Raw genomic sequence first — 56484 nt, 5'->3', positions numbered from 1 at the left:
AGCGCGGTCGCGACGGGGCTGGTAGCCGGGAAAGTGCCGACCTCGATCAGCTGGGAAACGCCCCCTACAACGGTATTGTTGGTCGAGGTTGTGGCGAAATATTGCTGCGCCAGGCTCGGCGCGCGGAAGCCGGTCGAGACCGACCCGCGGATTGCGATACCCTTGATCGGCTCGAACCGGGCAGCAAGCTTGCCGTTCACCGTATCGCCGAAGTCGCTGAAATGTTCGTAACGGCCGGCCGCCTGGAGCGTGAACGCCTTGGAGATATCGGCGTCGATTTCGCCATAGCCGGCCACGCTGTCGCGCGAAACGTCGATCGCGTTATTCGGACGGAAACCGGGGAACACTTGCGCGCCCCCGCCGGCGCCGTTGGCCGAATAAGGGCCGTTGATATAGCTGTCGACCTCGCCCGCGCGGATCTTGAAGTTCTCGTTGCGATATTCCGCGCCGAAGGCGATGCCCAAGCTCGACAGCCAACTGACGTCGAACTTCCGGCTGACGTCGAGGTTTGCCGTGGTCTGACCGAACGCGATCCCACCCGCGTCGAACCGGCGTGGCGATGCAATACCTCCCAACGACGTGTTGAAGCTGTTGATCGTCTGGTAATCGAGCTGGTTCGACCCATAGACGACCGATAGGTCGGTGTTCCACGAGCCGAGGTTGCCCTTGACGCCGACCGCGCCAGACACATCCTCGATCTGGCTCTGAATCTTGGGCAGGAAGCCGTCGGGATAATAAGGGACGAACACAGTGGTCGACGCAGCATAGTCGCGGTTTCTGGGGTCGTCGGAGCGGCGATAAAAGCCGGCGCCGATGCCGTCGCGAATGCCGTAGCTTCCGAAGGTATAGAGCTCGAAATTCGGCCCGAGGTCGATTCCCGCGTTGACGAACAGATTATAGTCGGTCGCCTTGCCGTCGCCATAACCGTGCGTGAAGCGATCGATGGTCAGCTCGCGCGGATCCCCCACCGCGAAATATTGCCGCCGCGGGTCGGGACCGGATCGATTGGTCGGATCGCGATCGCGGAACTGTGCGGAGAAGGTGAGATAGCCGCCGTCGCCGACCGGTAGGCCGACCCGGGTAGCAAGTGTCAGCGTATCGCCGTCGTGCCGTGTGCGCTCGTTGCCGTTGTTGAGCTTGAGGATGTCGCCCTGAGCGTTCGACCCGGGCACGGCGACGGTCGGCACGCCGCCCGTCGTCGCAACCCCGGCGACGTCGTAAACCCCGTCCATCGTCGTGTCGTACTGGCCATAGGTCACCGAGCCGCTGACCCCGACCTTCTTCGACAGCTGGATGTTGATCACGCCGGCGATCGCGTCCGATCCGTATTGCGACGAAGCACCGTCGCGCAGCACCTCAATCCGGTCAATCGCGATCGGCGGAATCTCGTTGAGGTCGACTGCGCTCGACCCACGGCCCACCGATCCATTCAGGTTGAGTAAGGCGGCGGTGTGGCGGCGCTTGCCGTTGATAAGGACCAGCGTCTGGTCGGGCGCAAGACCCCGCAGCGTCGCCGGACGAAGCGAATCGGTGCCGTCGGTCAGCGACGGTTGCGGGAAGTTGAACGAGGGGACGAGTTGATTGAGCACCTTGTTCGTTTCGGTCTGGCCTGACGCGGCAAGCTGGTCGCCACCGATCACGTCGATCGGCACCGGCGATTCGGCGATGGTCCGGCCAGGGATGCGCGATCCCGTCACGACAATGTCCCGCGCGGGCGCAGCATCGGCGCCCGCATCGGCTGGAGCCTCCTGCGCAAAGGCAGGCATGGCCAACGCGAGTGCGGAGACAGTGATCATGGATTTGATGACGATTGCGCGATTCATCGCTGATTCCCCATTTTTGTTATGCTTACCCTGGCGGCGACGGCCCCTTCTCCGACGCTTCCTACGGCGACCCTATTCCGTCACGCCGATGTCACAACAAAGTTATGTTGCACGCGCAGAATACGCATTATTGGTGTGGCGCATGAGCAACACGCTATCCGAACGTTTCCGCTATCCGGCGCAGGTTGACAGGGCGCGGCCCTTCGCTTAGTCGGCCGGTCTTTCCCGTGCTGGATGCGTCCGGCGCGGCCTACTTATTTGGAAGTGATGAGGACCATGTTCGCAGTCGTGCGCACGGGCGGCAAGCAATATCGCGTCGCCGCCGGAGACAAGATCGTCGTCGAGAAGATCGACGGAGAAGCCGGTAGCTCGGTCACGCTGGGCGACGTCCTGCTCGCCGGCGAAGGCTCGGAGCTGCAGTCGACCGACGGCCTGACCGTCGCCGCCGAGATCATCGCGCAGGCGAAGGGCGAGAAGGTTATCGTCTTCAAGAAGCGTCGTCGTCACAACTATCGTCGTCGCAACGGCCATCGCCAGAACCACACGATCCTGAAGATCGTGTCGATCGGCGCCGCCGAGAAGAAGGCTGCGCCCAAGAAGGCCGCCGCCAAGAAGACCGAAGAAGCCGGCGCTGAAGCCCCGGCTGCCGAAGCTTAAGATCGGGAAGAGTAGAGATGGCACATAAGAAAGCAGGCGGTTCGTCGCGCAACGGTCGCGATTCGGCTGGCCGTCGCCTCGGTGTAAAGAAGTTCGGCGGACAGGAAGTCGTCGCCGGCAACATCATCGTGCGTCAGCGCGGGACCAAATTCTATGCCGGCCGCAACGTCGGCATGGGCAAGGACCATACCCTTTTTGCGCTTACCGACGGTCGCGTGACCTTCCACGAGGGCAAGCTCGGCCGAAAGTTCTGCTCGGTAGACATTATGGCGCAAGCCGCAGAATAACGGGCAACCGCACGGGTTGCCCACCAGGGCGACCCGGGTCTCGGGCTAACCAGAGACCGAACAAGGGAGACGGGTCGCCCCGGCTCCCTTTTTTCATGCTCCCTCCACTTCCGGGTCGCGGAAACGTCACATCGACGTGCGAGCGGCCCGGCACGATACGGAGAGTGAGATGTTCGCGCGGACCAAGAGACTGACATTACGTCCCGGCTGGCCCGAGGACGCCGCCGCGATCGCTCGGGCGATCGGGCATGAGGAAGTCGTGACCAAGCTGTCGCGGGTGCCCTGGCCCTATACCGAGGCCAATGCCGCCGAATGGCTGGCGACGCCACGGGCGAAGGACAATGTGTCGTTGTCGATCCTCGCGCACGAGGAGGCGACGCCGCGGCTGGTCGGCGGGATCGGCATCCACCCCGCCGAGGATCTCGGTGGCTACGAAATAGGCTATTGGCTGACGCCCGACGCCTGGGGCCGCGGCTATGCGACCGAGGCGGGCAAGGCGGTTCTGGGCATCGCGCAATTCGCGATGGGCCTGAAGAGCCTGCGCTCGCGCTATTTCGTCGACAATCCCGCCTCGGGCAACGTGCTGACCAAGCTGGGTTTCCGGCCGACCGGCCGCACCGCCACCTATTGCCTTGCACGCGGCCGAGAGGTCGAAAGCGTGACGCTCGCGCTCGACTTCGATGCTGACGAACCCGCATGCCGAATGGCCGCATAATACCTCCTCCCCCGTGACGGGGGAGGAGTCTCGGCCTCGCCTCCCGTGCGACGGGCAGGTACCCGACAGATTGATTTCACACCCCAAAGCGCCGACAGGTCGTCCATGTCCGTAAGTCCCCTCCCCGTCCGCCGTCGCCTGAGTCCCGAGGAATCGCGCGATGCCGCGCTCGATGCGGCACGCAGCCTGTTGGTGGAATTCGGCCCGCAGGCGGTGACGCTGAAGGCGGTGGCCGCTCGCATCGGACGGACACACGCCAATCTGCTCCACCATTTCGGCTCGGCCGCGGGGCTGCAAAAGGCACTGATCGAACGGATGGCGGAGTTCATCTCGACCACCATCCGCGAAACCGTGATTCGCCAGCGCGCCGAAGACCAGAACCCGCGCGAGGTCGTCGATCTGGCGTTCGATGCGTTCGACACGGGTGGCGCCGGTGCGCTAGCGAGTTGGATGATCCTGTCGGGCAACGAGGATGCGCTCGACCCGATCCTCAACGCGATCCACGATCTGGTCGACGAACTGACCGAGGGCCATTCAAAGCAGGATCGTCCGATCGAGGACGAAACGCTGCAGCTCGTCATCATGGCGCTGGGCGACGCCTTGTTCGGCGCGCCGCTCGCCCGTGCGCTCGGCCTGCCGCGCGACCGCGCACGCCAGCTCGCTTATCAGGCGCTGCGCGACGGCAATTCGCCCGATCGCTGACGATCCACCCGATTTGGGACAAGGCCAATAGTGCGCGGGACGCTGGTCGGCTTCAAGCCGGCCCGCGCTGCCCTAGATCGCGCTCATGCCTTTCAGCCCCGATACCAATGCCTTGATCTGCCGGATTATCGGCCACCGCCGCTCGCAACGAGTCTGGCACGAGGGCAACGGCTACCGCGCGCAATGCAAACGTTGCGGCACCGGCATGGTCAGGCCGCGCGGGGCGTCTCACTGGACTGCGTCGCGGTCCGAGAGCGACTAAAGGCGCGATAATCGGACGGCGTCATGCCAAACCGTTCGCGAAACAGCCGGCCAAGATACGCGGCATCGCAAAACCCCCATCGCTCGGCGACGTCCGCGATACGGTCGCGCTCGCTGGAGTCGCCGAGCGCCGCTGCGACACTCTCCAGCCGGCGCCGCGTCACATAGGCATGCACGCCGCCCTCGTCCTCGAACAGACGATAAAGCGCGGAACGCGACATGCCCAATGCGCGGCACAAGGTCGCAACCGTCAGCGTCGCCGAGCCCAGCCGCGCCTCTATCTCCGCCCGTGCACGCGTCATGGCGGCGCCTGCCACTGCTTCAGGTGTCGCACGGCCGCCGCGTTCCTGGGCCACCGCGACCGCGAGCAAATCCATGACGGTCCCCGCCAGACGCGCGCCCTGTTCGACCGGCAGGCGATCGGCGTGACGCCAGATCTGCTGTAAATGCTCGCGTAGCAATACCGCGGTGGAGGGCGGGATTGCCAGGCCATGGAGCGAGCGAACGCTCGGCAGATATCGTTCGGCCAGCGCGCGCGGGACGTGAAAATAGGCGGTGGAGCTCGCCTCCGAGACGTGGTGCTGCGGCTGTGCCATATCGGTGAGCAACGTCGATTCGCCGAGTGCATCGAGCGCGGCGCCGTTCATGTCCCCCTGCGCCCTGCCGCGAAACCGCACGTTGACGACCAGATCGTCGACGCCGTCGGCAACGGCCATTGCCCGGGTCCGCTCGAACGACTGCCCCGAGATTGTCGAGAAATGGATCTTGAGCGGCCCCAGCATCACCAGATCGGTGGCGACGTCGAACGGCTCGTGCGGACGTGTTTCGTACAACCGCCCCACGGTCGATGGCGAACGACTGCACCACGCTTCGTGCCGATCGCGCTCGGGCAAATCGCCCGTTGCGAACCGTCCGCCGAAAAGCGACGCGCCGACATGAGACACATCAACGACCATCTTGATACCCCCGCGTCTCCGTTATGTGCGCCACAGCAAGAAAGGCAATTGCCTTGGATCAAGCGGCGTTCGAATATGGGAATGACGGTCGGGGGTTAGCAGCGCGGCGTTCCGCGGCTAAGGCGGTTCAATGCACTTCCTCGATCAAGCCAAGATTTTCGTCCGTTCGGGCGCCGGCGGCCCCGGCGCGGTCGGCTTTCGGCGCGAGAAATTCGTCGAATATGGCGGCCCCGATGGCGGCGATGGCGGCAAGGGCGGCGACATCGTGTTCGAAGCCGTCGCCGGGCTCAATACGTTGATCGACTTCCGCTACACCCAGCATTTCCGTGCGCCGCGCGGGACCGGCGGCGCGGGGTCGAACCGCACCGGTGCCGGCGGCGACGATCTCGTCATCAAGGTGCCGGTCGGCACCCAGATCCTGGCCGATGACGAAGAGCGCTCGCTGCTCTTCGACCTCACCAAGGTAGGCCAGCGCATCGTCTTCCTGCGCGGCGGCGACGGCGGTCGCGGCAATGCCAGCTACAAGACGTCGACCAATCGCGCGCCGCGCCAGCACGGTACCGGCTGGCCGTACGAAGAAGCCTGGGTGTGGCTCAGGCTCAAGCTACTCGCCGATGCCGGGCTGGTCGGATTGCCCAATGCCGGCAAGTCGACCTTCATCAACCAGGTGACCAACGCGCAGGCCAAGGTCGGCGAATATGCCTTCACCACGACGCGGCCCCAATTGGGTGTAGTGCGGCACAAAGGGCGCGAATTCGTCGTGGCCGACATTCCCGGGCTAATCGAAGGCGCAGCCGAAGGCGCCGGAGTCGGCGACCGCTTCCTGGGGCATATCGAGCGCTGCCGCGTGTTGCTCCACCTTGTCGACGCCAATGATCCCAACGTGGCCGAAAGCTATCGCATCGTGCGCGACGAACTCGAAGCCTATGGCGGCGGGCTGGTCGACAAACCGGTAGTGGTCGCACTCAACAAGATCGACACGCTCGACGACGAGCTGATCGCTGCCTTGTCCGCCGAACTCGAGGAAGCGACCGGCGCCGAGGTAATCCCGATTTCCGGCGCGAGCGGCGTCGGGGTCGATTGGGTGCTCGACAAATTGCTCGAAGCGATCCCGACCAACGACTCGCCCGTGGACGACGACGGCGCCGAGGATGAGGTGCAATGGTCGCCGCTGTAATCGTTTCGCCGGTAGCGGGACGGCGCGACGCCCGCTAAGCGCAAGCGCGATGCCCGAAACCTCGCCCTTTGCCGCGGCAGGCTGCCCGCGCTTGATCGTCAAGGTCGGGTCGTCGCTGCTCGTGACGCCGGAAGGCGAAGTGCGGCGCGACTGGCTGGCGGGACTCGCCGCCGATATCGCCGCAGCGGCACGGGGCGGACAGCAGGTCGCGATCGTCTCATCGGGCGCGATCGCGCTCGGCGCCCGACGACTCAAGCTCACCAAGGGCGGACGGGCGAGCCTGGAAGATGCGCAGGCCGCCGCCGCCACTGGCCAGATCGCGCTGAGCCAGGTCTGGGCCGAGTGCCTCGGCGCCGAGGGGTTGACCGCCGCGCAGATGCTGGTGACGCTCGACGATCTAGAGGATCGCCGCCGCTATCTCAACGCCGCGGCGACCCTGGGCCGACTGCTCGGGCTCGGCGTGGTGCCCGTGATCAACGAGAACGATTCGGTCGCGACCGAGGAAATCCGCTTCGGCGACAATGACCGGCTGGCGGCGCGGGTCGCGCAGGCGGCGGGCGCACAAGGTGTGCTGTTACTGTCCGACATTGATGGGCTCTATGACCGCGCGCCAACCCTGCCCGGCGCGACGCTGATCGATCGCGTACCGCGCATCGACGCGACGATCGAGGCGATGGCGGGCGGGTCGACGTCCGGCATGGGGTCGGGCGGCATGACCTCGAAAATCCAGGCCGCCAAGATCGCGACCCGCGCCGGCATCGCGCTGGCGATCGCCTCCGGCCGGGTGGATCATCCCTTCGCACGTTATGTCGAGACCGGTCATGGCACGCTGTTCCCGGCGCAGCGCGCCGCGCCCGCGCGCAAGGCGTGGTTGGGCGGACGGCTCACGGTTCGGGGGACAGTCCATGTCGACGCCGGCGCCGTTACCGCGCTCAACCAGGGCAAGAGCCTGTTGCCCGCCGGCGCCGTTCGGATCGAGGGCGATTTCGCGCGCGGCGACCTGATCGCGATCGCCGGTCCCGGCGGCGTGATCGCAAGCGGGCTTGCCGAATATGACGTAGCCGACGCCGTGCGGATCGCTGGCAAGCGCAGCGATGAGGCCGCCGCGATCCTGGGCTACGCCCCGCGCGCCGCGCTCGTCCATCGCAACCACATGGTGCTGGCATGACCGTCATCGCGGTCACCGGCGGCACCGGGTTCGTCGGCAGTCATTTCATCGAACTTGCTTTGGCCCAGGGCCATCAGTTGCGCGCGCTGACGCGGCGGCCGCAGCCGGAGCGCGCCGGAATCACCTGGATCGAAGGCGCGCTCGACAAGCCGGACAGTCTGACGGTGTTGGTCCAGGGCGCCGACGCGGTGCTGCACATTGCCGGCGTGATCAACGCGCCCGACCGCGCGGGCTTCGCCGCCGGCAATATCGAGGGGACGCGCGCGCTGATCGCCGCGACCGAAGCGGCCGGCATCCGCCGTTTCGTGCAGGTTTCGTCACTGACCGCGCGCGAGCCGGATTTGTCGCTCTATGGCTGGTCGAAAGCGGAAGCCGACAAATTGCTGATCGCCAGCAGTCTCGATTGGACGATCGTGCGCCCGCCGGCGATCTTCGGCCCGCGCGATCAGGAGATGCTCGAACTGTTCAAGCTCGCCAAGCGCCATGTCGTGCCATTGCCCCCGGCCGGCGGACGAATGTCGGTGATCGCGGTCGGCGAACTCATCCGGCTGTTGCTGGCGCTCCCGACCAGCAACGCGCTGATCCGCGAGATCGTAGAACCCGACGACGGCAGGCCCGATGGCTGGGACCATCGCGATTTTGCCCGCGCGATCGGCATTGCGATGGGCAGCAAGGTGTTGCCGTTGCCCCTGCCCCGCCCGATCCTCGACGCGATCGCCGCGCTCGACGGCCTGTTCCGCGGCAAGAACGCGAAGCTGACACCTGACCGCGTCGCTTATTTCTGCCATCGCGATTGGGTCAGCCATGCTCGGCCGCCGACCGACGTCTGGGCGCCGCAAGAGGAAACGCCAACCGCGCTGACTGCCACCGCGCAATGGTATCGCGCCCAAGGGTCGCTATAACCCTGCCGGAAAGCCGCCGCATTTGGCGGGCAACGCCTTCGCGACCACAAGGACATGACAATGAGCGACCGCGCAGCAATATTCGAGACCGTCACCGGCCTGATCCAGCCGTTCAACAAGAAGGGCGTCGCTCTGTCCGACGCGACCACCTTCCAGCACGATCTGGAGTGGGACAGCCTGACCGTCATGGATTTCGTCGCGGCGATCGAGGATGAGTTCGACATCATCATCACCATGAACATGCAGGCCGAGATCGAGACCGTCGGCCAACTGGTCGATGCCGTCCAGAAGCTGAAGAACGCCTGACCACGGTGGACAAGGAAGACACGATGACCGACGCTATCGACACTGCCGAGGCGCTGCCCGAGCATCCCGCCACGGTCGCCCCCGAAAGCGATCTGATGTCGAAGTTCGACGGCCTGATTGCCGAGCGCCAGGCGTTGCTCGACAGCGGTGTGACCGATCCGTTCGCGATCGTGATGGAGCAGGTGAAGTCACCGACCGAGGCGGTGATCAAGGGCAAGGAGACGATCCTGCTCGGCACCTACAATTATATGGGCATGACCTTCGACCCCGACGTCATCCAGGCGGGCAAGGACGCGCTCGACCAGTTCGGATCGGGCACCAATGGCAGCCGCATGCTCAACGGCACCTTCCGCGACCATATGGAAGTCGAGCAGGCGTTGCGCGATTTCTACGGGACGACCGGGGCGATCGTGTTTTCGACCGGCTATATGGCCAATCTCGGCATGATCTCGACGCTCGCCGGCAAGGGCGAGTACGTCATTCTCGACGCCGACAGCCACGCCTCGATCTATGACGGTTGCAAACAGGGCTATGCCGAGATCGTCCGCTTCCGCCACAACGATGTCGAGGACCTCGACAAGCGGCTCGGCCGCCTGCCCAAGGAGCCAGGCAAGTTAGTCGTGCTCGAAGGCGTCTATTCGATGCTGGGCGACGTCGCGCCGCTCAAGGAGATGGTCGCGGTCGCCAAGAAGCACAATGCGATGGTGCTGTCCGACGAAGCACATTCGATGGGCTTTTACGGGCCCAATGGCCGCGGCGTGTACGAGGCCCAAGGTTGCGAAGACGATGTCGACTTCATCGTCGGCACTTTCTCCAAGTCGGTTGGTACGGTCGGCGGCTTCTGCGTCTCCAACCACCCCAAGTTCGAGGCGATCCGCCTGGCCTGCCGTCCCTATATCTTCACCGCCAGCCTGCCGCCGTCGGTCGTCGCCACCGCGGCAATGTCGATCCGCAAGCTTCAACACGCGCACAACAAGCGCGCGCATCTGTGGGAAAACGCCAGGCAATTGCATGGCGGACTGACCCGGATGGGCTTCAAACTGGGCACCGAGAACCCCGACAGCGCGATCATCGCGGTGATCCTGGACGACCAGACCCAGGCAGTGATGATGTGGCAAGGGCTGCTCGACAGCGGCGTCTATGTGAACATGGCGCGGCCCCCGGCGACTCCGGCCGGCACCTACCTGCTGCGCTGTTCGCTGTGCGCGGAACACACGGCCGACCAGATCGCCACGGTGCTGGAGCGCTTCGAAGCGGCAGGCCGAGCAGCGCGCGCGATAAATTGAGGGAACCTACGGGGTTTCCTAGATTCAACCGATTCGGTACAAGACGGCCATGAGCGGGAACGACGCCGAGCCGGGGCTCGTCGATCAGGCACGCACGGTCTGGCGGGGCATTGCCCTGGCGGTCATGGCGTTACTCGGCACCGGCATCGTCGTCGCGCTGATCGTCATCCTGTCGGATACGACCGCGCAGCGTGATCGCGCGCTCAAGGCGCAGAGCCATAGCTATGACGTCATGATCCTGGCGCGCACGCTGTCGGGCACGATCGCGCACGCCGAAGCGGCGCTGGGACGATACGTCATGAGCCGCGACCAATTGGTCGGTCGCGAATATTATGACGAATGGAGTTCGGCGGGAAACCAGATCGACCGGCTCGATGCGCTGACCAATGACAATCCGATGCAGCAGCATTTGATCGACCAGTTGCGCGCCACCTATGCGGAACGCGGCAAGGAATTGGCGGTCACCGCGCTCAGCACCTCGTACAAGAAGGACAGCCAGGCCTATTCGCGCTTCTACGCCGCGGGGAAGTCGGCAACGTTGCGCGATATCGACCGTCAGCTCGACGCGATCATCGATTCCGAACACGGATTGCTTGACCAGCGCGTCGCGGCAGCGGCGGCATCGATCCAGCGCTCCAACACCGTTGCGATGATCCTTGCGCTGTTCGGCATGCTGATCCTGAGCGCGGCGGTCGTGCTCGGCTGGTTGACGATCGGCGTGATGCGCGAGCGCGCCGCGGCGCGAGCCGATGCCGATGTCGAACGCGAACGGTCGGCGGTGCTCGAAGATGCGGTGAACGAAGCCACCCAGGCATTGCGCGCGCAGGAAGCCAAGCTGCGCCAGGTGCAGAAGATGGAAGCGGTCGGCCAGCTGACGGGTGGAATCGCCCACGATTTCAACAATATGCTGGCAGTCGTTCTGGGTGGGTTGGAGCTCGCCCGGCGCACGCTGAAGAGCGATCCGCAAGGCGTCGGCCGTCATCTCGACAACGCCACCGAGGGCGCGCATCGCGCCGCCGCGCTGACCCGGCGCCTGCTCGCTTTTTCGCGCGAGGAGGCGCTCAACCCCGAACCGCTCACGCCGATCGCCGCGATCGAGGGCATGTCCGATCTGCTCGACCGCACGCTGGGGGACGCGATCACGGTGGAGACGAGCGACGACGGATCGGCCTGGCATATCTGGGCCGACCGCCACGAGCTTGAAAACACCATCCTCAATCTCGCGGTCAACGCGCGCGACGCGATGGACGGTCGCGGGCGGCTGACGATCCGAGCCAGCGCCAGGACGCTCGCGGCCAATGAGATCGGCCATTGCCTGGCGGGCGACCACGTCGCGATCGCGGTCAGCGATAGCGGCTGCGGCATGGCGCCGGAAGTTCTGGAGCGGGTGTTCGAGCCGTTCTTCACGACGAAACCGGTCGGCAAGGGCACCGGCCTAGGGCTCAGCCAGATCTTCGCCTTTGTTCGTCAATCGGGCGGCGAGATCGCGATCACCTCGGTTGAGGGCAAAGGGACCACGGTGACGCTGTATCTCCCCCGTCACGTTGGCGTCGGAGACGTGGCGGCGAAAACAGATACGGCGATGCCCTCCGCGGTGCCGTCGATACGCGGCCTCGGCGTGCTGGTGGTCGAGGACGATCCGCGCGTCCTCAACGCCACGATCGGCGCGCTGGAGGAACTGAAACATCGTGCCGTTCCGTGCCCCGACCCGCTCGACGCGCCGCGCATCCTCGACGATCTTGGGCCATTCGATCTGGTCATCACCGACGTGCTGATGCCCGGCCAGACCGGGCCGGAGATGATCACCGGATTGTTGGGACGCCGCCCCGATCTCGCTGTGCTATTCGTCACCGGTTATGCCGGCGAGGGGTCGGCGGCCGATTTCGGCGGACGACCGGTCCTGCGCAAACCGTTCACTATCGCCGGGCTGGAACGGGCGATTGCCGATGCGATCGCGGATCGACCCACGCCGACGGACCAATTGGCCGCCGAATAAAGGCAGTTTTTCCGGCTGACGCGGACCGAATGCCGCCCTATAGCCGTTCGATCATCTCCCTAGCCGCTCCCGGCCGAGAAGGATCCGTTTTCCGTCAGCCATGAAGTCCATCGACCGCTACATGGCCCGGCTGATCGCGTTGCCGCTATTCTCCACTCTGGTGATCGCGGCGATGCTGCTCGTGCTCGACCGCATGCTGCGGCTGTTCGACTTCGTCGCGACCGAAGGCGGGCCGATCAGCGTCGTGTGGCAGATGCTGGCCAATTTGCTGCCCGAATATTTCGGCCTGGGCATCCCGATCGGGCTGATGCTGGGCTGCTTGCTCGCCTTTCGGCGGCTGGCGACCTCGTCGGAGCTCGACATCCTGCGCGCGGTGGGGATGAGCTATTGGCGGCTGCTGCGCGTGCCGTACATGTACACGATTGTCCTCGCGATCCTGAACCTGTTCATCGTCGGCTATGTCCAGCCCAAGGCGCGATACGCCTATGAGAATCTGCGCTACGAACTGCGCACCGGCGCGCTCGGCGCCTCGATCAAGGTTGGCGAGTTCACCACTTTCCCGAATAACGGCCCGACCGTGCGGATCGAGGAAAGCAAGGATGAAGGGCGCGAGCTGAAGGGCATCTTCGTCCAGCGCAACGACGACAAAGGCGGCTCGTTTGCAGTCACCGCGGAAAAGGGCAAATTCTACGCCGCGCCCAATCCCGACGAGATCATCTTCCAGCTGACCAACGGTACGCTTGTCAGCAAGGAGGCGAAGGTCGCGGTGCCGCGCGTGCTGCGCTTCAACATATGGAACTTCCCGATCCGCTTGCCCCCGACCAGCGCGTTCCGCGCGCGCGGCGGGCGCAATCTGGAATTCACGCTGCCCGAACTTGCCCAGATCGGCCGCGATCGAACGCAACCCGAACCGCTGCGCGATACCAGCCGCGCCGCGTTCCATTTCCGCATCACCGAGGTGGTGTCGATGTTCCTGTTGCCGATGCTGGCGCTGGCGCTCGGGGTCCCGCCCAAGAGATCGTCGTCCGCGCTGGGCGTGTTCCTGTCGATCGTGATCATCGTGACCTATTTCAAGGTCAACGAATATGGCGAGGGGATCGGCGGACTGGGTCGGGTCGACCCATTCATCGCCTTGTGGGTGCCGTTCGCGATCTTCGCCGGACTGGTGCTGTGGATGTTTCACACCATCGCGTTCGTTCCCGGCGGCCAGCCGATCGGCGCGCTGGAACGCGTCTTCGCCAAGGTCAGCAAGGTGGTCGTGCGCTGGCTGCCATTCCGGCGGCCACGCCGCAACGGCGATGACGACGAGCCGGAGGCCCAACCGGCATGATCTCGATGCAGTTCTTCCCGTCGCGAACGGTGACGATGTACATGGCGAAGAGCTTCCTCGTGCGCACCTTCGCGGTGCTCGCGGCGCTGGTCATCGTTCTCCAGTTCCTCGACGCGCTGAGCGAATCGGGACGGATTCTCGCCCATGCCGGCAACGGGCAGGCCGAAGTCTGGCATTATATCAGCCTGCGCACGCCAGAGATCATCGCCCGCTTCCTGCCCTATTCGGTGCTGCTCGGCGCGATCATCACCTATTCGACGCTCAATCAAAATTCGGAAGTGATCGCGATGAAGGCGTCGGGCCTGTCGGCGCATCAGGTGCTGGCGCCGATGATCATCGCGGCGATCGGCGTCGCGGCTCTCAGCTTCGCGTTCAACGACCGGATCGTGAGCCGGGCGACTGCCACGCTCAACCGCTGGCAAAAGGTCGATTATGCACCGATCCCTATCGACCGCGGCGATCGCGTCAACATATGGACGCGGTCAGGGGACGATCTGATCAACGTCAAGCTGGTCAAGGGTCGCGGCGACGCGGCAACCCTGACCGACGTCACATTCTACGACCGCGACAAGGCCGGCGAGCTGCAGGCGACGATTTCCGCTCCGCATGGTCGGCGCGAAGGCAAAGGCTGGCGGATCTGGCCGGCCCAGAAGTTCGACGTCACCAGCGGTGTGGCGACCAACCTGGGCGCTGTAGTGGTTGGTGAAGGCGTGCGCCCGGACCAGTTCACGCTGGCGACGGTCGATGCCGACGGCCTGTCGTTCACCGAATTATGGTCGGCGATCGGCGACCTCAAGGCAGCGGGCCGCCCGACCAAGGCACTCGAAGGCGATCTGTGGCATAAACTGTCCGGGCCGCTATCCTCGATCCTGATGCCGTTGCTGGGCGCGATCGCGGCGTTCGGCATCGCGCGATCGGGCAAGCTCTTCATCCGCGCCGTGGTCGGCATGGCACTGGGCTTCACCTATTTCGTGGTCGACAATTTCGCGCTCGCGATGGGCAATCTCGGCGCCTATCCGCCAATGCTCGCGGCCTGGGCGCCGTTCGTGCTGTTCCTGATGATCGGCGAGGCAGTCCTGATCAGGACTGAGGAATAGCCGCTCCCCTCTCGCTGGCGGGAGGGGCTGGGGGAGGGCCTGTTGTCCGCTCTACCCAAAAGGGATTCTCGGGAAGGCGACACGCCCTCCCCTAACCCCTCCCGCCAGCGGGAGGGCAATAATTCAACGCGGTTGAAACGTGCTCTTCACCAGCCGCGTCGCGAGGTGCGGCAGGCCCTTGTAATTGCCCTTGTGATAAGGCGAGTCCGGCTCGAGCGCCGCGGTGATCCGGCGATGCGCGGTGCCTAGCGCATGATAAGGCAGCCCCGGCAGCAGATGATGCAGCGCGTGATAGCGCAGCCCAACCGGTGCCCATAGCATCGGCAGCACCGCCGGCGGCGGCACGTTGACCGAGTCGAGATATTGCGCGGTCACCGTCATCGCTTCGCCGTCATTCTCCCAGAGATGCGCGACAAGCGTGCGCACCTGATTGATGACCGCGACCGCCGAGGCGACGATCAGGAAGGTCACGAAGGCTTTGAGCGGGATGATCCCAGTCGCGGTCAGCGCGATCAGCGCGATCGACCACAGACTGCCGGCAGCCTCCAGCCGGTGCCACAGCCGACGCGCCTCTCCCTCGGGCGGCCTGCGCTGGAATGACGGGTTGATCTGCAGGCCCGAATAGCGCGCGACGATGACACGGCGCAGCGCCGGCACGGTCAAAGAGAGCGGCGTGAGAATGGCGTAGCGGACCAGCAAGGCGACCGGCGCCAGCGCCGACACCAGCAGGAACACCGGCAGCGTCCAGGGCTTCATCAGCGCCAGCGGCAGATATTCGGGGTCTTCCACCGTGCCGTAGCGCGTCCGGGCGTGGTGAAGATTGTGCACGCCTTCGTACATGAAGCTCGGCGTCAGCAGCGGAATGCCGACCAGCAGATTCCAAACCAGCCGGAAACCAGGCACCGCCGAATGCTTGATGTGGGTGAGTTCGTGGATGAAGCTTTCGGCGCGATACAGGGCGAGAACCGCGACGGCGCCCGCCGCGATCGCCCAGCCGGTCGACGGCGCCAGGATCGCGCCGGCCAATGCCGCGTAGCCGATCGCCGCCGACAGCAGCATGTCGGACCAGTAGATGCGCGGATTGGGCACATTGAGGTCGCGGGTCAGATCCGCCGCCGCCTTCAGCATTGCCCTGTCGTCGTCGATCCGCGCGCGCACGGGCGCGGCGCTGGCCGCGCCGGCGGTGCGGCGGTCGAGAGTCACAATTGTATCCATGGGGAGCGCCATTGGCCGAACATAGTGGCGACACGGTGGCATTCCAACGACGAAGCCGCGCCGATCAGGGTGATCGCAATTCCTCATCATGCGTAAAACGGCACGCCGCCGGGATTGTCGAAGCCACGGACAAAGCCTAACGCGCGGACTGTTCCAGCGCATGAGGTGCCGATGCCCGGTCAAGTGACCATCCGCCCGATCGACAGCAAGGGCGACCTGAAGAAGTTCGTCGCCCTGCCCTATCGTCTGTACAAGGACGATCCCAATTGGGTGCCGCCGCTGAAGGGCGACGCGCTGAAAAAGCTGATCCCGGGCAAGAACGGCTGGCTGAGCCACGCCAAGCAGCAATTGTTCCTGGCCGAGCGCGACGGCAAGGTCGTCGGGCGCATCTCAGCGCATATCGACACCTTGGCGCTCGAAATGCCGGCCGACCAGGGTTTCGGACCCGGCTGCGGCCAATTCGGCTATTTCGACGCAGAGGACGAGGCGATCGCACAGGCGCTGATCGCCGCCGCCGAAGCGTGGCTGAAGGATCAGGGCATGGACCGCGTGCTCGGGCCGTTGAGCGCGTCGATCTGGGAAGAGCCCGGCTTGCTGATCCAGGGCTTCGACCATCCGCCGACGATCATGATGGGGCACAACAAACCCGAATATCAGGGCTGGATCGAGCGCGCCGGTTATCAGCCGGTCAAGCAGGTCATGACTTATGATCTCGACATCTCCAAGGACTTCCCGCCGATCGTCCAGCGCATCGTCCAGATGGGCGAGCGCAACGAGCGCATCCGCATTCGCGAGGTCGATAAGTCGAAGTTCGACGAGGAAGCGGCGATCATCCTCTACATCCTCAACGATGCCTGGTCGGACAATTGGGGGTTCGTGCCGTTCACCCCGCCCGAGATCGACGATATCGGCGTCATGCTGAAGCCGATCGTCTATAACGACCTGATCCGTATCGCCGAGCTCGACGGCAAGCCGGTTGCGTTCATGATCACGCTCCCCGACCTCAACGAAGCGATCAAGCCGTTGAACGGCAATTTGCTGCCGTTCGGCTGGGCGAAGCTGTTATTGTGGCTGCGCAAGCCCCAGGCGAGGACGATGCGCGTCCCGCTGATGGGGGTAATCAAGGAATTGCAGGCGTCGCGGATGGCGAGCCAGCTGGCCTTCATGATGATCGAATATATCCGCCGCGCCGCCATTTCGAAATACGGTGCGACGCGAGGAGAGATCGGCTGGGTGCTCGACGACAATCAGGGCATGAACGCCATTGCCGACGCGATCGATAGCAAGGTCAACAAGGTCTATCAGATCTACGAGAAACGAATTTGAGCTGGCCGCGATCTATTAGCGGCAGGTCCCAACAATATTCCGACCCTGGCCGCACGGGGCCATTGGTGTACGACCAGGGCCGAAAACCGCTCAACGGTTGAGCGGATCGAAATTGTCTTCGCGCATCCAGGCTTCGCGAGTCTTGCAGATCTTTCGCTCAATGCGGGATCCTGTAATGGCGCCGACCACGCAATATTTCGGTTGCGCCGTGGACTCGGCGGTCGGCGTAGCGCGCGCTGCGGGTGTCGCATCGCTAGCGGTCCGCGGCTCGGCGGCTTGCGCGGAACCGGCAATCATCGTCAGTGCCGCAGCGGTGGCGAACCCTGTCATCATGGTCTTGATCATAGCTTCATCCTTTGGAACGACGCGGCGGATGCCGCGCTTCTACGTTGCTCAGTTGTTTTGCGGCTTGGTCGGGTCGACGCCTTCGGCGCGCCATTGATCGAGCGTCTTGCACACCTTGCGGTCGATGATCGTGCCGGTCGTCGCGGGGACGAGGTAGCAATAGCGCGTCGACCCATTGGCGGCGGTTTGCTGACCCTTCGCGGTCCCAGCGTCGCTCTTGACCTTGCCCGAGGCGAGCGCGGGGCCGCCCACAAGGACACCCAACACCGCGACGGCAGCGATCGTGTATTTGACCATCTTCCTGCTCCTAACTAGCTGGCGGGGGTGACCAGCACGTGTATTGGTGCATTAAGTATGCCAAACACTAGAAACGTTATAAATCAATGGCTTGTTTGGCGACTACAGTTGTAGACATTGGCGCAGGGAACCAAAGCGCGGGAATTCGCACCAAAGATCGGCGGAACGCGCGGCGCGGTTTACGCAGACGTCAGAAGCGGCGCGCGATCCCCGCATAAAGCTCGACATCCGGGGCATTGCGATCGAGCCCGGCGACGGCGCCGACATCCAGTTGCAGCGTCTTGCGCGGCATCCAGGCCAGCGATGCCGACGCAAGATCCTGCGTGGTCGATCCCGACGGATCGTCATCGCGAACCAGTTGGTTTTCCAGCGTGAAGGTCAACGCATCGTTCAGCGCGACACCGACGCCGACCACGCCGCTAAAGGCGAGATGCCGCCCGCGGCCGCCCTGGTCGACCGCGGCGTCGACTTCGGGCGTGATTTCTAGGTTCACGGTCTTGGAGAGATCATAGGTTACCGGCACGACCAGCCCCGCTCCCCAATCGCCGGCCCCTATCGGCGCGCGGCCGACCGGCAGCGTCACGAACGGCTGGACTGCGACCGACAGTCCGCTGCCGTCTGGATTGTGCAGATTGGCCTTGATGCCGAACGTCGCGTCGCCGGTGCGGGTCGTACGATCTACTGCGTCCCCAGCCCTTTCGCGAACGATCCCCAAGGGAGTCCAGCCAACCTGCGCTTCGACCGTATCGGTCAACCCGATCCGCACTGATGTATCGCCGATCAGCACCGTATCGGTGCGGTCGCCGCCTTGTTTGTCGAGCGTCCAGTCGCCGAGCGAGGTTTCGACCGACACCTGGCCCGGCGCCATGGTGCAAGCCGGCGTGCCGAGCCCCGGCCGCGCGGGGCAATAATCGCGGTCCTGATCGCCGGCATGCGCGACGGTGGGAGCGAACAAAGCCGTTGCGAACAGCACGAGTGTTGCGCCAGCTAGCCGGGAATGGAAGGCCATCGGCCTAGCGCAGCCGAACCCAGGTGGGGGCGTGATCGCTCGCCTTTTCGCGACCGCGATACTCCCTGTCGACGCCGGCATCGGCCAGGCGGTCGGCGGCGACCGGGCTGAGCAGCAAATGGTCGATGCGAAAGCCGGCATCGCGCTGCCATGCACCGGCTTGATAATCCCAATAGGTCCACACCCCGCCTTTGGGGTGGCGCGTGCGCAGGCTGTCGGTCCACCCCTGGGCAAGCAGCGTACGATAACGCTCGCGGCTTTCCGGCTGCATCAGCGCGTCATCGGCCATCGCGCGAACCGAGAAGGTGTCGTCATTATTGGGAATGACGTTATAGTCGCCGGCGAGTACCACCGGCACTTCCTCGGCGAGCAGATCGCGCGCGCGATCGGCCAGCCGTTCCATCCATTTCAGCTTGTAATCGAACTTGGGACCCGGCTGCGGATTACCGTTCGGCAGATAGATCGAGGCAACCACGAGCCCGTCGACATCGCATTCGAGATAGCGGCTGTGCGCGTCCTCAGGATCGCCGGCTAGGCCCCGCTGCCGCTCGACCGGGTCTCTGCCCTTGGCCAGCACCGCGACGCCGTTGAAGCCCTTTTGCCCGTGCCACACCGCGCCATAGCCGGCCGCGCGAATGTCATCGATCGGGAATCCGTCATCGGCCGCTTTCAGTTCCTGCAGGCAAACCACATCGGGCTGTTGCTCGGACAGATATTCGACCAGCCGCTCGAGCCGCGCCCTGATGCCGTTGACGTTGTAGCTGACGATCTTCACGCGGTGCTTTCGTTCGATTGCGGCCGGCCCGCTCCCCGTGCGGAGGGCGGTTCGGTGATCAGCAAAAGCTTACACCGAGAAGGACGAACCGCAACCACAGCCCGAGACTGCGTTGGGATTTTCCACGGTGAAATGCGCGCCGCCGAGCGTGTCGACGAAATCGACCGAACAGCCGCGCACCAGATCGAGGCTCATATCGTCGACCGCCAGCTTGACGCCATCGGTCTCGACCACGGTGTCGCCGTCCTCCAGCCCCTCGGCGAGGCCGAATTTATACTGGAAACCAGAACAGCCGCCGCCTTCTACCGAGAGGCGAAGGATGGCAGGCTTGCTTTGGCGCTCGGCGATCCACGCCACGCGCTTGGCGGCGGCGGGAGTCAGCGCAATGTTGTCGGCGAGGGTAGCCATGGTGGGGAGATAGGCGCTCGCCGCCCGCTCAGCAACACATGCGGACGGCAAGATACGAAAAGGGCCGCCCCGGTTGCCCCGGAACGGCCCCTCCTCTCGCGTCCCTCGAGAAATCAGTCGGCCGAGTCCGCCGCCGGAGCGGTGCTGACCGGAACGGCGTTGAGCTGCGGGCTCTTGATCGCCTGGAGATAATCGGCGGTCTGCAGGAACGGCATCGGATTCACCGCGCGGCCGTCGATGCGGACCTCATAATGGAGATGCGGACCGGTCGAGCGGCCGGTCGAGCCCGACATCGCGATCAGCTGGCCGCGCTTCACTTTCTGCCCGGCGGTGACCAGGATCTTCGACAAGTGACCATAACGGGTCTGGATGCCACGGCCATGGTCGAGCTCGACCAGATTGCCGTAGCCGCCCGCGCGCTCCGCACGGTCGACCGTGCCGTCGGCGGTGGCATAGACCGCAGTGCCGGTCCCGCACGGAATGTCGACGCCCGGGTGGAACGCCGCGGTGCCGCGGAACGGGTCGCTGCGGATGCCGAAATTGCTGGTGAATTTGAGATTGCTGACCGGCTGAACCGACGGGATCGAGATCAGGCCGTCCTGGAGCGTATCAAGCTTCTTCCAGGTCTGGAACAGAGCACGGAATTGGGCGTCGGCGGCCATGTCGGCGGCGGCTTCTGCGCTGTCGGCGGCTTCGTACGGGCCGCCCATCGCGGCGCTTTTGGTCTGGAAGCGGCTGGGGTTGATCCCCAACGCCTTCGCCCGCTGAAGCGCGGCGATATATTTTTTCTCGGTGGTGATCCGCGCCTTGATCGCCAGCGTCACCTGATCGTGCTCGACCTGCGCCAGCGGCGCGACGACGTCGGCGGCAGCGGCAGCAGCCTCGGGATCGATCGGCTGATAGGCGACCGGCTGGACCTCGCCCTGCCCGCTGATCGCGGCGGCAAGCATCGCCTGGCGTGCCTCGACGCGCTTGGCGCGGGCATCGGCGACATATTTGATCTGCTGGATCTTGGCCTGCATGCCGGCGACCTGCGCCTCCATCTTGGCGACTTTCGCCTCGGAGGTGAGCGGCGTTCCGGTGAGGCCCGACAGCGCCACGGCGTTCACGCCTGCCTGTGCAACGCCATACGCCGAGAAGCTCAGCGTGATGGCACCCGCGACAGCAACCGCGGCCTGCGTGCGTCCCGCGATCGAGAAACGACGAAGATCGCGGCCATCATGGAAAATGAAATCGCGTGTTTTGAAGAATTGGCGGCAGCGAGCGAACGCCTCCTGCAAATTCGTAAGTTTGATCATGCGTCCCCGGCGACCCTGGCGACGATCCCCGCATTAACGGCGATCATGAAGATGGTTAATCCGGACCCAGCCCCTCCGCGCCCGGTTGTTACCGGTGACAAGTGCCAGCATGTCGTTTTCATGCAAGAGGCGCGTAATATTCGCGGGGCAGACCGGCAGCTTCGCGGGCTGAGTCGTTGAATGGCGGCTTAATCATGCCGCGAAAATGGCGCCGCACCAAGGCGCGCCAATGCGTTTCCGCCGCGATTCCAGTTGATTCGCATGCCGCGCGAAACCACGTCGCGCCATACGCAACATGACGTATCTCGTCGGCGAGAATACGCTTGAGGATAAGAGCGGTTCCCTCGTCGCCCCCGGCGAGGAAGCGATCGATCGTCGCCGGCGTGACGTCGAGGCCTCGCGCTTCGAGCACCATCGGCACCACGGCAAGCCGCGCAAGCGGGTCGTGTGCGGTCGCTTCGGCCGCTTCCCACAAACCGTCATGCGCCGCGAGCGCGCCATAATGGCTGCCCAGCGTACGCAGCCGTCGATCGAGCAGCGCAAAGTGCATCGCCTCATCGGCGCCGACCGACAGCCAGTCGTCGATGAAATTGCGCGGAAAATGACCGCCGAATCGTCCCACGAGGTCGAATGCCAAGTCGATTGCGACGAACTCGATATGCGCGAGCGCGTGAATCAGCGCGATCCGGCCGCGTTCTGATCCCCCCTTGCCGCGCCGGGGCATGCGGTTGGGCGGGAGCAGCTGGGGTTCGGCGGGCCGCGTCGGCCGATCGGGCATCGCGACGTCGAATTGGTGCGCCAGATTGCCCCGGCGCCAGGCGCGCACGACTGATCGAGCGCGTTTGACCTTGGCGGCGGGATCGCAGGTTTCGAGCACCGAGCGACAGGCGGCGGCGATAGTGATGCTGGTTTCGACCGAAGTCATGCGGGCGGCCTACCCTGTTGGTGAACTCACGCCAACTTCCCGCCCGCTCACCCTAGTTCCCGCACCGCGGCCAGCACCTGTTCGGCATGCCCCGGAACCTTCACCTTGCGCCAGACTTTCGTCAACTTGCCCGAGGCATCGAACAGCCAGGTCGAGCGGTCGATCCCCATATACTCACGGCCATAGAGCTTCTTCGACACCCAGGCGCCGAACGCCTCGATCACGCCGGTCTCATCGCTCGCGAGCGGCACCGTCAACGCGTATTTGTCGGCAAATTTGCGGTGCTTTGCCGGCGTGTCCTTCGACACAGCCAGCACGGTCGCGCCGGCCTTGTGGAAGTCGGCCAACAGCGCGGTGAAATCCTGCGCTTCGCGAGTGCATCCGGCAGTATCGTCCTTGGGATAGAAATAGAGCACCAGCGGCTTGCCGGCATAATCGCGCAGGTTGATCGTCGCACCGTCGGGTGCCGTCAGCACCGCGTCGGGCAGCGTATCGCCGACCTCAAGTCCCGCCATTTGTCTCTCCACTCACCGATTGCCAGACCCGCGCAACCTCCTGCCGGGTCACATCGAAACGCGCAACCAGCGCATCCCAGCTGTCGGCGCCGAACGATCGCAGGATCAACTCGCGGGTCGGCGGCGATGGCGGCTCATTGTCCGGCGCGACCAGCCGCAGCAACACCAGCATGCGCGTCAGGAAGCGGTAATCCTCACCGAGCGACGCGGGAACGATCCCTTCCCGCGCAAGCATGTCGATCGCCGGGTCGAGGTCGGGGTCGATCGCAACGCCCGGATGCGAGAGCTGAGCGACATGGACGGCAAATTCGAGGTCGACCAGCCCGCCGGGCAACAGTTTGGCGTCGAGCGATCCCTGCGGCGGCTTGTGCCGCGCCATTTCGGCCCGCATGTCGACCGCGTCCGCGATGAGCTTCGCTGTGTCGCGCGGCGCCGTCAGCACCGCGTCGATCACCGCGGCTACGTCCTGTCGAGCGCGTTGCGAGCCGAATACGGCGCGCGCGCGGGTCAGCGCCATATGCTCCCAGGTCCAGGCATCCTCTTGCTGATATTTGGCGAAGCCGGCGAGCGAGACGACCAACGGGCCCTGCGCCCCCGATGGCCGCAATCGCGTGTCGATCTCGTACAGCGCGCCGGCAGCGGTCGGCACCGACAGAGCGGCGCTCAGGCGTTGCGCGAGGCGGTTATAGTAATGAACTGCGCCCAGCGGCTTGGGGCCATCGGATTCGGCGGAGAAATCGCCGGTGAAGAGATAGATAAGGTCGAGGTCGGAAGCATGCGTCAGCGCGCCGCCGCCGAGCCGCCCTAGCGCCAGGATGAGCAATTCGCTGTCGGGTACATGGCCGTGCGCGCGCGCGAACTCGGCCACTGTGGCCGCGCCGAGAACCTCGATCGCGGCTTCGGCGACGCGCGCATAGCCATGCGCGACCTCCAGCGGGTCGCTGGTCCCGGCAACCAGTTGCGCGCCGAGCGCGAAGCGTTTTTCGCCGACCACGAGGCGAACCCGCTGCAACGCGGCTTCGTAATCGTCCCCCGCCTCACCCGAGCGCATCTCCTCGGCAAGCGCGGCGACATCACCGACCGGCTCCAGCGCGGTCGCGTCGATCAACCCGTCGAGCAACGCCGGCCGACGGCTCAGCGCGCCCGCAAGCGGCGGTGCGTGGCTGAGGATCGTCGCCATCAATTGCCCCAATTGCGGCCGCGCCTCGATCAGACGAAAAAAATTTATCGCGCTCGGCAGCCGCGACAACATCGTGTCGAGCTGGACCAAAGCAGCGCGCGGATCGGGTGCCTGGCCGAGCGCCGTCATCAGCCCCGGCAGCACCGCCTCAAGCGCCTGGCGCGCAGCCGGGCTGCGCAACGCGGGATACGAGCCGCCACGCCATCGCTCGATCATCTGGACAGCGCTGGCGCCATCGTCGAAGCCGATCGCGCCCAGTTGCGCCGACAGGCTGTCGGCGTCGCTGGCCAGCGCCGCCTCGTCGCGCGCATCGAGCGAATCATAGATTTGCCCGACCCGTTCGACATGCGGCCGCAGCATCGCGATCAGACCCGCGCTATCCTCGAACCCCGCCAACCGGCTTACGCCCTCGAGCGCTTCTCCCGTGCGCGGCAGCGCATGAGTCTGGCGATCGTCGACCATCTGCAATCGATGTTCGACCGTGCGCAGCGCCACATAAGCGGACTTCAGCGCACTGGCCTCTTCGCTCGTGATGCGACCGCCGGCGCACAGCCGGTCGAGCGCGTCCATCGTCGCCGGGGCGCGGAGCGATGGATCGCGGCCACCATGGATCAGCTGATGAATCTGGGTGAAGAACTCCACCTCGCGGATGCCGCCTCGCCCGCGTTTGAGATCATAGCCCGGTCCAAAGGCCTGGCCTTGCGCGTGGTGATCGCGAATCCGCCGCGTGATCTCGCGAATCTCCCCAACCGCGCCGAAATCGACCGCCCGGCGCCAGACGAAAGGCCGGATCGCGTCGAGAAAACGTTGACCGAGCGCCACATCGCCGGCGCAGGCACGCGCGCGAATGAAGGCGGCGCGTTCCCAGGGCAGCGCCTGGCTTTCATAATAGGAAATCGCCGCGTCGACCGGCAACGCGATCGGCGTCACCTCCGGCGACGGCCGCAGGCGAAGGTCGACGCGGAGCACATAGCCCTCGCCATCGCGCGCCTGGAGCAGTTCGACGACGCGGCGCGCGATCCGCACCGCCGCTTCCACCGGCTCCTCGCGCACGCGATGCGGCAAGGTCGTCGGGTCGAACAGCAGGATCGGATCGATGTCCGACGAATAATTGAGCTCGTGGCTGCCCTGTTTGCCGAGCGCGATCCCGGCGAAACCGCTCACGTCGGCATCGGGCGCCCGCTCGTGGATCGCCGTGCGGATGGCGAGGTCGAGCGCGCGATCGGCGAAGTCGGTCAGCCGCCGCGTCACGCCGACCAGGTCGAGCGCTCCGGCCAGATCGGCGATCGCGACAATCAACGCTTCGCGCCGGCGCGCCCGACGCAGTGCCACACTGACGGGCAGATCAGGATCGAACGGCGCCGGATCGGGCACCACACCTTGCGCCAATTGGGCGGCGAGGTCGGGCTGCTGTTCGAGCGCGAGACGTAGGAACGGCGCGTGCGCTTCGGCCCTGGCGACGGCATCGACGAAATTCTGCGCAGTCACCATATTGGCCCAATGGTTTCAGCAAAGGCTGAAACGGTTGCGGATGACACCCTAGAGCACTCATTCGCGCGCGCCAATCGTTGCGCGAAAAGCACAATTTGATCCAGATCAATTAAACTGACGACAAAGTGGCAACAAATCGTGGCAAACGACGTTCTACGTCGCATGAGCCCGCCCAATCCGCACAGTCAGGCGACGCATTCCGACAGCCACCATGTCGTGCATCGCCCGCGCGAGAGCGATGGCGTGGGCATTGCGCTGCGCCAGATTTTTACCGGCGCGCCGAGCCTTCCGAACGACCTGACGTCATTGCTGAGGCGACTGTCGAAAGACAATTAGGGTCTCTGATCACGCGTCGATCCGACACGGAATATAGTTCAAACTAGCCAGCAGGGTGCCTAGTTTCCGAGCGACAGTTGCGACGGCCTTCGAAAAAGCAGGATGGATTTGAGGCACCTCGACCTAAGTCGAAGCCGCTCTATTCCTCGTCCTCGTCGATATCGTCGTCGCCCTGATCAGGCGCCGGGCTATGGTCACCGCTCAGGTCGTCGACCTCGTCCATGATCGTATCGAGCGCGGTGCGGCCGGGATGATCGGGGGCGTTGCGGCGCGACGTGAGTTGCCCACCGCTCAGGATCGCCTCGAGCGCGACGCGCCCGCGCGCGACGCGGCTCTTGATCGTGCCGACCGCGACCTGACAGATTTCGGCGGCCTCTTCATAGGCAAAACCGCCCGCGCCGACCAGAATGAGCGCCTCGCGTTGCGGCTGCGGCAAGAGCAGCAGCGCACGCTGCATGTCGCCCAGCTCGACATGCTTGTCCTGACTGGCGGGCGCGGCGAGGATGCGGTCGGCGACCAGATCGTCCCACTCGCCCTTAAATCGCGCGCGACGCATCTGGCTCAGATACAGATTGCGCAGGATGATGAAGGTCCAGGCGCGCATGTTGGTGCCGGCCTGAAAGCGTTGCCGCGCTGCCCATGCTTTGAGCAAGGTTTCCTGCACCAGGTCGTCAGCGAGGTCCCGGCTGCCTGACAAGGAACGGCCGAACGCACGGAGATGCGGGATCACTTGCCCCAGCTGTTCCTTGAACTCCGGATCCGACAAAGCGACGTGCTCGATCGCCTCCCCATTGTCATCCACATTGCCGGTCGCTGTGCTGCTCATGGAACTCCGTCGAACGTGGGGCCGCCAACGAGCGACCGAGAGGATACATAGGGTGACATGGGCGCCAGGGCCAAGCCGGACCGCTCCATTATTGGTGGAACAGCACCGGGCCCCAAACGATCGCCGACAGGATTACCACCGCCAGCACCAACGAAATACCGAGGACGTAGCGCATGACGCCGGGCGTCGCGCCGGCCCGTGCATGCTCGGCATCGGTGTGCACCGAAGCCTCTGAGGGAGTGGGTTCAGCCATCATGTCAAAACGCACAAATCCCGTTTTGGCTCCGTAACTGATGGAACTTTGAGTATTTAGACAGAATTCCCGAACCTTGGCTCGACAAAATGCGGCCGCCGGCGGCATCCTGTCGGATATCGCCGGCGGCCGAGCGCATGTTAAGCGAGACCCATGGGTCAAGCGGGCACGGTCGACTCGTCGAAAAACAGCGCCTGGCTGATCGCCGCCTTCACGGTCGACCGCTGGAACGGCTTGGTGATGAGGAAGGTCGGCTCGGGCCGCTCGCCGGTCAGCAGGCGTTCGGGGAAAGCGGTGATGAAGATGACGGGAACCTGGAATTCCGCGAGGATGTCCTTCACCGCGTCGATCCCCGAACTGTCATCCGCCAGTTGGATATCGGCGAGCACCAGGCCGGGGCGATCGGCCATCGCTGCGGCGACGGCTTCGTCGCGGGTAACCGCCACACCGGTGACGTCATGCCCCAAATCGCGGACAATCGTCTCGATATCCATCGCGATGATCGGCTCGTCCTCGATGATCAGCACCCGCGCACGCGTCTGCTGCTCGATCTCGGCGAGCGCTTCGGTGACGAGCTTTTCGACCTCGTCATTCTCGACGTCGATCAGATAGGCCGCGTCCTCGGTGGTGAAGCCTTCCATCGCCGTCAACAGCAGCGCCTGTCGTGACAATGGCGTCATGCGCGCCAGCCGGGCTCGCGCAATCGCTTCCTGCCCGCTGACATTGTCGCCGCTGGGCGTTTCGGTCTCGCCGGGATTGGCGCTCTGCCAGATCGCCTGGAACGTGCGGTACAGGCCGAGTCGCGGCTCGACGTCGCGCGGAAACTCCTCCGGTGCGGCGACGATCGCCTCGAGCGTGGCCCGGACATAGCGGTCGCCATGTTCCTGGCTTCCCGTCAACGCCCGCCCATAACGACGCAGGAACGGTAGATGAGGGGCTAGCTGCTGACCGAGCGACATGACGATTTCAATCTCCCCGATAGGATGCCGGCCTTTAGTGGGGGCCCGGCTTGGTGAATGCAACGCGGCAAATTTTCTGTTCGCTAGTGGAACAATCGAGATCGTTTTTGGTTTCACAGACATGATGGCGCATTCTAAGCGTCGTGTCGGGACCCCCTCTTGCGGGTCGTTTTCTGTTCCGGCATGGCCGGCATGTATATGAGGGGGATTGCGTTGCAGCCTGGCCGGCCGTCGTCAAAGCGGGACAAGAAGTCCGACGACAAGGATGACAAGGGCAAAAAGGGTAGGGACGAAGCGATGGGTGCCGCCCTTCGCTCGGTCTATCATGCCGCCGCCAGCGAACCCGTTCCCGATCAGATGCTCGATCTGCTGAACAAGCTGGGATAGCCCATGGGCGGCCTGACGGCTGGTGAGCGGGCGGCGGGTACGCTGGGCGCACGCGTCGCGCGCATGCCGACCGGCGCCAAGATTTTCATGATCCTCGGCGTGGCGCTGTTGCCGTTCGCCGTGATCGCTTTCTTCGCGACCCTGTCGACCACGCGCCAGGCCGGCCAGGAAGCCGCCTCGCAATTGCGCGTCGCCGCGCAGGAAAGCTCGCGCAATCTCTCGATCGAGCTGGTCGGCGACATGACCGCGCTGACCTCCGCGATGAAGGCGCTGGCGATCGATCACGGCGATACGCCGAGCTGCGCGCGCGTGCAGGGTGTGTTCGCACAGTCATCGACCACCGGCGCCGGGTTCATGATCGTCGATGGCCAGAACCGCCTGCTCTGCGGTTCGCGCCTGCCGGTGGCGATGCCCGAACAGATGCGCGCCAGTGGATCGACCGCGCGGATCGTCCCCGACAAGGGGATCGTGCTGGCGATCGCCGCTCCGGGTGGCGAGGTGCGTGGCGCCGCTTTCTTCCCTGCGGCGTTTCTCTCGGAAATCGCCAAACCGTCCGGCTTCGCGTCCGATTATGAGGAATCGCTGAGCAGCCCTGGCAGCTCCGACCGGCTGGTGCTGCGGTCGTTGGGCGGCGACAACCCGCTCGATCTGTACGTACCGGTCCGCGCGGCACTGGGAATCGGCGACCTGTCGGTTGAAATGCGGATGCGGACCAAGGTGCTGACCTCTCCGATCCTGATCGCGCTGATCTTTCCGATCCTGATGTGGATCGCGGCTGCCGGCTTCGCCTGGTTCGTCGTCGATCGCCTGTTGATCAAGCCTTTGCGGACGTTGCGCGCCAGCGTCGCCGCCTATCGTCCGGGCGAAGTGATCGATCCGGCGGTCGTACGATCGCTGCCGGCGCAGGAAATCCGCGAACTCGGCGAGACGTTCCGGTCGCTGAGCCGGACGCTGATCCTGCATGAGGCCGGGCTGGCCGAAGGACTGGTGCGCCAGACGCGGCTGACGCGGGAGGTCCACCATCGCGTGAAGAACAATCTGCAAGTCATCTCCAGCCTGATCAATCTTCACGCGCGCGGCGCCCAGGCGGCCGAAGCGGCGCGCGCTTATGCCTCGATCCAACGACGCGTCGACGCGCTGGCGGTGGTCCATCGCCACCATTTCGCCGAGATGGAGGATAATCGCGGCCTCAGCCTGCGCTCCGTGATCGGCGAGCTCGCGTCCAACATCCGCGCGACCAGTCCCGAACATTCGGGGCTGTCGATCCTGCTCGACGTTGAACCCTGGCTGGTCACCCAGGACATCGCGATCGCAATCGCCTTCCTGCTCACCGAGATTATCGAACTCGCGATCAGCGTCATTCCCAACGCACAGATCCATATCTCGGTACGCGAGGGGGAAACGCCCGGCACCGCGATCCTGCGCGTCACATCCCCCTCGCTAGTCGATGGCGACGCGCTGGTCGGGGCGTTGGGGCAGCGTTACGCCAGGGTGATCGAGGGCCTGTCGCGCCAGCTTCGCGCGCCGCTCCACCATGACCCGCTGACCGGATCCTATGAGATCGCGGTCGCCGTGACGGGCCGCGATTAAAAAAATTTTGGCCGGTGCATTTTTTTTGGGAACAACCTCGAAAAAGGTGCGTTTGGCTTTTCGGATAGCGACCTTATGCCCCCCCGCTCTCGCTATCCACGACATAGGCCCGGAAGCGTCAACCCCTCCCCCCCCGGTGGCGCTTCCGGGCCTAAATTCGTCAAAGTCCAGTGGGATAGCCAAATAGCCAAGATGAAACGCCGCCGGAACGAATTCGGCGGCTCGATCATTGGCGTGCCGGGGATTCCCGCCAGGGATCGGCAAAAACTCAGAGTCAGAAAGTTCGGGAGAATTCATGATGAACAAGATTATCGGTCTGTCGCTCGCAGCGACGGCACTTTTGCTCGCCGGCTGCAACACGATTTCGGGTGTGGGCCGGGATGTCAGCTCGGTCGGCAGCACGGTCTCGAAGACCGCCGACAAACACAAATAAGACGGGCACAAATAGGCTGGTTCAGGCCGTTTCGGTGTCGGGGGCTGGCTGGCGATCGCGACGGCGATGCGTCAGCCAGATCACGCCAAGCGTCAGCACGTACAGGCCGACCAGCGGCAGCGCGAGCATGATCATCGACCCGGCATCCGGCGGGGCCAGGAACAGCGCCACCGCAAAACATCCCAGGATCGCGTAGCGCCACGCGCGGACGAGCTGCTCCAGCGTCACGATCCCCGCACGCTCGACCAGCATCAGCAGCACCGGCATCAGGAATGAGACGCCGAAACCGAACAGGAACTGCATGATGAACTTCAGGTAGTTGTCCGCGGCCGGCAGCGCTTCCTGCTGTACGCCGCCGACATTGCCCTGATAGCCGAGCAGGAAGTGCAGCGCGCCCGGCACCGCAAAGAAATACGCGAAGCTCGCCCCCAGCCCGAACAGCACCGGCGTCGCCAGCAGGAACGGCAGCAGCGCGCGCTTTTCCTTGCGATAGAGCCCGGGCGCCACGAACTGCCACAGCTGATTGGCGATCACCGGAAAGGCCAGCATGATTGCCGCGAAGAACGCGACCTTCAGTTGCACGAAGAACATCTCATAGGGAGACGTGTAGATGAGCTTCGGAAACCCGGCCTTGACCAGCGGATGCACCAGCACCGCGAAAATCGGTTCGAAGAAATAGAGGCAAGCGCCGAACAATAGCGCCAACGTGCCGATACTGATGAGCAGGCGTTTGCGTAGCTCGATCAGGTGATCCATCAACGGCGCGCGGCTGGCGTCGATATCGTCCTCGTCACTCATCGCCTAATCGCCCGGCGTTTCGACTGGGGCAGCCGCCTTGGGCTTGCGCGCACGCGGTTTGGGCGCGGTTGGCTCGACGGTATCCAGCGACATCGCCTTCTTGGCCGTCTTAGCGCGGGGTTTGCGCGGTGCCGGGGCCGGGTCGGTTTCCGGCGCGGCATGGATTGGTGCCGGCTCCGGAGCAATCACCGGCTGCTCGACCATCACCGGCGCGGGATCGGCATCCGACACGTCCTGTGGCTTGGGCGCCATCAGTGCCGCCATGTCCACGGTCTGCGGGAATTCGCGCATGATGCGCTCATTCTCCGCCTTCCACTTCTTTTCCATCTCCGCGAATTCCGACTCGCGGATCATGTCGTCGAAGCCGGAGCGGAACTGGCGCGCCAGCCCGCGCGCCTTGCCGACCCATTGCCCGGCGAAGCGCATCGCGCGCGGCAAGTCCTTGGGCGGAATGACGAGCAACGCCACCGCCCCCAATACCAACAATTCGGTTGGGGCTATATCCAGGATCACGGCCGGATGCCTCTCCGGCGGCGCTTAGCGTTCGGCGTCGCGGACGCGTTCGGCGGTCGCCTCGACCGTTGGATCGGTCTGCCGCTTGGCCTCGATCCGGCTGGGCGGGACGGCATCGTCATCTTCCGCCATACCCTTCTTGAACTGCTTGATGCCCTTGGCCACGTCACCCATCATGTTCGAGAACCGGCCACCACCAAGGACCAGGATCGCGATCACACCAAAGATCAGCCAATGAACCAGGCTGAAACTACCCATCACAAAATCTCCCAAAGGCGTGACATCTATCTAGTCTGCATCGCCATCATTTTCCACTTCTTCCTCGCTCTCGCCGGCAATGGATAACTCGGCCATGGCAAGATCGATCGGATCGAGCAGCCCGGCAGCCCGCAAATCGTCGATCCCGGGGAGGTCGCGGCGGCTGGCGAGCCCGAAATGGGTGAGGAATTCCGCGGTCGTCGCGTACATTAACGGCCGCCCTGGCGTCTCACGCCGGCCAGCAGGTCGCACCCATCCCGCCTCCATCAGCACATCGAGCGTCCCCTTGCTGATCTGAACGCCGCGAATCGCCTCGATCTCGGCGCGAGTCACCGGCTCGTGATAGGCGGTGATCGCCAAGGTCTCGATCGCCGCACGCGACAGCTTGCGCGGCTCCTCGCGGTCGCGACGCAGCAAATGCGCAAGATCGCCCGCGGTCTGGAAATGCCAGCGATCGCCGCGCCGGACCAGTTCGATCCCGCGGCCGGCATAATCTTCGGCGATCCGCTCCAGCGCGCCGCGAACGTCGATGTCCTCGCCGACATGCGCGCGGATCGAGTCGATGGTCAGCGGCTCCTCGGCGGCGAACAGCACCGCTTCGACCGCGCGGACCGGATCGTCAGGATCGATCGTCATGCCTCCGCCCTTTCGCCGGTCGCCTTGAGATAGAGCGGCGCGAAGGCCGATTTCTGGCGCAATTCGGCCTTGCCCATCCGCGCGAGTTCGAGCGCCGCGACGAAACTGGAGGCGAGCGCCGACTTGCGAAACGCACCGTCCAGGCTGTCGGGCAGGAAGCTTTCGATCGTCGCCCAGTCGATATGCTCGCCGAGCAGCCGCGATACGCGCTCGAGCGCGGCATCCAAGGTCATCACCAGGCGATCATGGACAACGTGGAAGACCGGGCGATTGCGTGCGTTGATCTGGCCATAAGCGGCGATCAGGTCATAGATCTCGGCCTGCCATTGTGCCTTGCGCACCGTCCGCAATCCTTCGGGCGCGGCGCGGCGGAAAACATCGCGGCCGATCCGGTCGCGTGCGAGCAGCCGAGCGCCGGCATTGCGCATCGCGTTGAGCCGCTCGAGCCGCATCTGCAGCCGCAGCGCCAGTTCCTCGGGACTCGGTTCGATCTCCGGATCGCGCGGCAGCAGCAGCGCCGATTTGAGATAGGCCAGCCACGCCGCCATCACGAGATAATCGGCCGCGACTTCGAGCTTCAGCGTGCGGGCATGCTCGATATAGGAGAGATATTGCTCGACCAGTTGCAGGATCGAAATCTGCTTGAGGTCGACCTTTTGCGATCGGGCGAGCGCTAGCAGGAGGTCGAGTGGGCCTTCCCATCCCTCGATGTCGAGCGTCAGCGTGTCGTCGGCGGCGTCCATAGGCACGCTTTTAGGCATAGACTTTCGCGATACCAAAGCCGGAGGTCAGCGCTGTTGTGGATAACGCCCGCCAAGCCACACATCGTCATCCCGGTGCTAGGCCAGAGCCAACAACTCATCCCGCTTGGCGATCAGTTCCGCGAAATCGCCCTGCGGCGCGACTCCCCGCACCGAGGCCATCGCACGGTCGAGCCGTTCGAGCGACTTGGCCGGCATGTCGTTGAGCAGCGAGGCGATCTCGCGCATCTCGTCCATCCGTCCCCAGCAATCGAGCACGATATCGCAACCGGCGGCGATCGCCCCCGCGGCCTTCTCCCCTGCCGTCCCCGACAACGCCTTCATGTCGATATCGTCGGTCATCAGCAGCCCGTCGAAGCCGATCTTGCCGCGGATCACCTGCTCGACGATCACCGGCGACATGGTCGCGGGGCGTTCGGGGTCCCAGATCTGGAACACGATATGACTGGTCATCCCCATCGGCGCGTCCGCCAGGCGGCGGAAGGGCTCGAGATCGATCTCCAATTCCTCCTCCGACGCGGTCACCGTCGGCAGGTGGAAATGCGTGTCGACCACCGCGCGGCCATGGCCGGGCATATGTTTGACCACGCCGACCACGCCGCCGGCGCGCAGTCCTTCCATGATCGCCTTGCCCATCGCCGCGACGCGCATCGGCTCGTGTCCCAACGCACGGATGGTGATCGCCTCGGTCGTGTCGCGCTGGCTGACGTCGAGCAATGGCCAGCAATCGACGTTGACGCCGACTTCGGACAGCATCAGCGCGGTCGCCTGAGCATTGACCCGCGCCGCCTCGATCGCGCTCATCGGCGCGACGTCGTAGAGCCGGTCGAAATCGGGGCCGGCGGGAAATTGCGGCCATTCGGGCGGCTGCATCCGTTGGACCCTGCCGCCTTCCTGGTCGATCAGGATCGGCAGCTCGTCGCGGCCGGTCAGCTCGCGCAAACTGTGGGTCAACGCGCGGACCTGCTCGCGATTCTCGATGTTGCGCTTGAACAATATGTACCCGGCGGCGTCAGCGTCCTTGTAGAAGGCGCGTTCGTCGTCGGTAAGGGTCAGGCCGGACAGGCCGAAGATCACGGGCTTCATGGCGGTGCTTCTACTCGCGCGCGCCTGGGGTTCAAGGCTGGTCAGGCTGGCTCAACCATATGCCCGAACCCGATTGTAGGCCGTCTTGCAGCTTTCGCCGACGTGACGAGACTCCACTGATCGATTTTTCCGCTCGCGGAGATCAGATTAACTCATCGCATAAATGATTGCAGCGCTTCGCCACACAAGCCACAACCGCCGAGCGAGCCGCGAGCCGGCTGCGCACCCGATCCGATAGAGTCCCAGCGCCGGTCGCACCGGCGCGAACGAGAGGAAGAACGAGATGGATGCTGTAACCGAAGGTAGCCCGCTGAGCGATCCGAACAAGGAACCCGCGGCGCTGCGCAGCTTGCTCGGCCGAACCAACCGCGACTGGTGGCCCAATCATCTCTCGCTCGACATCCTTCACCAGAAGGGGATCAGTGGCAATCCGATGGGCGACGACTTCGATTATGCGAAGGAATTCAAGTCGCTCGACCTCGCCGCAGTCAAGCGCGACCTGACCGCGCTGATGACCGACAGCCAGCCCTGGTGGCCGGCCGATTACGGGCATTACGGTCCGTTCTTCATCCGCATGGCATGGCATTCGGCGGGCACGTATCGCACCGGCGACGGCCGCGGCGGCGCCAATGCCGGACAGCAGCGCTTCGCTCCGCTCAATTCCTGGCCGGACAACGGAAATCTCGACAAGGCACGCCGCCTGCTGTGGCCGATCAAGCAGAAATATGGCCGCAAGCTCAGCTGGGCCGACCTGATGATCCTGGCCGGCAACGTCGCGATCGAATCGATGGGCGGCCCGGTGTTCGGCTTTGGCGGCGGCCGCGCGGACGTGTGGGAACCCGAACGCGACATCTATTGGGGCACCGAGGAGGAATGGGTCGGCAGCGCCAACAGCAAAACCCGCATCGACGAGGAAGAAGGCCGCGCGCTGGAAAGCCCGCTCGCCGCGATCCAGATGGGCCTGATCTACGTCAATCCGGAAGGACCGGGCGGCGTGCCCGATCCGCTCAAGTCGGCCCGCGACATCCGCGAAACCTTTTACCGCATGGGCATGAACGACGAGGAGACCGCAGCGCTGACCGCCGGCGGCCACACCTTCGGCAAGGCGCATGGCGCGGGCGATGCCAGCCTGGTCGGTGCCGAGCCGGAAGGCGCCGACATCGCGCAACAGGGTCTCGGCTGGCAGTCGGGGCATGAGAGCGGGATCGGTGACCATACCATCACCTCGGGTATCGAGGGCGCCTGGACGCCGACGCCTACGACCTGGGACATGTCGTTCTTCGACATGCTGCTCGACCATGACTACGAGCTGGTGAAGAGCCCCGCCGGCGCGAAACAGTGGCAGCCGGTCGGCAATCCCGAAGAGACGCTGGCGCCCAAGGCGCATACGCCCGGCGTCCGCGTGCCGACGATGATGACCACCGCCGACATGGCGCTCAAGATGGATCCCGAATACCGCAAGGTGATGGAGAAATTCCGCGCCGACCCGGCCTATTTCGCGGACGCCTTCGCCCGCGCCTGGTTCAAATTGTGTCATCGCGACATGGGGCCCAAGGCGCGCTACCTCGGCCCCGACGTTCCCGCCGAGAATCTGATCTGGCAGGACCCGATCCCCGCCGGTCCGCGGCTGAGCGATGGCGACGTCGCAACGCTCAAGGGCAAGATCGCCGATTCGGGTCTAAGCGTCGCGCAGCTCGTGAAGACCGCCTGGGCCTCCGCCTCGACCTGGCGCGGGTCGGATCATCGTGGTGGCGCCAACGGCGCGCGTATTCGCTTCGCGCCGCAAAAGGACTGGGAGGTCAACGAGCCGGCCGAGCTCGCCAAGGTGCTCCAGGTCTATCAGCGCATCCAGGCCGATTTCGGCGGCGCGGCCAAGGTCAGCATCGCCGACCTGATCGTGCTCGGTGGTAATGTCGGCGTCGAGCAGGCCGCAAGGGCTGCCGGCCGCAGCGTGACGGTGCCATTCACCAGCGGCCGCGGCGACGCGACCGCCGAACAGACCGATGCGGAAGGCTTCGCGGTACTCGAGCCGCGCGTCGACGGCTTCCGCAATTATCTGCAGGTCCGGTTCAACGTGCCCACCGAGGAATTGCTGGTCGATCGCGCCCAGTTGCTCGGGCTGAGCGCGCCGGAAATGACCGTGCTGGTCGGCGGCCTGCGTGTGCTCGGCACTAATCATGGTGGCTCGAAGCATGGCGTGTTCACCGACCGGCCGGGCCAGCTGACCAATGACTTCTTCGTCAACTTGCTCGATATGGCGACCGCTTGGCGACAGATCGACGACAGCGCCGACGAAGAGTTCGAGGGCAATGACCGCCATACCGGCCAGCGCAAATGGACCGGCACGCGGACCGATTTGGTGTTCGGCTCGAACTCGCAGCTGCGCGCTCTGTCCGAAGTCTATGCCTCGGCCGATGCCGGCGACCAGTTCGTCGACGAATTCGTCAAGGCCTGGGCCAAGGTGATGAACGCCGATCGCTACGACCTTATCTAAGGTCAAACAGTCCCGCCTGGCCGTATCGGCCGGGCGAACAGAGCCGCCGGTGCCCCCTCCCCCTTGGCGCCGGCGGCTTTTGTTTTGACGACATGCCGCTCCTACGCGACCGCCTCAGTGCCGATCGGCAGGGGCAAACCGCGAAAGGCTGCCTCGTCCAATATACCCGCACGCTTCGCCACGATGGTCGGCACCAATGCCTGGCCCGCCACGTTGACCGCGGTGCGGCCCATGTCGAGGATAGGATCGATCGCCAGCAACAGACCCGCGCCCTCGAGCGGGAGGCCCAGGGTCGAGAGCGTCAACGTCAGCATCACCGTCGCTCCGGTGAGCCCGGCGGTCGCCGCGGATCCGATCACCGAGACAAAGGCGATTAAGCCATAGTCGCCAAGGTGCAGCGGAATGCCGTAGAATTGCGCCACGAAGATCGCCGAGACCGCAGGATAGATCGCCGCGCACCCGTCCATCTTGGTGGTGGCGCCCAGCGGTACCGCGAAGGCGGCATAAGCTTGCGGCACGCCCAGCCGCCGCTCCGTCACGTCCTCGGTCACCGGCAAGGTTCCGACCGACGAGCGCGACAGGAAACCGAGCTGGATCGCCGGCCAAGCAGCCGCGAAAAAGCGCAGCGGATTGAGCCCGTTGGCCACCAGGATCGTCGGATAGACCAGCAGCAGGACGATCGCGAGACCGGCATAGACCGCGATCGCGAATGCCCCGAGCGACGATAGCGCATCCCAGCCATAGCGAACCAGTGCATCGGCGATCAGCGCCGCGCTGCCGATCGGCGTGAGCGCGATCACCCAGCGCAGCAACCGACGGAAGATCGCCAGTGCGGACGCGTTGAACGCTAGAAACGCCTCGCCGGTCTCGCCGATCCTGACCGCGGCCGCGCCGACCGCGAGCGCGGCGACGATCACTTGCAGCACGTTGAACGACACCGCAGTCGAGGCGACGCCATCGGTCACCGTGGTCGATGCGCCCAGCCCCAGCGCGTTGGCGGGGACCAGCCCTTTGAGGAAATCGAGCCAGGATCCGGTCGTGCCGGGCGCCTTGGCAGCGCCGGCGGCGACCGATGCATGCAGCCCCGGCTGGATCGCCAGCCCGAGAAGGATGCCGATCGCGACCGCGATCAGCGCGGTGACCGCGAACCACAATAAGGTCCGGGAAACCAGCGCAGCGGCATTTTCCAGCGTGCGCAACGCCGCGACCGAGGCGACGATCGCGGTGAACACCAATGGCGGCACCAGCGCCTTGAGCAATTGGACGAAGATCTGGCCGATCGTGTGCGCCGTCTCGCCGATCGCCGCACTACCCAGCCAGCGCGCAAGTAGGCCGACCGCCACGCCGGCAGCCATGCCGATCAGCACTTGCGCGCCGAACGTGAGTTTGATCCGCGTGCTCACGATGCCACCCTCCGCGCCGGCGGCCGGGCGCGGGCCAGCGCGTCGCCGAGCGCATCGGCCTCCGCGCCGTGCAGCCGAATGGCGCCCGGCTGGACGATCACGCTTTCGGGCGGGACATCGTCGAGCAGCCAGACATTGCCGCCGATGGTCGAGCCGCGGCCGATCGTCACGCGGCCGAGGATCGTCGCGCCGGCGTAGATGACGACATCGTCCTCGACGATCGGGTGCCGCGCATAACGTTCGCGCGGCGCCGTGCTCGCGTCCCATAACGGGCTGCGCGCGCCCAGCGTGACATGCTGATAGAGCCGGACATTCGATCCGATGATCGACGTCTCGCCGATCACCACGCCGGTTCCATGGTCGATGAAGAAGCGCGGTCCGATCGCGGCGCCAGGATGGATATCGATGCCGGTCCGCGCATTGGCGAGTTCCGAAATCGACCGCGCGACGATCGCCGCGCCCAATGTGTGGAGTTCGTGCGCGATACGGTGATGCAGCGTCGCAATCGCGCCGGGATAGCTCACCAGGATCTCGTCCACGCTGCGCGCGGCGGGATCGCCGATAAAGGCGGCGTCGATATCGCTGTCGATCAATGCCCGGATGTCGGCCAGGGTCGCCGCGAAATGCCGGATGAGCGTGGAGGCATGATCGTCGTCGAACGGCGCCGCGCTCTCCAACTGCCAATAAGCGATTTCGGCGTCGATCTCCTGTCGCAGGATATCGAGCCCGTCCGTCAGGCGCGCGGCGACGAAGGCGTCCTCCTGCTCAGGCCCGCCGCGAAACCCGCCGAGACGGCGCGGGTACAGGGCTGCGGACAGATCGCGGATTACCTGCGCCAATGCTTCGGGTGACGGAAACCGCACGGCCGGCGGTTGGCGGCGCGCACGCGATTTGAGCCGCGCATCGCGCAAGTCGGCAACGACGCCCTGGATGAATTCCGCCGACACGTCGTCGATCAAATTTCCGGCCACCATCGCAACGCCACCACCGTTCAACAAGGGAAGCGGCCCGGCTGCTAGGGGACGGCCGGGCCGCAGTTTGTGTCCAGGGAGCGGACCGCCTCTACCTAATCCATAGTATTTTGATGGGAAATACAGCTCTGCTTGCCATAGCCCAAGGATCGCTTGTGCGGTGGGGGGATTGTCCCGCCGCGCGATGGGATAACATTGCCCCCGCCCCCAGCCGTCATTATCCTGCCGTTATGCGCCAGCGAATCCTGATCGGTCTTGCCCTCGTCCTCATCCTGGTGGGCGGCCTCTATCTCTATTTTGCCCAACCCGATGAAGCGCGGCTCAGCATCGCGGCGGTCAGCGGCAGCCGGCCCGACATCACGCCGGCGCGGGCACAGATCTGGCCGACGATCAAGGTCGCCGACGCGGTGGGGTGGAAACAGGGGGAGATGCCGACGGCAGCGGCCGGGCTCAAGGTCAACGCCTTCGCCTCGGGGCTCGACCATCCCCGCTGGCTCTACCGCCTGCCCAATGGCGACGTGCTGGTCGCCGAGACCAATTCGCCGCCACGCAAGGGCGGCGGGATCGCCGGCTGGGTGATGAACTATCTGCTCGACAAAGGCGGCGCCGGCGTGCCCTCGGCCAACCGCATCACCTTGCTGCGCGACGCGAATGGCGACGGCGTAGCCGAGATCAAGCAACCGTTCCTGACCGGGCTCAACTCGCCCTACGGCATGGCGCTGCTCGGCCCGTACCTCTACGTCGCCAATACCGATGCGCTGGTGCGCTATCCCTTCACCCCGGGCCAGACCAGGATCGACTCCAAGCCCGAGACGGTGATCAAATATCCGGGCGGCGGCAATCATTGGGCGCGCAACGTCATCGTCGCCGAAGACGGCAAGACGTTGTACCTGGCGGTGGGATCGTCGAGCAACATCGCCGACAATGGCCTGGACGCGGAGAAATTTCGCGCCAACATCCTTCAGGTCTATCCCGACACCAAGACCTTCCGCATCTATGCCGCCGGCATTCGCAACGCCAACGGCATGGCGCTCGAGCCCAGGACCAAGGCGTTGTGGGCGGCGGTCAACGAACGCGACTTGCTCGGCTCCGACAGCCCGCCCGATTATTTGAGCGCGGTGGAAGCCGGTGACAATTTCGGCTGGCCATGGTTCTATTGGGGCGGCTATCCCGACCACCGCGTGAAGCCGGAAAATCCCGGGCTGCAAGAATATGTGAAGCGTCCCGATTACGCCTTGGGCCCGCATGTGGCGGCGCTGGGGCTGGCCTTCGCCGACGAGGCGCGGCTTGGCCCGCAATTCGCCGACGGCGCCTTTATCGGCGAACATGGATCGTGGAACCGCCAGCCGGTGTCGGGTTACCGCGTCATCTATGTACCGTTCGGCGATAATGGCTTTCCCACCAAGGGAGCGAAAGCGGTCGACGTGCTGTCGGGATTCCTCGACGCCAAGGGTCAGGCGCGCGGTCGTCCGGTCGGCGTGACGTTCGATGCGACGGGTTCATTGCTGGTGGCGGACGATGTCGGCAACGTCATCTGGCGGGTGAGCTCGGCGACGCCCGTTCCGGCGCCTTCGCCTTCGCCGAGCGCGGTGGCGACTCCGAAAGCGCCTCGCTAGGTTTTATAAGGGGCGGGCTGCAACTGGCCCCCCGACCGCGCAGCCCGCACACCCGTACGACACCGAAGGGTCCACGCTTCGACGCGTATCTTTTCCCTCGATTCCGTTGCTTTACACCAACTTGCCCGATTCATGCGTTGACGATTGTATCTTAACTGCCCAAAATGGGTCACTGCGGGGGCGGGAGTGAGTCATATGGCTGCTGGCGACCGCGTTGCTACGGTTCCCGAGGGCATGAGCGATCACTGGCGCACCGCCATGTTCGCGCTGACCAATTTGTTCTTGTCGATGCACCACACCTTCACCGGGCATGACGGCGAAAGCCCGACCGCCGTGCTGATCTATTGCACGGTATCGGTCGGCAACATCCAGAAATTGATGCGCGAACGCAGCGTGCCACGCGAGTATACGGCAACCGCAATACTGCCGCGCGAATGGGTCGTGCCGATGTCGCGCAGCGCGATCGCCGCCGCGACCGGGCTGGCGAGGGAGACAGTGCGCCGCCACGTCGCGCAAATGATCGAGTCCGGGCTGTTGATCGAGGATCCGCGCGGCGGCGTGACGGTGGTGCCCGGTGCCATCCAGACCCGTGCGCTCGAGCCGTTGCTGGAAACTTTGGTCACCGAATTCTCACGCACCGCGGACGCGCTGCTGCGCGCCGGGGTGATCGAAGTTCAGACGTCCTGACGAGCAAGTTTATTCAAGCAATTTAGGCGCTTCCTTGGCGAGCTTCGCGCGGATGCGGTCGGCGAACAGCGCCAGGAATGGCGGCAGGTCCACGGTCGCGATCACTCGGTCGCCGCGCACGTCCAGACTGGAGACGACGCGCTGCCCCATCGCCGCGACGGTGAAATGGAGCACGTCAGCCGTCCAGTGATGCTCGACCTCGGCCCCGCCGGGAAACCAGCCCGACAATTTGCCGATGCCCGCATCGACTCGCCGCCGCGCCTCTGCCAGCCCCAATTTGTGCGATACCTCGACAACGATCGGATCGCTCATGTCGCGAAGAATCCCGCCGTGTTCATGTGGCAAACAATTGCGCGTCATCGGCGAACGCCTTGAACTCCAGCGCGTTCCCCGACGGGTCGAGGAAGAACATCGTCGCCTGTTCGCCGGGCTGGCCGACGAAGCGAATATGCGGCTCGATTCCGAAGGTGATTCCGGCCGCCTTTACCCGGTCGGCCAATGTCCGCCACGCGTCCATCGTCAGCACGACGCCGAAATGCGGCACCGGCACGTCGTGACCGTCCACGGGGTTGGACACCACGACGGGTTTCGCCGTGGGATCCAGATGCGCCACGATCTGGTGTCCGAACAAGTCGAAGTCGATCCAGCTGTCCGAACTGCGCCCCTCGGGACAGCCCAGCGTCCCGCCGTAAAAGGCGCGCGCGGCGGCGAGATCGTGAACGGGAAAAGCGAGGTGGAAGGGTCGGAGCATGTCTTCTAGCTACCGCCCGCAGAGCCAAACGTCACCCCGGACTTGTCGATTGGGGCTAGCGCGCTTCGTCATTTCGCAGCCATAGCGCGAGGCGATGCGTCGTCTCCTCCCGTTCCTGCCACTCGCGCTCGGCGCCGTATCCGCGTTCGGCTTCGCGCCGTGGAACTGGTGGCCGCTGACCTTGGCCGGGTTTGCGGTCTGGTTGCTCCTCATCCATGGTGCCGGCTCGATTAGACAGGTCTTGGGAATGGGCTGGCTGTTCGGGCTCGGCCATTTCGCCGTCGCCAATTTGTGGATTCAACAGCCGTTCGAATTTCAGGACGCGATGCCGCCTTGGCTCGGCTATCTCGCGGTGGTCCTGGTCGCGGCCTATCTCGCTCTCTTCCCAATGCTTGCCGCCGGCCTCGCCTGGCGGCTCGCGAGCCCGGCGGCGAAAGGCGATCAGGCGCCGCGCGTCGACACGGCATTCGTGCTGGTCGCGGGCGTTGCCTGGATCGCGACCGAATATCTGCGCGGGACCATGTTCACCGGCTATCCGTGGGATCCGCTGGCGGCGACCTGGATGTCAGCCGGACATTTGGCGAACCTGGCAGCCTATGTCGGCACCTATGCGCTCTCGGGGCTGGTGGTGGTCGCCAGCGGCTGTCTGCTGGTCGTCATCGTCGACCGACGTGCTTACCTTCCGATGTTAATCCTGCTTGCGCTGATATTCTGTGCGCCAGCCTTCGTTGGAGGTGATCCGCCCGTCGTAGCAAATGTCCGCATCGTGCAGCCGGACTTGCCCGAGGAAGCGAAACCGACCGCCGATTACGCCGAAGCAAATTTCCAGGCACTCGCCCGCCTGTCCGGAAAACCCAATCCCGACCATCCACGCCTGATCCTGTGGCCCGAAGGCGCAATCCGCTTCCCCGTCGAGGACGGTTATCCACGCTATGTCTACGACCTGATGGGAAGCGCGCAGACCGCGCGCATCCGGATGGCCTCGCTACTTGGCGACCATGACGCCATCCTGACGGGTACGCAGGGCATGTATTTCGACAAGCGTACCGAGAATATGATCGCTGCGACCAATTCGATCGCGGTGATCGGACCCGACGCCCAACTCCACGGCCGCTACGACAAGGCGCATCTGGTGCCCTATGGCGAATATCTGCCGATGCGCCCTGTGCTCGAGGCGATCGGCTTGTCGCGGCTCGTCCCCGGCGATGTCGATTTCATTCCCGGACCGGGCCCGCGGACCATGACTATCCCCGGCTTCGGCAAGGTCGGCATGCTGATCTGCTATGAAGTGATCTTCTCCGGCCATGTCGTCGACCCGGCCAATCGACCCGACTTCATCTTCAACCCATCCAACGACGCCTGGTTCGGTACGCTGGGCCCGCCCGCGCACCTCGCCCAGGCGCGCTTGCGCGCGATTGAGGAAGGCCTGTCGATCGTCCGCGCGACGCCGACCGGTATCTCGGCGATCATCGACCCCGATGGCGCCGTCCGCCAGAGCATCCCGATGGGCCAGGCCGGCGCGATCGAGGGCAGCGTCATGCGCGGCTCCCCCACCCTCTTCTCGCGCCTCGGCAATTGGATGGCGCTGATCGTCTCGGCGATTCTGCTCATTTGCGCGATTGCCATCCGGCGGCTCGCTCGCTAGGACCCGCAGCCTCATATAAGGAAAGCTTTATATGGGCATGGCAACGGCCCGGCTTTCCGCCAGACCCCAGAGGAAACTCAATGCGTTCCAATTATCTCTTCACGTCCGAATCGGTCTCCGAGGGCCATCCCGACAAGGTCGCCGACCAGATTTCCGACGCCATCGTCGACCTGTTCCTGTCGAAAGACCCCGAAGCGCGCATCGCTTGCGAGACGCTGACCACCACGCAGCTGGTCGTGCTGGCCGGTGAAATCCGCGGCAAGGGCATCATGGACGAGGCCGGTAACTGGGCACCCGGCGTTCGCGACGAGGTCGAGAAGGCGGTCCGCGATACCGTGAAGCGGATCGGCTACGAACAGGACGGCTTCCACTGGGAAACCTTCCGCTTCGAGAACAACCTCCACCCGCAATCGGCGCATATCGCGCAGGGCGTGGACGCCAGCGGCAACAAGGACGAAGGCGCCGGCGACCAGGGTATCATGTTCGGCTATGCCGCCAACGATACGCCGGACCTGATGCCGGCGACGCTCTATTACAGCCACAAGATTCTCGAGCAGATGGCGGCCGACCGCCACTCCGGCAAGGCGCCGTTCCTCGAGCCTGACGCCAAGAGCCAGGTCACGCTGCGCTATGAAGGCAGCAAGCCCGTCGCCGCCACCGCGATCGTCGTCTCGACCCAGCATGGCAAGGGCTATGACGAAGGCGAGAAGGAAGCCGAGCTTCACGCTTATGTGAAGCAGGTCGTCGCCGACGTGATCCCCGCAGGCCTGCTCAGCGACGAGACCGTCTATCACATCAACCCGACCGGTAGCTTCGAGATCGGCGGCCCCGATGGCGACGCCGGCCTGACCGGCCGCAAGATCATCGTCGACACCTATGGCGGCGCCTCGCCGCACGGCGGCGGCGCGTTCAGCGGCAAGGATCCGACCAAGGTCGATCGTTCGGCGGCCTATATCACCCGCTATCTGGCGAAGAACATCGTCGCGGCCGGCCTCGCCCAGCGCGTGACGATCCAGCTGGCCTATGCGATCGGCGTGTCGAAGCCGCTATCGCTCTATGTCGATACGCATGGCACCGGCACGGTCGAGGACGACAAGCTGGAAGCGGCGATCGGCAAGATCGAGAAGCTGGGCGGCCTGACCCCGCGCGGCATCCGCACGCATCTCGGCCTCAACAAGCCGATCTATGCGCGCACCGCGGCGTACGGTCACTTCGGCCGCAAGCCCGAAGGTGACTTCTTCCCGTGGGAGCGCACCGACCTGGTCGACGACCTCAAGGCCGCACTGGCCTGATCCTGATCCGATCAACGGATCACGCAAGGGCCGGGGAGCGATCCCCGGCCCTTCTTCGTTGGCGGCGCCGATTGGCTTTCGACACATCTGGTTCTAGGCGGGCCCACAATGAACGATCCGACCACCATCCGGCGCCTCTACGGCCGGCGCCAGGGACATAAATTGCGCCAGGGCCAGTCGGCCTTGGTTGAACAGCTGCTGCCCGCCGTCGAGGTCCCGGAAACCGGTCCGCTCGACGCGCGCACCTTGTTCGGTGATGATCGCCCGCTCGAGCTGGAGATCGGGTTTGGCGCCGGCGAGCATCTCGCGGGCCAGGCAGCGGCGCGGCGCGATCACGGTTTCATCGGCTGCGAGCCCTTCCTCAACGGCGTGGTCGGCGCGCTCGGCCATATCCGCGATCAGGGCCTGGAGAATGTCCGCCTGCACATGGGCGACGCGCTCGATGTGCTCGAGCGGCTGCCCGACGCCAGTCTGACCCGCGTCTACCTCCTCCATCCCGATCCCTGGCCCAAGGCGCGTCACGCCAAGCGCCGGATGGTCAATGACGGCCCGCTCGACCTGATCGCCGCCAAGCTCAAACCTGGCCATGAATTCCGGTTGGGTACCGACGATCCGACCTATTGCCGCTGGGCGATGATGGTGATGAACCGCCGCCACGACTTCGTCTGGACCGCGCAGGCGCCGCGCGATTTTCTGACCCGCCCCGACGACTGGCCCGAGACGCGCTACGAACGCAAGGCGCGACGGCAAGGACATGAGGTCTGGTATTTCACGTACATCAGAGTGTAATATTTTGTCAGAACCGCGGGTTGAAGACTGTCAGCAGGGGGAAAGTTGAACCGAGCAAGCCGACACCGCGATTGGCGCCAGTACCCTTCATCGCTCGGGTGTCGACCTAACCGTCCGCAATGCGCCTCAGTCGCGGTCTTCGATGCCGCATGAAACGTCCTTGAAAGCCGTCGTCGCTCAGTCGACCAGCCGACGCTAGTGCGCCACGGGCCAACCGTCAGCCGTCCATCCAAGCGCCTGGATTCTCAACGTCGGGACACCTTTGTTCCGCGCGTCGTAGGCGTGATAGACGAGAAAGTCGCGTCCGCCGTCAGCCAGGATGGCGACGTGCCCCGGTCCTCGCCACCGGCCGCTCGGATCGAGCTTGGCGTGAAGCACGATCTGACCATATCCTTTGCTCATCGGCTTGCCGTCATAGTCCAGATACGGCCCCGTCACGTCCTTCGATCGACCGACCACGGTGTAATAGCTGCTGTCGGACCCTCGGCAGCAGAAATCGTAGGATGCGAACAGGTAATGATAGCCGCCGCGGGCAATTAGGAAGGGTGCTTCCACCGCGTCCGGATTCGGCCGCCGGATCAAGGAATATATCGTCTTGTCTTCGACCGACGCCAGTCCCGTTGCAGGATCGAGCCGCACCATCTTGATCCCCGTCCAGAAGCTGCCGAACGTCAGCCACGATCGGCCATCGCCGTCGGTGAAAACGTTGGGGTCGATCGCGTTGAAATCGTCGGCGCGGGTCGAGCGGACCACCAGTCCCCGATCGGTCCAGCCCTTGCCCGGCGCGGCAGGATCAAGTGCCGGCGAAGTGGCAAGGCCAATCGCCGAGACGTTACTGCCGAACGACGACACGGCGTAGTATAACCGATACTGACCGCCGCTATAGGAGATGTCCGGCGCCCAAAGCCCGCGCGCGGACGGGATCATCCGCCTCGCCCAATCCGGCACCGCGTCGAACACGGTTCCTGCCCGCCGCCAGCTGAGCAAATCCTTGGAGGTGCGGATCGGAATCTGTCCCCCGTCATCGGGCCGGGTGGTGCTGAATACGTAAAAGGTGTCGCCGGCCTTGATGATCGCCGGATCATGCACGCCAGTGATATCGCCGGTCATGTGGTCCGCGATTATGCCAGCCGGCGCGGGTCTTTGCTCGCTGAGAGCTGCGGACGCCCCCACCCACAGCAGCACGACGGTTGCCAACGAAAGGCCCGACCGGATCGACAGGCGCCTCATTGCCAACCTCTCGCGTCAGAACTTGAAGCGCAGCCCACCGCCGAAAGTGCGATCATATTGGCGAGTGTCGCGGGGCTCGAAGGTCGTGGTCCCGAAATTGTCGTGGTAGGTTTCGCCCAGCAGGTTGGTCGCATCGACCGTGATGGTGATGTTCTTGTTGATCGCGTAGCTGGCAGAGAAATCGAGAAAGGCGACCGGCGAGACAACCACACGCCCGCCTGCGAAAGCGTCCGAATAGCTATCGGTATAGCGGCTGCGCCAATTGTAGGCGAGGCGGGCCGAGAGTCCGTACTTTTCGTAGATCGCAACGAGGTTGTAGGAATATTTCGACAGCGGCACGATGTCGCGGCGCACGCCCGTGACCGGATCGTTCACGTGCCCGTCCGAATAAGTGAAGCTGGCCTGCGCGCCGAAGCCGCTCAACGGCCCGGGCAGGAAATCATAGAATTGCGTGTAGGATATTTCGACACCCTTCAATTGACCACCGCTGGTGTTGCGCGGGCGGGTCACCAGAAAGGTCTGAAGCGTGCCGTTCGAGGCGACCAGCTGCTCCGCCGCGGAGTCGCTCTGGATGTAGCCATCGAGCTTCTTGTAGAAGCCGGCGACCGTGAACGAGCCTGTGCGCGAAAAGTACCATTCCGCGGTCAGGTCGATATTGGTCGACTTGACGTCGCGAAGGTCGGCATTCCCGCCCGAGGCCGTGCCGTAGAATCCTTGATTGCCCGTCGCTCCCGTTTCGACCTGGCTGATCGCCGGATTGAGCGCCGCGAATTGCGGCCGAAGGATCGCCTTTCCAGCGACCGCCCGCAGAACGATTTGGTCGGTCGGGCGAAGCTTGAGCGTCAAGCTGGGCAACCAGTCCAATTGGTTGCGCTTGCCGTTGATCGGGGACAGCACGGTTTGCGCCGGCGAGGTCGGCGTGGCGGCCAGGTTCGTCACCCGAATTGCGTTCAAGTCGGTCGCCGTATTGACGGCGCGGACGCCAATCGTGCCCTCGAACGGCATCGATCCGAGATCGGCCCCGAACTGGGCTTGGGCGTAGGCGGCGAACACACGTTCCTTCAGCGAGAAGACCTGCGCGGGGTCGAACGCGGGTGCTCCGGCCGGCCGGCCGGCAAGCGCCCGCAACGTGTCGATATTGCCGCGGATCCAGCTGCTGGAGGTCAACGCGAAGCCGTCGATGCCCACCCGGCCGTCAATGATGTTGTCCGACGAATTTGTCGAAAAGTTCGCGTAATTCGCCGTCGGCGTGAAGCCCAGCCCGTAGCCGCCCGTCGGCGTGCCGGCCGAATTGCCAGTGCGTTCGGCGTAGCGCGCGCCGATCTTGAAGTTCTTGAGGAAACCGCCGTTGAAGGTGTGGAGAACGTCCGCATGCGCCGCATATTGCTCGCTGGTCGCGACATTGGCGTTATCGAATAGTGTGAAGAAGTTGAGGTTTGCCGGGTTCCTGATGTCGAACCCGTTGAAATTGACGCTCGGCGTCCGGTCGCTGTCGAAATTATAGTCGATCCGGGGAACCACAAAGGCGGTATCGACGACATATTGCCGACTGGTCACCTTGCTCTTGTTGTAGGTGATCTCGCCCGACAGCACCGTGTCGCCGGTCGTGTAGCGCGTCCCGAAGTTCGCCTGATATCCATCGGTGACCTGATGAAAGGTCTGCTTGCTGGTGATCGTAAAGTTGTTGACCGTGGTGATCGTGTGCGCAACGGGGCCACCGGTATCGCTTCCGGCCGAACCATCCTGAACGCTGGTGACCGTCACGCCCCCGGCCTTGGGCAGCCCGACGAAGAAGTCGACGTCATAGTCCTGGCGATACCCCGTATAGAGACCATCCAGGTAGAATTCGAGGTTGGGGGTCGGCCGCCACTGCAGCGCGACGCTGACGGACGGGCGGGTGCGATTGCCGTCGGTGACAAGGCCGCCCACCGTGTCGGGAATCCGGGTCGGATCCGTCCCTGACAGCGGATTGAAGCCGAAGTTGAAAGCGGTCTGATCCTCGTACTTGCGATTGTTGTACGAGGCCGCAACCAGGATACCGAACTCCCCGATTCCGGTCGTCCAACGGTCGCTGATCAGGCCGCTGAGGATGTAGCTGCCCTTGCCGCGCTGGTCCGAATAGATCCCGCGCGCGCCGCCGGCGATCTGCAATCCGTCAAAGTCGAACGGCCGCCGCAACCGGATGTCGATCGTGCCCGAAACGCTGCCCTCGATCTGTTCGGGCAGGTTGGTCTTGTAGACATCGACACCAGCAACCAGCTCCGCCGGAATGTCCTGCAACGCGACGCCCCGGCCGGTGCCGGTAAACGTCTCACGTCCGTTGATCAGCGTCTCGATGTCGGGCAGGCCGCGGACCAACACCGTTCCGACCTCGCCGCCGCTGCGCGAAACCTGGATACCAGTCACGCGCTGCAAGGCGTCGGACACGGTATTGTCAGGCAATTTGCCGATATCCTCGGCGACGATCGAGTCGACCACCTGCGAAGCGTTGCGCTTGATCGCCTGCGCACCCTGAAGGCTGGCGCGGACGCCGGTGACGACGATATCCTTGTCAGCGCCGTTGGCGGCGGCGGCATCGCCGGGGGCCGCGCCACCCGCGGGAGTTCCGGTCTGATCTTCAGTCGTGCCCGCCTGGCCGGGCTGCTGGGATTGCGCTTGCGCCGAGGCATTCGCCGCCGCGAACAACGCGAAGATGGAAACCGATGCTAAGATGAAAGGCTTGGGTGCCACGTGATCCTCCCCCAGAGATGGCAATGGGATGCGTTCTGACGACGCTAATTACTCCGACATAAATAAGTCGAGTCGCGCCGGTTCGCAAGCGGAATGTTGCGGCTTTCGGTGTTTCACGAGCGGACCGCCGAATCGCCGCACGTTAATCGCTCCGACTAGAGCGCGCTGCGAATGGGCGCATTTCGGCTATTCGCGGTGAAGAGCGTGTCGCGCTCGGCAGGACCAGGCGCCCGAGCGGCAGCATGTCGGCGTCGAGCCAGCGGCCTATAGGCGCTGCACTTCTCCACGCAGGGCTAGTTGCGCCTCGATCAGCGGCCATTCATCCCAGATATCGTCGGACATCCGCCACATCTTCGCCCGGGCGCAAAATGGGCAGCGCAAGCGACCGGGGTCTCGCCGGGCGAGAGGAGAGGATCATCGCCGCGATCGCAACGGGCCATTGGCGACCGGCACGCCGAAATCGGGTGTGCCGTCGGCGTGGTACCGGAAATATTGCATCCGCGTATCGCGATTGGGGTCGAACAGCGGGTCGCCCGTGATCTTCTCATAATCGCGCCCGTGATAGACGAGGACGTCGCGTCCGCGCTCATCAACGGTGAAACTGTTATGCCCGGGGCCGAACACCTTGTTCTCGCGCGAGGTCTTGAAGACCGGCACGGGCGACTTGGTCCAGTTCGCCGGGTCCATGATGTCGGCGGCGTCGCGGCAGGAGAGCATCCCCATGCAATAGCGCGCGTCGGTCGCGCTCGCGGAATAGGTCATGAACAGCCGGCCGTTTCGCGCGAGCACCGCCGGCGCCTCGTTGACTTTGAACCCCTGCACTTCCCAGTCGAGCGTCGGGACCGATAGCCGTGCAGGCTTGGCCGCAAGCGTCAGCGGGGTTGCGAGGGGCGCGATATAGAGGTTGGAATTGGTCTCGATCCCCGGCTCGCGCTGCGCCCAGGCGAGATAGCGCCTGCCGCGATGGACGAAGCTCGTCGAATCGAGCGTGAAAGTATCCCACGCCGTTTGCAGTTGGCCGAGCACCGACCATTTGCCCGTCATCGGGTCCGCGCCGTCGCATTCGATCGCGTAGGTGCGGATGCGGAACACGTCCTCGCCGCCACCGCTGGGTCCTGCGGCGAAATACATGACCCACTTACCGTCGATCAGGTGTAATTCCGGCGCCCAGATGAAGCCGGACATCGGTCCGCTGGCGAGATGCCGCCACAGCACCGCTTCACGTGCCGTGGAGAGGCCCTCCAACGTCCGCGACCGGCGCAGGACGAGCCGGTCATATTCGGGAACTGACCCGGTCATGTAATACCAGCCATCGTGGTGGCGAAACACCTGGGCGTCAGCCCGCTGCCTGACGACCGGATTGACAATCGTCGGCGCGGATGAGGTTCGGGCGAAGGCGGGTACGGCGGAAGTGGCGGCGGCCGCCGCCAGGAAATTACGCCGGGAAAGCTCTTGCATCACATCAATCCTCCGCTTGCGGCCAGCCGTCCGCACCCCAGTGAATCCGTGCGATCCTGAGTGTCGGCGCGCCGTTCTTTTCGCGATCATAAGCATGGTAGGCGAGATAATCGGTGCCGCGGTCGCGCAGCACCCCAACATGGCCCGGCCCACGAAAGCGTTCCTTTTCGGGCAGGTCGGCGCGCAGCAATATGGTGCCCCCACCCCGCATCATCGCGCTGCCGTCCTTGCCAAGATATGGCCCGATGATCGCGCGCGCACGGCCGACGACGGTATAATAAGTGCTCGCGACGCCCTTGCAGCAATAGTCGTAGCTGGCGATCAGCCAGTAGAAGCCGCCGTGATCGATGATGAACGGCGCTTCGACCGGATCGGGCGCGCCGGCCGGCACCGGGCGGCGCGCGATCGCACGGGGCGCCTCACCCTCCTTGGCCAACTTGCCCGTCTTCGGGTCGAGCGCAAAAAGCTTCAGCCCGGTCCAGAAGCTGCCGAGCGCGAGCCAGTGGCGCCCCTTCCGATCGATCACGAAATTGGGGTCGATCGCGTTGAAATCGCTCCGCTCGGTCGACATCACGACCAGCCCCTCGTCGCGCCAACCATAGCCTTGCGCCTTGGGGTCTAGTGTCGGGCTAGTGAACAGGCCGATCGCCGAGCGGTTCGACCCGAAAGTGGAGACCGCGTAATAAAGCCGGTAGCGTCCGTTCACATAGGAGATGTCAGGCGCCCACATGTCCTGCGTGCCGGGCACGGCCCGGGTCGCCCAGTCGGGCAGGCGATCGATCAGCGCGCCCGCCGCTGTCCAGTGAACGAGATCCTTGGACGTCTTTGCGCGAACGAAGCGCCCATTGTCGCTGCCCGTGCTGAAGACATAATAGGTATCGCCCTCGCGGATGATGACCGGATCGTGCGTCGGCACAAGGTCGCCCGTCAACTGGGCATTGAGCGGCGTACCCGGCGGCGCGGACGCAGCGACCGCGGCCGCGCGCGCAGACGAATCCGGGCCGACCCTTGGACCTTCATAAAGGCCATCGCCGGGATGCTCGACGAATTGGGTGAAGGTGCGCGTGCCGTAGATCGGCCGGGACATATCCGCACGGACGGTCGCGGTGGCGCTGTCTCGCGCCGTCGCGGTGGACGCCGTCACGACGACAATCGCGAGTGCACCCAGCATCGTCGTGACCCGTACCGTCAACTTGTCCTCCCCATCACCGCTGCGCCGGCTTTCCACCGTCACCATTGCGGCAACTACTCCGACATATTAGCGTAGTACGGCCAATGCAATCGTCGTTTGATCGCAAGCGTCGAACTGATAAGGGAGCGAGGGGAGATAAGAATGACGGATGAAATGTCCGCGCTCGATTCAGCGCGGCGTCGCCCCGATGGAGCGCGGCAACCTCGCGGCACGGGCCGCCGGCTGCACGGCGCCATCGCCCGCAAGCTCGGCACCGCGATCGTCTCCGGCGAATATGTGCCGGGGGACATTTTGTCTGGCGAGGTCGCCTTCTCCGAAGCGCTCGATGTCTCGCGCAGCGCTTATCGGGAGGCCGTGCAGGTGCTGGTCTCCAAGGGGCTGGTGGAGAGCCGACCCAAGGCGGGAACCCGCATCCTCCCGCGTGACCGCTGGAACCTGCTCGATCCAGATGTCCTCGCCTGGGCGTTCGCGGGGGAGCCCGACACCCACTATGTCCGCTCCCTGTTCGAGCTGCGCGCAATCGTCGAGCCCGCCGCTGCCGCACTCGCGGCCGAACGCCGCGACCGCGTCGAGCTCAAGACGATGAAGGATGCTGTGGCTGCGATGCGCCGGCATACGCTCGCGACCGAGGAGGGGTGCGCGGCCGACCGCGACTTTCATAACGCCATCCTGCGCGCGACCCACAATGACGCCCTCGTCGCGCTCTCCGCCACCGTCGGAGCGGCGGTCAAGTGGACGACCCAGTTCAAGCAACGCCAGCGCGCCCTACCGCGCAACCCGATACCCGACCATGCCCGCGTTTACGACGCCATCGCCGCGCAGGACGCCGACGCCGCCCGCGACGCGATGCGCGTGCTTGTCGACCTCGCGCTCGAGGACACCCGGAGCGCGATGCAGGCCTGAGCCGGCGATTTTTCTACCAATGGTTCGACCGAAATCTGCCGGCAGCGCATGAGCGTATTGGCGACCAACTCGAGCAGCGCGCGATCGCCAGACGATCTCGACTCGGCTGATCGGCCAGCGAATGGCCGTTATAGTGCGCGGACGGCCACGGTGCGCGGCTCGGCGGCGGCAATCGGGTTGCGGACCGGGAGCACAAAGGGTGCCGCGGAAATCTCGAACACGTCCCCGGCCTGCGTCTTGATCTCGTCACTGAATGACAGGGTCGCCGTGCCGAAGAAATGGACATGGACGTCGCCCGGTCGGCAGAACAGGTCGTATTTGAAGTGATGATGTTCCAGATTGGCCAGGCTGTGCGACATGTTGGCCTCGCCGGAGACGAACGGCTTCTCCCAAATCGTCTCACCGTCGCGAACGATGCGGCTGGTGCCCTCGACATGCGCGGGTAGGTCGCCCAGCAGCAGCTCGGGGCCGAGCGCCGCGGGGCGCAGCTTGGAATGCGCGAGCCACAGATAATTGCCACGCTCGGTGACGTGATCGGAAAATTCGTTGGCGAGCGCATAGCCGAGCCGGACGGGCATACCGTCACCGGCGATCAGATAGACTCCCGCGACTTCCGGCTCCTCACCCGCGTCGAGGGCAAAGGCGGGAGACGGCAGCGGGCTGCCCGGCGCGACGATCTGCGAGCCATCGCCCTTGTAGAACCATTCAGGCTGCACGCCGACTCCGCTCTCCGGCTTGCCGCCTTCGACGCCCATCAGGAACATCTTCATCGAATCGGTTTGCTGCGCGGCGTCGCTGATCGCGCGGTGCATTTTGTCGCGGCCCTCGGCCGAGCCGAGATGGTGAGGCCGGTTCCGGTCATCAACAGATGCGCAGGATCGGCATGATCGATCGGCGCAAGCAGCTCCACCGTGCCGAGGTCGAGCGCTTCGCCCTCCCCGGCGGCATCGACGAGCGCGGCCAGCGTGGCGCCTTCGGCAATCGCCCGCCGTGCCAATGCCAGTGTCGTCTCGGCGCCCGGTACGATATGCGGCGCACCGCCGTCGCGCAGCGCCGCCACGCCCCGCAGGCCATCGGCGCCGCGATACTGAATCAAGGATAGGGTCATCAGGTCGTCTCCAAGTCAGCCCGCGGCTCAGGTCAGCACCAGCGCGCCATCGATGCGGCGCGCGGCGTCAGAGGGATTGTCGCTGCGGAGGGCGGGCGGCAGCGGCCGGTCGGGTAGGTTCTGGAAAACACGCCGGTCGCAGGAGATCCGCGATCGCCGGCGCCCCACCCGAAGGCGCTGCGATGGAAACCGGAACCGAAAGCATCCGAAAAACCCCTCCTCGAGCGGCGGCGTTGCCGAAAGCAAATCGCGCGCCCGCCGCTTTACAATTTGTCTGAGTTTAAACTATAGAACCTACAGGTCAAATCAGGAGGGGAACATGGCAATTGCGCCATCCGCGGTAACTCGGCTTGCCGGCATTCTATCGGCAGTGTCCGGGCTGCTCGCGTCCACTAGCGCTTTCGCTGCGACGGCCGAGCGGTCGGCGTTCGGCATGCTTCCCGACGGCCAGGCGATCGAGGCCGTGACACTGACCGGCGCGAATGGGGTGAAAGCCCGAATCATCACGCTCGGCGCAACGCTTCAGGCGCTCGACGCGCCCGACCGCGCGGGAAAGATCGCGGACGTGACGCTCGGCTATGACGATGCGAAGAGCTATGTCGAGCATCCGAATTACTGGGGTCAGACGATCGGGCGCTATGCGAACCGGATTGCAGGCGGGAAGTTCACGCTCGACGGCAAAAGCTACCAGCTGACCCAGAACGACAAGGCCAATTCGCTTCACGGCGGCACCGTCGGCTTCGACAAGCGCGTGTGGCGAATCGTCTCGGTCAAGAACGGCCCGGTCGCCAGCGTCACCCTGGCGCTCACCAGCCCTGCGGGCGACCAGGGCTATCCCGGCACATTGCAGGTGACGACGACCTACACCCTCGACGACAAGGGTAGTCTCACCATCGATTTCGACGCGAAGAGCGACGCGCCGACGATCGTCAATCTCACCAACCACGCGATCTTCAACATGGCCGGCGAAGGCGCTCCCGGGGGTATCTATCGCCATCGGCTGACGATCCCCGCAAGCCGCTACACGCCGGTCAATGCCCTTTTGATCCCGACCGGCGAATTGAAGGCGGTCGCGGGCACCGTGTTCGATTTCGAGAAGGGGCGCATCATCGAGGACGGGATCCGGGACGGGCGCGACCCGCAGATCGTGATGGGGCGCGGCTACGACCATAATTTTGTGCTCGACGCCGGCAAAACCGCGGAGCCCAAGCTGGCGGCGCGGCTGGAAGACCCGGCCTCTGGCCGCGTGCTCGAGCTATTGTCGGATCAACCCGGCGTGCAGATCTACACCGGCAACTTCCTCGACGGGACGCTCGTGGGCAAAGGCGGGCATCTCTATCGGATGGGTGACGGCATTGCGATGGAACCGCAGCTGTTCCCCGACACGCCCAATCAACCTTCATTCGGTTCGGCGCGCGTCGCGCCGGGGCAACCCTATCACCACCGCATGATTTACCGCGTGTCCGTGGCCCGCTGAGTTCCAGAGAGACCCGACTATAACGGCCGAGGCTGGCTTGCGCCCTGATTTCGGGCGTTCAACCCGTTGAAGGGGCGCCCCGAAGCTGCCATTCCTTCGCTTGAGAAGCTGCTGGGAGCTTTCTCGGTGAGAAAACGGTGGTCAATTACCGAGGACGCCGAACTGCCCCGTTGCAGCTTCTGCCAAGCGGCGACCGGAGGTTCGCCTTTGCCGTCGCCAAGTTCGCAAGACTGGTCGGACCTGAATCAAATCCTGACCGGGCCGCTGGATGAGGATCGCACGGGCGTCGGCACTTGTTTTCTGGTCGCGGTCGCTGCGTTTTTGCTTGGCTCACCTGTAACCATAATATTGAGATAGGCCGAGTTTATGCGGCGGTGAACCGTCCGTTTCGGGGCGGATTTGATTTGTCGACTCGGCGGATCTTGCCGTAACATGCAGCGACAGGTCGCAGCCAC

At 64.6% G+C, this 56484-nt stretch carries 53 protein-coding genes and 2 pseudogenes (1 of these 55 only partly in view); 25 read left to right on the top strand and 30 right to left on the bottom strand.

Translation table 11 applies throughout. The features are described 5' to 3' along the window. A protein-coding gene (locus tag AC1DQQ_RS03760; protein WP_478028514.1) for a TonB-dependent receptor plug domain-containing protein crosses the window boundary here: on the bottom strand, positions 1-1823 show its 5' portion. It extends 772 nt beyond the left edge of the window; only the first 1823 of its 2595 coding nucleotides appear in the window; the start codon lies at positions 1821-1823; the stop codon falls past the left edge of the window. A 276-nt stretch (positions 1824-2099) separates the two neighbouring features. On the opposite strand from AC1DQQ_RS03760, the gene rplU reads away from it, so the two are divergent. From rplU to AC1DQQ_RS03740, 4 genes are all read left to right on the top strand, one after another. Beyond that, positions 2100-2480 (top strand): 50S ribosomal protein L21, encoded by a 381-nt coding sequence (gene rplU, locus AC1DQQ_RS03755; RefSeq protein ID WP_478028512.1) that lies wholly within the window; start codon positions 2100-2102, stop codon positions 2478-2480. A 17-nt stretch (positions 2481-2497) separates the two neighbouring features. Next, entirely contained in the window at positions 2498-2767 is a 270-nt protein-coding gene (gene rpmA / locus AC1DQQ_RS03750) for a 50S ribosomal protein L27 (RefSeq protein ID WP_066585833.1), read from the top strand. A gap of 169 nt (positions 2768-2936) precedes the next feature. Continuing rightward, positions 2937-3482: a GNAT family N-acetyltransferase gene (locus tag AC1DQQ_RS03745; RefSeq protein ID WP_478028510.1), complete on the top strand. Its 546-nt coding sequence runs from the start codon at positions 2937-2939 to the stop codon at positions 3480-3482. A gap of 105 nt (positions 3483-3587) precedes the next feature. Next, a complete protein-coding gene (locus AC1DQQ_RS03740) occupies positions 3588-4184 on the top strand; it encodes a TetR/AcrR family transcriptional regulator (protein WP_066809548.1) in 597 nt (198 codons plus the stop codon). A 209-nt stretch (positions 4185-4393) separates the two neighbouring features. On the opposite strand, the gene AC1DQQ_RS03735 is transcribed toward AC1DQQ_RS03740, so the two are convergent. Then, entirely contained in the window at positions 4394-5401 is a 1008-nt protein-coding gene (locus tag AC1DQQ_RS03735; RefSeq protein WP_478040496.1) for a helix-turn-helix domain-containing protein, read from the bottom strand. Positions 5402-5531: 130 nt separating this feature from the next. Between AC1DQQ_RS03735 and obgE the strand changes: the two genes are divergently transcribed. From obgE to lptG, 8 genes are all read left to right on the top strand, one after another. Then, positions 5532-6578 carry a GTPase ObgE gene (gene obgE, locus AC1DQQ_RS03730; RefSeq protein WP_478040495.1) on the top strand — a complete coding sequence of 349 codons (1047 nt, stop codon included), beginning with the start codon at positions 5532-5534 and terminating at the stop codon, positions 6576-6578. Positions 6579-6627: 49 nt separating this feature from the next. Beyond that, a complete protein-coding gene (proB, locus tag AC1DQQ_RS03725) occupies positions 6628-7746 on the top strand; it encodes a glutamate 5-kinase (RefSeq protein WP_478044258.1) in 1119 nt (372 codons plus the stop codon). Next, complete coding sequence (locus tag AC1DQQ_RS03720) at positions 7743-8648, top strand: SDR family oxidoreductase (RefSeq protein ID WP_478044257.1); 906 nt, start codon at positions 7743-7745, stop codon at positions 8646-8648. The genes proB and AC1DQQ_RS03720 overlap by 4 nt, the downstream gene beginning before the upstream one ends. A 60-nt stretch (positions 8649-8708) precedes the next feature. Further along, positions 8709-8954: an acyl carrier protein gene (locus AC1DQQ_RS03715; protein WP_066809585.1), complete on the top strand. Its 246-nt coding sequence runs from the start codon at positions 8709-8711 to the stop codon at positions 8952-8954. A gap of 23 nt (positions 8955-8977) precedes the next feature. Next, complete coding sequence (gene spt, locus AC1DQQ_RS03710; RefSeq protein ID WP_478040492.1) at positions 8978-10240, top strand: serine palmitoyltransferase; 1263 nt, start codon at positions 8978-8980, stop codon at positions 10238-10240. A gap of 49 nt (positions 10241-10289) precedes the next feature. After that, complete coding sequence (locus tag AC1DQQ_RS03705; RefSeq protein ID WP_478040491.1) at positions 10290-12236, top strand: ATP-binding protein; 1947 nt, start codon at positions 10290-10292, stop codon at positions 12234-12236. Positions 12237-12336: 100 nt separating this feature from the next. Continuing rightward, a complete protein-coding gene (lptF, locus tag AC1DQQ_RS03700) occupies positions 12337-13566 on the top strand; it encodes an LPS export ABC transporter permease LptF (protein ID WP_478028497.1) in 1230 nt (409 codons plus the stop codon). After that, positions 13563-14663, top strand: a complete 1101-nt coding sequence (gene lptG, locus AC1DQQ_RS03695) for an LPS export ABC transporter permease LptG (RefSeq protein ID WP_478028496.1) — start codon at positions 13563-13565, stop codon at positions 14661-14663. The genes lptF and lptG overlap by 4 nt, the downstream gene beginning before the upstream one ends. A gap of 123 nt (positions 14664-14786) precedes the next feature. Here lptG and AC1DQQ_RS03690 read toward each other — a convergent pair whose 3' ends face one another. After that, the gene (locus tag AC1DQQ_RS03690) at positions 14787-15878 is read right to left on the bottom strand and encodes a fatty acid desaturase family protein (RefSeq protein WP_478044256.1); all 1092 of its coding nucleotides are present in this window, start codon (positions 15876-15878) and stop codon (positions 14787-14789) included. Positions 15879-16049: 171 nt separating this feature from the next. Between AC1DQQ_RS03690 and AC1DQQ_RS03685 the strand changes: the two genes are divergently transcribed. Next, on the top strand, positions 16050-17204 hold the full coding sequence (locus AC1DQQ_RS03685; RefSeq protein WP_478040488.1) for an N-acetyltransferase: 1155 nt from the start codon (positions 16050-16052) through the stop codon (positions 17202-17204). Positions 17205-17294: 90 nt separating this feature from the next. Here the strand turns inward: AC1DQQ_RS03685 and AC1DQQ_RS03680 are convergent, their stop codons facing one another. The 9 genes from AC1DQQ_RS03680 to AC1DQQ_RS03640 all read right to left on the bottom strand — a co-directional run bounded on the left by AC1DQQ_RS03680 (position 17295) and on the right by AC1DQQ_RS03640 (position 25447). Then, positions 17295-17549 carry a hypothetical protein gene (locus tag AC1DQQ_RS03680; RefSeq protein WP_478028492.1) on the bottom strand — a complete coding sequence of 85 codons (255 nt, stop codon included), beginning with the start codon at positions 17547-17549 and terminating at the stop codon, positions 17295-17297. Between the two features lie 48 nt (positions 17550-17597). Further along, a complete protein-coding gene (locus AC1DQQ_RS03675) occupies positions 17598-17846 on the bottom strand; it encodes a hypothetical protein (protein ID WP_478028490.1) in 249 nt (82 codons plus the stop codon). A 190-nt stretch (positions 17847-18036) separates the two neighbouring features. Continuing rightward, a complete protein-coding gene (locus AC1DQQ_RS03670) occupies positions 18037-18819 on the bottom strand; it encodes a transporter (protein ID WP_478044254.1) in 783 nt (260 codons plus the stop codon). A gap of 40 nt (positions 18820-18859) precedes the next feature. Further along, positions 18860-19630 (bottom strand): exodeoxyribonuclease III, encoded by a 771-nt coding sequence (gene xth, locus AC1DQQ_RS03665; RefSeq protein ID WP_478044253.1) that lies wholly within the window; start codon positions 19628-19630, stop codon positions 18860-18862. A gap of 69 nt (positions 19631-19699) precedes the next feature. Further along, positions 19700-20038, bottom strand: a complete 339-nt coding sequence (gene erpA / locus AC1DQQ_RS03660; protein WP_478044252.1) for an iron-sulfur cluster insertion protein ErpA — start codon at positions 20036-20038, stop codon at positions 19700-19702. A 113-nt stretch (positions 20039-20151) separates the two neighbouring features. Next, positions 20152-21336: a M23 family metallopeptidase gene (locus AC1DQQ_RS03655; protein ID WP_478028484.1), complete on the bottom strand. Its 1185-nt coding sequence runs from the start codon at positions 21334-21336 to the stop codon at positions 20152-20154. A 118-nt stretch (positions 21337-21454) separates the two neighbouring features. Continuing rightward, positions 21455-22261 carry a ferritin-like domain-containing protein gene (locus AC1DQQ_RS03650; protein WP_478044251.1) on the bottom strand — a complete coding sequence of 269 codons (807 nt, stop codon included), beginning with the start codon at positions 22259-22261 and terminating at the stop codon, positions 21455-21457. A 47-nt stretch (positions 22262-22308) separates the two neighbouring features. Next, positions 22309-22776, bottom strand: a complete 468-nt coding sequence (locus AC1DQQ_RS03645) for a peroxiredoxin (RefSeq protein ID WP_478044250.1) — start codon at positions 22774-22776, stop codon at positions 22309-22311. Beyond that, on the bottom strand, positions 22763-25447 hold the full coding sequence (locus tag AC1DQQ_RS03640; RefSeq protein ID WP_478044249.1) for a bifunctional [glutamine synthetase] adenylyltransferase/[glutamine synthetase]-adenylyl-L-tyrosine phosphorylase: 2685 nt from the start codon (positions 25445-25447) through the stop codon (positions 22763-22765). The genes AC1DQQ_RS03645 and AC1DQQ_RS03640 overlap by 14 nt, the downstream gene beginning before the upstream one ends. Positions 25448-25585: 138 nt before the next feature. Here AC1DQQ_RS03640 and AC1DQQ_RS03635 point away from each other — a divergent pair, with 138 nt between their 5' ends. Then, positions 25586-25783, top strand: a complete 198-nt coding sequence (locus AC1DQQ_RS03635; protein ID WP_478040483.1) for a hypothetical protein — start codon at positions 25586-25588, stop codon at positions 25781-25783. Positions 25784-25922: 139 nt separating this feature from the next. Here the strand turns inward: AC1DQQ_RS03635 and AC1DQQ_RS03630 are convergent, their stop codons facing one another. The 3 genes from AC1DQQ_RS03630 to AC1DQQ_RS03620 all read right to left on the bottom strand — a co-directional run bounded on the left by AC1DQQ_RS03630 (position 25923) and on the right by AC1DQQ_RS03620 (position 27821). Beyond that, positions 25923-26609, bottom strand: coding sequence for a sigma-70 family RNA polymerase sigma factor (locus AC1DQQ_RS03630; RefSeq protein ID WP_478028477.1), 687 nt, complete (start codon positions 26607-26609; stop codon positions 25923-25925). An 88-nt stretch (positions 26610-26697) separates the two neighbouring features. Beyond that, positions 26698-26832 carry a hypothetical protein gene (locus AC1DQQ_RS03625; protein WP_478040482.1) on the bottom strand — a complete coding sequence of 45 codons (135 nt, stop codon included), beginning with the start codon at positions 26830-26832 and terminating at the stop codon, positions 26698-26700. Between the two features lie 188 nt (positions 26833-27020). Continuing rightward, positions 27021-27821, bottom strand: coding sequence for a response regulator (locus AC1DQQ_RS03620; protein WP_478028473.1), 801 nt, complete (start codon positions 27819-27821; stop codon positions 27021-27023). Positions 27822-28118: 297 nt separating this feature from the next. Here AC1DQQ_RS03620 and AC1DQQ_RS03615 point away from each other — a divergent pair, with 297 nt between their 5' ends. From AC1DQQ_RS03615 to AC1DQQ_RS03605, 3 genes are all read left to right on the top strand, one after another. Further along, entirely contained in the window at positions 28119-28208 is a 90-nt protein-coding gene (locus tag AC1DQQ_RS03615; RefSeq protein ID WP_478028472.1) for a NepR family anti-sigma factor, read from the top strand. 3 nt (positions 28209-28211) lie between these two features. Then, positions 28212-29798, top strand: a complete 1587-nt coding sequence (locus AC1DQQ_RS03610) for a sensor histidine kinase (RefSeq protein ID WP_478040481.1) — start codon at positions 28212-28214, stop codon at positions 29796-29798. Positions 29799-30096: 298 nt separating this feature from the next. Then, positions 30097-30231, top strand: coding sequence for an entericidin A/B family lipoprotein (locus AC1DQQ_RS03605; protein WP_478028469.1), 135 nt, complete (start codon positions 30097-30099; stop codon positions 30229-30231). Between the two features lie 21 nt (positions 30232-30252). On the opposite strand, the gene tatC is transcribed toward AC1DQQ_RS03605, so the two are convergent. From tatC to nagZ, 6 genes are all read right to left on the bottom strand, one after another. Next, positions 30253-31029 carry a twin-arginine translocase subunit TatC gene (gene tatC / locus AC1DQQ_RS03600; RefSeq protein ID WP_478040480.1) on the bottom strand — a complete coding sequence of 259 codons (777 nt, stop codon included), beginning with the start codon at positions 31027-31029 and terminating at the stop codon, positions 30253-30255. A gap of 3 nt (positions 31030-31032) precedes the next feature. Then, positions 31033-31542, bottom strand: a complete 510-nt coding sequence (locus AC1DQQ_RS03595) for a twin-arginine translocase TatA/TatE family subunit (protein WP_478040479.1) — start codon at positions 31540-31542, stop codon at positions 31033-31035. Positions 31543-31566: 24 nt separating this feature from the next. Further along, positions 31567-31800, bottom strand: a complete 234-nt coding sequence (locus AC1DQQ_RS03590; RefSeq protein WP_478040478.1) for a twin-arginine translocase TatA/TatE family subunit — start codon at positions 31798-31800, stop codon at positions 31567-31569. A gap of 30 nt (positions 31801-31830) precedes the next feature. After that, positions 31831-32436: an SMC-Scp complex subunit ScpB gene (gene scpB, locus AC1DQQ_RS03585; protein WP_478040477.1), complete on the bottom strand. Its 606-nt coding sequence runs from the start codon at positions 32434-32436 to the stop codon at positions 31831-31833. Further along, complete coding sequence (locus tag AC1DQQ_RS03580) at positions 32433-33179, bottom strand: segregation and condensation protein A (protein ID WP_478040476.1); 747 nt, start codon at positions 33177-33179, stop codon at positions 32433-32435. The genes scpB and AC1DQQ_RS03580 overlap by 4 nt, the downstream gene beginning before the upstream one ends. 96 nt (positions 33180-33275) lie before the next feature. Then, positions 33276-34283: a beta-N-acetylhexosaminidase gene (nagZ, locus tag AC1DQQ_RS03575; RefSeq protein ID WP_478040475.1), complete on the bottom strand. Its 1008-nt coding sequence runs from the start codon at positions 34281-34283 to the stop codon at positions 33276-33278. Positions 34284-34566: 283 nt separating this feature from the next. Here nagZ and katG point away from each other — a divergent pair, with 283 nt between their 5' ends. Then, a complete protein-coding gene (katG, locus tag AC1DQQ_RS03570) occupies positions 34567-36777 on the top strand; it encodes a catalase/peroxidase HPI (protein WP_478040474.1) in 2211 nt (736 codons plus the stop codon). Between the two features lie 101 nt (positions 36778-36878). Here the strand turns inward: katG and AC1DQQ_RS03565 are convergent, their stop codons facing one another. After that, complete coding sequence (locus AC1DQQ_RS03565; RefSeq protein ID WP_478040473.1) at positions 36879-38180, bottom strand: dicarboxylate/amino acid:cation symporter; 1302 nt, start codon at positions 38178-38180, stop codon at positions 36879-36881. Further along, positions 38177-39154, bottom strand: a complete 978-nt coding sequence (gene epsC / locus AC1DQQ_RS03560; protein WP_478040472.1) for a serine O-acetyltransferase EpsC — start codon at positions 39152-39154, stop codon at positions 38177-38179. The genes AC1DQQ_RS03565 and epsC overlap by 4 nt, the downstream gene beginning before the upstream one ends. A 227-nt stretch (positions 39155-39381) precedes the next feature. Between epsC and AC1DQQ_RS03555 the strand changes: the two genes are divergently transcribed. Together AC1DQQ_RS03555 and AC1DQQ_RS03550 are read left to right on the top strand one after the other, a co-directional pair. Continuing rightward, positions 39382-40767, top strand: coding sequence for a PQQ-dependent sugar dehydrogenase (locus AC1DQQ_RS03555; protein WP_478044248.1), 1386 nt, complete (start codon positions 39382-39384; stop codon positions 40765-40767). A 195-nt stretch (positions 40768-40962) separates the two neighbouring features. Then, complete coding sequence (locus AC1DQQ_RS03550; RefSeq protein WP_478028452.1) at positions 40963-41454, top strand: hypothetical protein; 492 nt, start codon at positions 40963-40965, stop codon at positions 41452-41454. Between the two features lie 9 nt (positions 41455-41463). On the opposite strand, the gene AC1DQQ_RS03545 is transcribed toward AC1DQQ_RS03550, so the two are convergent. Further along, the gene (locus AC1DQQ_RS03545) at positions 41464-41766 is read right to left on the bottom strand and encodes a polyhydroxyalkanoic acid system family protein (protein ID WP_478044247.1); all 303 of its coding nucleotides are present in this window, start codon (positions 41764-41766) and stop codon (positions 41464-41466) included. Between the two features lie 22 nt (positions 41767-41788). Then, on the bottom strand, positions 41789-42205 hold the full coding sequence (locus AC1DQQ_RS03540; protein WP_478040469.1) for a VOC family protein: 417 nt from the start codon (positions 42203-42205) through the stop codon (positions 41789-41791). Between the two features lie 94 nt (positions 42206-42299). On the opposite strand from AC1DQQ_RS03540, the gene lnt reads away from it, so the two are divergent. The 3 genes from lnt (at position 42300) to trmB (ending at position 45931) form a co-directional block, all read left to right on the top strand. Continuing rightward, complete coding sequence (gene lnt, locus AC1DQQ_RS03535) at positions 42300-43850, top strand: apolipoprotein N-acyltransferase (protein WP_478044246.1); 1551 nt, start codon at positions 42300-42302, stop codon at positions 43848-43850. A gap of 80 nt (positions 43851-43930) precedes the next feature. Continuing rightward, the gene (gene metK, locus AC1DQQ_RS03530) at positions 43931-45142 is read left to right on the top strand and encodes a methionine adenosyltransferase (RefSeq protein ID WP_478028446.1); all 1212 of its coding nucleotides are present in this window, start codon (positions 43931-43933) and stop codon (positions 45140-45142) included. A 108-nt stretch (positions 45143-45250) separates the two neighbouring features. Beyond that, entirely contained in the window at positions 45251-45931 is a 681-nt protein-coding gene (gene trmB, locus AC1DQQ_RS03525) for a tRNA (guanine(46)-N(7))-methyltransferase TrmB (protein ID WP_478040467.1), read from the top strand. Positions 45932-46126: 195 nt separating this feature from the next. Here the strand turns inward: trmB and AC1DQQ_RS03520 are convergent, their stop codons facing one another. From AC1DQQ_RS03520 to AC1DQQ_RS03505, 4 genes and pseudogenes are all read right to left on the bottom strand, one after another. After that, a complete protein-coding gene (locus AC1DQQ_RS03520; protein WP_478044245.1) occupies positions 46127-47041 on the bottom strand; it encodes an arabinan endo-1,5-alpha-L-arabinosidase in 915 nt (304 codons plus the stop codon). Positions 47042-47176: 135 nt separating this feature from the next. Further along, entirely contained in the window at positions 47177-49891 is a 2715-nt protein-coding gene (locus AC1DQQ_RS03515; protein WP_478044244.1) for a TonB-dependent receptor, read from the bottom strand. A gap of 420 nt (positions 49892-50311) precedes the next feature. Then, a pseudogene (locus AC1DQQ_RS03510) lies at positions 50312-51349 on the bottom strand (glycoside hydrolase family 43 protein); the annotation flags it as partial. A 4-nt stretch (positions 51350-51353) separates the two neighbouring features. Next, complete coding sequence (locus AC1DQQ_RS03505) at positions 51354-52541, bottom strand: arabinan endo-1,5-alpha-L-arabinosidase (protein ID WP_478044243.1); 1188 nt, start codon at positions 52539-52541, stop codon at positions 51354-51356. A 141-nt stretch (positions 52542-52682) separates the two neighbouring features. On the opposite strand from AC1DQQ_RS03505, the gene AC1DQQ_RS03500 reads away from it, so the two are divergent. Continuing rightward, entirely contained in the window at positions 52683-53444 is a 762-nt protein-coding gene (locus tag AC1DQQ_RS03500; protein ID WP_478044242.1) for a FadR/GntR family transcriptional regulator, read from the top strand. A gap of 128 nt (positions 53445-53572) precedes the next feature. On the opposite strand, the pseudogene araD1 reads toward AC1DQQ_RS03500, so the two are convergent. After that, positions 53573-54552: pseudogene (araD1, locus tag AC1DQQ_RS03495) on the bottom strand (AraD1 family protein). A 319-nt stretch (positions 54553-54871) separates the two neighbouring features. Between araD1 and AC1DQQ_RS03490 the strand changes: the two are divergent. Beyond that, positions 54872-56029 carry an aldose epimerase family protein gene (locus AC1DQQ_RS03490; RefSeq protein WP_478028436.1) on the top strand — a complete coding sequence of 386 codons (1158 nt, stop codon included), beginning with the start codon at positions 54872-54874 and terminating at the stop codon, positions 56027-56029. Positions 56030-56484: the final 455 nt, after the last annotated feature.

Source organism: Sphingomonas sp. P4_G3, assembly GCF_056401105.1.
The sequence above is the reverse complement of the archived record's forward strand: the minus strand, read 5'-3'. Positions and strand labels throughout refer to the sequence as shown.

Coding starts and splice junctions, on each gene's coding strand:
- rplU (WP_478028512.1), top strand. CDS start 2,100: ATGTTCGCAGTCGTGCGCACGGGCGGCAAGCAATATCGCGTCGCCGCC.
- rpmA (WP_066585833.1), top strand. CDS start 2,498: ATGGCACATAAGAAAGCAGGCGGTTCGTCGCGCAACGGTCGCGATTCG.
- AC1DQQ_RS03745 (WP_478028510.1), top strand. CDS start 2,937: ATGTTCGCGCGGACCAAGAGACTGACATTACGTCCCGGCTGGCCCGAG.
- AC1DQQ_RS03740 (WP_066809548.1), top strand. CDS start 3,588: ATGTCCGTAAGTCCCCTCCCCGTCCGCCGTCGCCTGAGTCCCGAGGAA.
- AC1DQQ_RS03735 (WP_478040496.1), bottom strand. CDS start 5,401: ATGGTCGTTGATGTGTCTCATGTCGGCGCGTCGCTTTTCGGCGGACGG.
- obgE (WP_478040495.1), top strand. CDS start 5,532: ATGCACTTCCTCGATCAAGCCAAGATTTTCGTCCGTTCGGGCGCCGGC.
- proB (WP_478044258.1), top strand. CDS start 6,628: ATGCCCGAAACCTCGCCCTTTGCCGCGGCAGGCTGCCCGCGCTTGATC.
- AC1DQQ_RS03720 (WP_478044257.1), top strand. CDS start 7,743: ATGACCGTCATCGCGGTCACCGGCGGCACCGGGTTCGTCGGCAGTCAT.
- AC1DQQ_RS03715 (WP_066809585.1), top strand. CDS start 8,709: ATGAGCGACCGCGCAGCAATATTCGAGACCGTCACCGGCCTGATCCAG.
- spt (WP_478040492.1), top strand. CDS start 8,978: ATGACCGACGCTATCGACACTGCCGAGGCGCTGCCCGAGCATCCCGCC.
- AC1DQQ_RS03705 (WP_478040491.1), top strand. CDS start 10,290: ATGAGCGGGAACGACGCCGAGCCGGGGCTCGTCGATCAGGCACGCACG.
- lptF (WP_478028497.1), top strand. CDS start 12,337: ATGAAGTCCATCGACCGCTACATGGCCCGGCTGATCGCGTTGCCGCTA.
- lptG (WP_478028496.1), top strand. CDS start 13,563: ATGATCTCGATGCAGTTCTTCCCGTCGCGAACGGTGACGATGTACATG.
- AC1DQQ_RS03690 (WP_478044256.1), bottom strand. CDS start 15,878: ATGGATACAATTGTGACTCTCGACCGCCGCACCGCCGGCGCGGCCAGC.
- AC1DQQ_RS03685 (WP_478040488.1), top strand. CDS start 16,050: ATGCCCGGTCAAGTGACCATCCGCCCGATCGACAGCAAGGGCGACCTG.
- AC1DQQ_RS03680 (WP_478028492.1), bottom strand. CDS start 17,549: ATGATCAAGACCATGATGACAGGGTTCGCCACCGCTGCGGCACTGACG.
- AC1DQQ_RS03675 (WP_478028490.1), bottom strand. CDS start 17,846: ATGGTCAAATACACGATCGCTGCCGTCGCGGTGTTGGGTGTCCTTGTG.
- erpA (WP_478044252.1), bottom strand. CDS start 20,038: ATGGCTACCCTCGCCGACAACATTGCGCTGACTCCCGCCGCCGCCAAG.
- AC1DQQ_RS03655 (WP_478028484.1), bottom strand. CDS start 21,336: ATGATCAAACTTACGAATTTGCAGGAGGCGTTCGCTCGCTGCCGCCAA.
- AC1DQQ_RS03650 (WP_478044251.1), bottom strand. CDS start 22,261: ATGACTTCGGTCGAAACCAGCATCACTATCGCCGCCGCCTGTCGCTCG.
- AC1DQQ_RS03645 (WP_478044250.1), bottom strand. CDS start 22,776: ATGGCGGGACTTGAGGTCGGCGATACGCTGCCCGACGCGGTGCTGACG.
- AC1DQQ_RS03640 (WP_478044249.1), bottom strand. CDS start 25,447: ATGGTGACTGCGCAGAATTTCGTCGATGCCGTCGCCAGGGCCGAAGCG.
- AC1DQQ_RS03630 (WP_478028477.1), bottom strand. CDS start 26,609: ATGAGCAGCACAGCGACCGGCAATGTGGATGACAATGGGGAGGCGATC.
- AC1DQQ_RS03620 (WP_478028473.1), bottom strand. CDS start 27,821: ATGTCGCTCGGTCAGCAGCTAGCCCCTCATCTACCGTTCCTGCGTCGT.
- AC1DQQ_RS03615 (WP_478028472.1), top strand. CDS start 28,119: ATGGGTGCCGCCCTTCGCTCGGTCTATCATGCCGCCGCCAGCGAACCC.
- AC1DQQ_RS03610 (WP_478040481.1), top strand. CDS start 28,212: ATGGGCGGCCTGACGGCTGGTGAGCGGGCGGCGGGTACGCTGGGCGCA.
- AC1DQQ_RS03605 (WP_478028469.1), top strand. CDS start 30,097: ATGAACAAGATTATCGGTCTGTCGCTCGCAGCGACGGCACTTTTGCTC.
- tatC (WP_478040480.1), bottom strand. CDS start 31,029: ATGAGTGACGAGGACGATATCGACGCCAGCCGCGCGCCGTTGATGGAT.
- AC1DQQ_RS03590 (WP_478040478.1), bottom strand. CDS start 31,800: ATGGGTAGTTTCAGCCTGGTTCATTGGCTGATCTTTGGTGTGATCGCG.
- scpB (WP_478040477.1), bottom strand. CDS start 32,436: ATGACGATCGATCCTGACGATCCGGTCCGCGCGGTCGAAGCGGTGCTG.
- AC1DQQ_RS03580 (WP_478040476.1), bottom strand. CDS start 33,179: ATGGACGCCGCCGACGACACGCTGACGCTCGACATCGAGGGATGGGAA.
- nagZ (WP_478040475.1), bottom strand. CDS start 34,283: ATGAAGCCCGTGATCTTCGGCCTGTCCGGCCTGACCCTTACCGACGAC.
- katG (WP_478040474.1), top strand. CDS start 34,567: ATGGATGCTGTAACCGAAGGTAGCCCGCTGAGCGATCCGAACAAGGAA.
- epsC (WP_478040472.1), bottom strand. CDS start 39,154: ATGGTGGCCGGAAATTTGATCGACGACGTGTCGGCGGAATTCATCCAG.
- AC1DQQ_RS03555 (WP_478044248.1), top strand. CDS start 39,382: ATGCGCCAGCGAATCCTGATCGGTCTTGCCCTCGTCCTCATCCTGGTG.
- AC1DQQ_RS03550 (WP_478028452.1), top strand. CDS start 40,963: ATGGCTGCTGGCGACCGCGTTGCTACGGTTCCCGAGGGCATGAGCGAT.
- AC1DQQ_RS03545 (WP_478044247.1), bottom strand. CDS start 41,766: ATGAGCGATCCGATCGTTGTCGAGGTATCGCACAAATTGGGGCTGGCA.
- AC1DQQ_RS03540 (WP_478040469.1), bottom strand. CDS start 42,205: ATGCTCCGACCCTTCCACCTCGCTTTTCCCGTTCACGATCTCGCCGCC.
- lnt (WP_478044246.1), top strand. CDS start 42,300: ATGCGTCGTCTCCTCCCGTTCCTGCCACTCGCGCTCGGCGCCGTATCC.
- metK (WP_478028446.1), top strand. CDS start 43,931: ATGCGTTCCAATTATCTCTTCACGTCCGAATCGGTCTCCGAGGGCCAT.
- trmB (WP_478040467.1), top strand. CDS start 45,251: ATGAACGATCCGACCACCATCCGGCGCCTCTACGGCCGGCGCCAGGGA.
- AC1DQQ_RS03520 (WP_478044245.1), bottom strand. CDS start 47,041: ATGACCGGCGATATCACTGGCGTGCATGATCCGGCGATCATCAAGGCC.
- AC1DQQ_RS03500 (WP_478044242.1), top strand. CDS start 52,683: ATGACGGATGAAATGTCCGCGCTCGATTCAGCGCGGCGTCGCCCCGAT.
- AC1DQQ_RS03490 (WP_478028436.1), top strand. CDS start 54,872: ATGGCAATTGCGCCATCCGCGGTAACTCGGCTTGCCGGCATTCTATCG.